Source organism: Streptomyces sp. NPDC046866 (assembly GCF_040704625.1).
In the GTDB taxonomy this organism is placed as follows: Bacteria; Actinomycetota; Actinomycetes; order Streptomycetales; family Streptomycetaceae; genus Streptomyces.
Genome location: NZ_JBEYXN010000008.1, coordinates 172,647 through 227,872 on the forward strand (window position 1 = coordinate 172,647; position 55,226 = coordinate 227,872).

The 55,226-nt window shown below is 73.0% G+C and carries 53 protein-coding genes, 2 tRNA genes and 3 pseudogenes (1 of these 58 only partly in view); 34 read left to right on the forward strand and 24 right to left on the reverse strand.

Annotated elements, in window-relative coordinates; translation table 11 throughout:
- Positions 1 to 427: 427 nt before the first annotated feature.
- From AB0953_RS15040 to AB0953_RS15055, 4 genes and pseudogenes are all read right to left on the reverse strand, one after another.
- Positions 428 to 634: pseudogene (locus tag AB0953_RS15040) on the reverse strand (hypothetical protein); the annotation flags it as partial.
- 901 nt (positions 635 to 1,535) lie between these two features.
- On the reverse strand, positions 1,536 to 1,802 hold the full coding sequence (locus AB0953_RS15045; RefSeq protein ID WP_366859882.1) for an alpha/beta hydrolase: 267 nt from the start codon (positions 1,800 to 1,802) through the stop codon (positions 1,536 to 1,538).
- A gap of 171 nt (positions 1,803 to 1,973) precedes the next feature.
- Entirely contained in the window at positions 1,974 to 3,125 is a 1,152-nt protein-coding gene (locus tag AB0953_RS15050) for a serine hydrolase domain-containing protein (RefSeq protein WP_366859883.1), read from the reverse strand.
- Positions 3,126 to 3,290: 165 nt separating this feature from the next.
- A complete protein-coding gene (locus AB0953_RS15055) occupies positions 3,291 to 4,193 on the reverse strand; it encodes a DUF1963 domain-containing protein (RefSeq protein ID WP_366859884.1) in 903 nt (300 codons plus the stop codon).
- A gap of 120 nt (positions 4,194 to 4,313) precedes the next feature.
- Between AB0953_RS15055 and AB0953_RS15060 the strand changes: the two genes are divergently transcribed.
- A complete protein-coding gene (locus tag AB0953_RS15060) occupies positions 4,314 to 5,471 on the forward strand; it encodes an acyl-CoA dehydrogenase family protein (RefSeq protein WP_361907292.1) in 1,158 nt (385 codons plus the stop codon).
- Between the two features lie 6 nt (positions 5,472 to 5,477).
- Positions 5,478 to 6,356 (forward strand): acyl-CoA thioesterase II, encoded by an 879-nt coding sequence (locus tag AB0953_RS15065; RefSeq protein WP_366859886.1) that lies wholly within the window; start codon positions 5,478 to 5,480, stop codon positions 6,354 to 6,356.
- 28 nt (positions 6,357 to 6,384) lie between these two features.
- Here AB0953_RS15065 and AB0953_RS15070 read toward each other — a convergent pair whose 3' ends face one another.
- Complete coding sequence (locus AB0953_RS15070; protein ID WP_366859887.1) at positions 6,385 to 6,846, reverse strand: MarR family transcriptional regulator; 462 nt, start codon at positions 6,844 to 6,846, stop codon at positions 6,385 to 6,387.
- A gap of 88 nt (positions 6,847 to 6,934) precedes the next feature.
- Here AB0953_RS15070 and AB0953_RS15075 point away from each other — a divergent pair, with 88 nt between their 5' ends.
- Positions 6,935 to 7,795, forward strand: a complete 861-nt coding sequence (locus tag AB0953_RS15075) for an SDR family NAD(P)-dependent oxidoreductase (RefSeq protein WP_366859888.1) — start codon at positions 6,935 to 6,937, stop codon at positions 7,793 to 7,795.
- A gap of 44 nt (positions 7,796 to 7,839) precedes the next feature.
- On the opposite strand, the gene AB0953_RS15080 is transcribed toward AB0953_RS15075, so the two are convergent.
- Positions 7,840 to 8,652, reverse strand: coding sequence for a phosphatase (locus tag AB0953_RS15080; protein WP_366859889.1), 813 nt, complete (start codon positions 8,650 to 8,652; stop codon positions 7,840 to 7,842).
- Between the two features lie 56 nt (positions 8,653 to 8,708).
- Positions 8,709 to 9,287: a TetR/AcrR family transcriptional regulator gene (locus tag AB0953_RS15085; protein ID WP_366859890.1), complete on the reverse strand. Its 579-nt coding sequence runs from the start codon at positions 9,285 to 9,287 to the stop codon at positions 8,709 to 8,711.
- A gap of 99 nt (positions 9,288 to 9,386) precedes the next feature.
- Between AB0953_RS15085 and AB0953_RS15090 the strand changes: the two genes are divergently transcribed.
- The 10 genes from AB0953_RS15090 to AB0953_RS15135 all read left to right on the forward strand — a co-directional run bounded on the left by AB0953_RS15090 (position 9,387) and on the right by AB0953_RS15135 (position 22,910).
- The gene (locus tag AB0953_RS15090; RefSeq protein WP_366859891.1) at positions 9,387 to 11,003 is read left to right on the forward strand and encodes a carboxyl transferase domain-containing protein; all 1,617 of its coding nucleotides are present in this window, start codon (positions 9,387 to 9,389) and stop codon (positions 11,001 to 11,003) included.
- A 30-nt stretch (positions 11,004 to 11,033) separates the two neighbouring features.
- On the forward strand, positions 11,034 to 13,178 hold the full coding sequence (locus tag AB0953_RS15095) for a biotin carboxylase N-terminal domain-containing protein (RefSeq protein ID WP_366859892.1): 2,145 nt from the start codon (positions 11,034 to 11,036) through the stop codon (positions 13,176 to 13,178).
- Positions 13,175 to 14,116 carry a hydroxymethylglutaryl-CoA lyase gene (locus tag AB0953_RS15100; protein ID WP_366859893.1) on the forward strand — a complete coding sequence of 314 codons (942 nt, stop codon included), beginning with the start codon at positions 13,175 to 13,177 and terminating at the stop codon, positions 14,114 to 14,116. The genes AB0953_RS15095 and AB0953_RS15100 overlap by 4 nt, the downstream gene beginning before the upstream one ends.
- A gap of 7 nt (positions 14,117 to 14,123) precedes the next feature.
- Positions 14,124 to 15,284 carry an acyl-CoA dehydrogenase family protein gene (locus AB0953_RS15105; RefSeq protein WP_366859894.1) on the forward strand — a complete coding sequence of 387 codons (1,161 nt, stop codon included), beginning with the start codon at positions 14,124 to 14,126 and terminating at the stop codon, positions 15,282 to 15,284.
- Between the two features lie 167 nt (positions 15,285 to 15,451).
- Positions 15,452 to 16,492, forward strand: a complete 1,041-nt coding sequence (locus AB0953_RS15110) for an ABC transporter substrate-binding protein (protein WP_366859895.1) — start codon at positions 15,452 to 15,454, stop codon at positions 16,490 to 16,492.
- A 126-nt stretch (positions 16,493 to 16,618) separates the two neighbouring features.
- A complete protein-coding gene (locus AB0953_RS15115; protein ID WP_366859897.1) occupies positions 16,619 to 17,560 on the forward strand; it encodes a siderophore-interacting protein in 942 nt (313 codons plus the stop codon).
- Between the two features lie 193 nt (positions 17,561 to 17,753).
- On the forward strand, positions 17,754 to 19,235 hold the full coding sequence (locus AB0953_RS15120; RefSeq protein ID WP_366859898.1) for an aspartate aminotransferase family protein: 1,482 nt from the start codon (positions 17,754 to 17,756) through the stop codon (positions 19,233 to 19,235).
- A complete protein-coding gene (locus AB0953_RS15125) occupies positions 19,219 to 20,535 on the forward strand; it encodes a SidA/IucD/PvdA family monooxygenase (protein ID WP_366859899.1) in 1,317 nt (438 codons plus the stop codon). Before AB0953_RS15120 ends, AB0953_RS15125 begins: the two co-directional genes overlap by 17 nt.
- Positions 20,536 to 21,123: a GNAT family N-acetyltransferase gene (locus AB0953_RS15130; protein WP_366859900.1), complete on the forward strand. Its 588-nt coding sequence runs from the start codon at positions 20,536 to 20,538 to the stop codon at positions 21,121 to 21,123.
- A complete protein-coding gene (locus AB0953_RS15135; protein WP_366859901.1) occupies positions 21,120 to 22,910 on the forward strand; it encodes an IucA/IucC family siderophore biosynthesis protein in 1,791 nt (596 codons plus the stop codon). Before AB0953_RS15130 ends, AB0953_RS15135 begins: the two co-directional genes overlap by 4 nt.
- Before the next feature lie 61 nt (positions 22,911 to 22,971).
- On the opposite strand, the gene AB0953_RS15140 is transcribed toward AB0953_RS15135, so the two are convergent.
- Together AB0953_RS15140 and AB0953_RS15145 are read right to left on the reverse strand one after the other, a co-directional pair.
- Positions 22,972 to 23,193: a hypothetical protein gene (locus tag AB0953_RS15140; RefSeq protein WP_366859902.1), complete on the reverse strand. Its 222-nt coding sequence runs from the start codon at positions 23,191 to 23,193 to the stop codon at positions 22,972 to 22,974.
- Positions 23,190 to 23,597 (reverse strand): ATP-binding protein, encoded by a 408-nt coding sequence (locus AB0953_RS15145; RefSeq protein ID WP_366859903.1) that lies wholly within the window; start codon positions 23,595 to 23,597, stop codon positions 23,190 to 23,192. The genes AB0953_RS15140 and AB0953_RS15145 overlap by 4 nt, the downstream gene beginning before the upstream one ends.
- A 353-nt stretch (positions 23,598 to 23,950) precedes the next feature.
- Between AB0953_RS15145 and AB0953_RS15150 the strand changes: the two are divergent.
- The 3 genes and pseudogenes from AB0953_RS15150 to AB0953_RS15160 all read left to right on the forward strand — a co-directional run.
- Positions 23,951 to 24,118: pseudogene (locus tag AB0953_RS15150) on the forward strand (helix-turn-helix domain-containing protein); the annotation flags it as partial.
- Between the two features lie 9 nt (positions 24,119 to 24,127).
- Positions 24,128 to 24,781: a DUF5753 domain-containing protein gene (locus AB0953_RS15155; RefSeq protein ID WP_366859981.1), complete on the forward strand. Its 654-nt coding sequence runs from the start codon at positions 24,128 to 24,130 to the stop codon at positions 24,779 to 24,781.
- On the forward strand, positions 24,778 to 24,975 hold the full coding sequence (locus AB0953_RS15160) for a DUF397 domain-containing protein (protein ID WP_366859904.1): 198 nt from the start codon (positions 24,778 to 24,780) through the stop codon (positions 24,973 to 24,975). The genes AB0953_RS15155 and AB0953_RS15160 overlap by 4 nt, the downstream gene beginning before the upstream one ends.
- Before the next feature lie 35 nt (positions 24,976 to 25,010).
- Here AB0953_RS15160 and AB0953_RS15165 read toward each other — a convergent pair whose 3' ends face one another.
- Complete coding sequence (locus AB0953_RS15165; RefSeq protein WP_366859905.1) at positions 25,011 to 25,649, reverse strand: hypothetical protein; 639 nt, start codon at positions 25,647 to 25,649, stop codon at positions 25,011 to 25,013.
- A 51-nt stretch (positions 25,650 to 25,700) separates the two neighbouring features.
- Positions 25,701 to 27,287 carry a beta-N-acetylhexosaminidase gene (locus AB0953_RS15170; RefSeq protein WP_366859906.1) on the reverse strand — a complete coding sequence of 529 codons (1,587 nt, stop codon included), beginning with the start codon at positions 27,285 to 27,287 and terminating at the stop codon, positions 25,701 to 25,703.
- Between the two features lie 51 nt (positions 27,288 to 27,338).
- Between AB0953_RS15170 and AB0953_RS15175 the strand changes: the two genes are divergently transcribed.
- The 3 genes from AB0953_RS15175 to glmS all read left to right on the forward strand — a co-directional run bounded on the left by AB0953_RS15175 (position 27,339) and on the right by glmS (position 30,566).
- Positions 27,339 to 28,241 (forward strand): DUF4429 domain-containing protein, encoded by a 903-nt coding sequence (locus AB0953_RS15175; RefSeq protein WP_366859907.1) that lies wholly within the window; start codon positions 27,339 to 27,341, stop codon positions 28,239 to 28,241.
- Positions 28,242 to 28,349: 108 nt separating this feature from the next.
- A complete protein-coding gene (locus AB0953_RS15180; RefSeq protein WP_361907338.1) occupies positions 28,350 to 28,625 on the forward strand; it encodes a hypothetical protein in 276 nt (91 codons plus the stop codon).
- A gap of 123 nt (positions 28,626 to 28,748) precedes the next feature.
- The gene (gene glmS, locus AB0953_RS15185; protein ID WP_366859908.1) at positions 28,749 to 30,566 is read left to right on the forward strand and encodes a glutamine--fructose-6-phosphate transaminase (isomerizing); all 1,818 of its coding nucleotides are present in this window, start codon (positions 28,749 to 28,751) and stop codon (positions 30,564 to 30,566) included.
- Positions 30,567 to 30,682: 116 nt separating this feature from the next.
- Here glmS and AB0953_RS15190 read toward each other — a convergent pair whose 3' ends face one another.
- Together AB0953_RS15190 and AB0953_RS15195 are read right to left on the reverse strand one after the other, a co-directional pair.
- On the reverse strand, positions 30,683 to 31,252 hold the full coding sequence (locus tag AB0953_RS15190; protein WP_366859909.1) for an acetate uptake transporter: 570 nt from the start codon (positions 31,250 to 31,252) through the stop codon (positions 30,683 to 30,685).
- Positions 31,253 to 31,351: 99 nt separating this feature from the next.
- Positions 31,352 to 31,882 carry a universal stress protein gene (locus AB0953_RS15195; RefSeq protein ID WP_366859910.1) on the reverse strand — a complete coding sequence of 177 codons (531 nt, stop codon included), beginning with the start codon at positions 31,880 to 31,882 and terminating at the stop codon, positions 31,352 to 31,354.
- 509 nt (positions 31,883 to 32,391) lie between these two features.
- Here AB0953_RS15195 and AB0953_RS15200 point away from each other — a divergent pair.
- The 4 genes from AB0953_RS15200 (at position 32,392) to AB0953_RS15215 (ending at position 35,138) form a co-directional block, all read left to right on the forward strand.
- Positions 32,392 to 32,694 (forward strand): hypothetical protein, encoded by a 303-nt coding sequence (locus AB0953_RS15200; RefSeq protein ID WP_366859911.1) that lies wholly within the window; start codon positions 32,392 to 32,394, stop codon positions 32,692 to 32,694.
- A gap of 373 nt (positions 32,695 to 33,067) precedes the next feature.
- Positions 33,068 to 34,240: a helix-turn-helix domain-containing protein gene (locus tag AB0953_RS15205; protein WP_366859912.1), complete on the forward strand. Its 1,173-nt coding sequence runs from the start codon at positions 33,068 to 33,070 to the stop codon at positions 34,238 to 34,240.
- A 117-nt stretch (positions 34,241 to 34,357) separates the two neighbouring features.
- Complete coding sequence (orn, locus tag AB0953_RS15210) at positions 34,358 to 34,960, forward strand: oligoribonuclease (RefSeq protein WP_366859913.1); 603 nt, start codon at positions 34,358 to 34,360, stop codon at positions 34,958 to 34,960.
- A gap of 105 nt (positions 34,961 to 35,065) precedes the next feature.
- Positions 35,066 to 35,138 (forward strand) — tRNA-His (locus AB0953_RS15215).
- A 90-nt stretch (positions 35,139 to 35,228) separates the two neighbouring features.
- Here the strand turns inward: AB0953_RS15215 and AB0953_RS15220 are convergent.
- On the reverse strand, positions 35,229 to 36,059 hold the full coding sequence (locus AB0953_RS15220) for an NAD(P)H-binding protein (RefSeq protein WP_366859914.1): 831 nt from the start codon (positions 36,057 to 36,059) through the stop codon (positions 35,229 to 35,231).
- A 145-nt stretch (positions 36,060 to 36,204) separates the two neighbouring features.
- On the opposite strand from AB0953_RS15220, the gene AB0953_RS15225 reads away from it, so the two are divergent.
- Positions 36,205 to 36,699, forward strand: coding sequence for a MarR family transcriptional regulator (locus tag AB0953_RS15225; RefSeq protein ID WP_366859915.1), 495 nt, complete (start codon positions 36,205 to 36,207; stop codon positions 36,697 to 36,699).
- Between the two features lie 528 nt (positions 36,700 to 37,227).
- On the opposite strand, the gene AB0953_RS15230 is transcribed toward AB0953_RS15225, so the two are convergent.
- From AB0953_RS15230 to AB0953_RS15255, 6 genes are all read right to left on the reverse strand, one after another.
- A complete protein-coding gene (locus AB0953_RS15230) occupies positions 37,228 to 37,518 on the reverse strand; it encodes a hypothetical protein (protein ID WP_366859916.1) in 291 nt (96 codons plus the stop codon).
- A 112-nt stretch (positions 37,519 to 37,630) separates the two neighbouring features.
- On the reverse strand, positions 37,631 to 38,293 hold the full coding sequence (locus tag AB0953_RS15235; RefSeq protein ID WP_366859917.1) for an NAD(P)-binding domain-containing protein: 663 nt from the start codon (positions 38,291 to 38,293) through the stop codon (positions 37,631 to 37,633).
- 111 nt (positions 38,294 to 38,404) lie between these two features.
- Positions 38,405 to 39,061, reverse strand: a complete 657-nt coding sequence (locus AB0953_RS15240) for a disulfide bond formation protein B (protein ID WP_366859918.1) — start codon at positions 39,059 to 39,061, stop codon at positions 38,405 to 38,407.
- Between the two features lie 2 nt (positions 39,062 to 39,063).
- Positions 39,064 to 39,228 (reverse strand): DUF5993 family protein, encoded by a 165-nt coding sequence (locus tag AB0953_RS15245; protein ID WP_366859919.1) that lies wholly within the window; start codon positions 39,226 to 39,228, stop codon positions 39,064 to 39,066.
- Between the two features lie 63 nt (positions 39,229 to 39,291).
- On the reverse strand, positions 39,292 to 40,713 hold the full coding sequence (locus AB0953_RS15250; protein ID WP_366859920.1) for a HAMP domain-containing sensor histidine kinase: 1,422 nt from the start codon (positions 40,711 to 40,713) through the stop codon (positions 39,292 to 39,294).
- Positions 40,710 to 41,399 (reverse strand): response regulator transcription factor, encoded by a 690-nt coding sequence (locus tag AB0953_RS15255; protein WP_361907371.1) that lies wholly within the window; start codon positions 41,397 to 41,399, stop codon positions 40,710 to 40,712. The genes AB0953_RS15250 and AB0953_RS15255 overlap by 4 nt, the downstream gene beginning before the upstream one ends.
- Positions 41,400 to 41,478: 79 nt before the next feature.
- Between AB0953_RS15255 and AB0953_RS15260 the strand changes: the two genes are divergently transcribed.
- A complete protein-coding gene (locus tag AB0953_RS15260) occupies positions 41,479 to 42,024 on the forward strand; it encodes a hypothetical protein (protein WP_366859921.1) in 546 nt (181 codons plus the stop codon).
- Positions 42,025 to 42,054: 30 nt separating this feature from the next.
- On the opposite strand, the gene AB0953_RS15265 is transcribed toward AB0953_RS15260, so the two are convergent.
- Together AB0953_RS15265 and AB0953_RS15270 are read right to left on the reverse strand one after the other, a co-directional pair.
- Positions 42,055 to 42,933, reverse strand: coding sequence for a fused MFS/spermidine synthase (locus AB0953_RS15265; RefSeq protein ID WP_366859922.1), 879 nt, complete (start codon positions 42,931 to 42,933; stop codon positions 42,055 to 42,057).
- Between the two features lie 92 nt (positions 42,934 to 43,025).
- Positions 43,026 to 43,397 (reverse strand): hypothetical protein, encoded by a 372-nt coding sequence (locus tag AB0953_RS15270; RefSeq protein ID WP_366859982.1) that lies wholly within the window; start codon positions 43,395 to 43,397, stop codon positions 43,026 to 43,028.
- 395 nt (positions 43,398 to 43,792) lie between these two features.
- Between AB0953_RS15270 and AB0953_RS15275 the strand changes: the two genes are divergently transcribed.
- Positions 43,793 to 45,088 (forward strand): tetratricopeptide repeat protein, encoded by a 1,296-nt coding sequence (locus AB0953_RS15275; protein WP_366859923.1) that lies wholly within the window; start codon positions 43,793 to 43,795, stop codon positions 45,086 to 45,088.
- Positions 45,089 to 45,173: 85 nt separating this feature from the next.
- On the opposite strand, the gene AB0953_RS15280 is transcribed toward AB0953_RS15275, so the two are convergent.
- Complete coding sequence (locus tag AB0953_RS15280; RefSeq protein ID WP_366859924.1) at positions 45,174 to 45,770, reverse strand: histidine phosphatase family protein; 597 nt, start codon at positions 45,768 to 45,770, stop codon at positions 45,174 to 45,176.
- 118 nt (positions 45,771 to 45,888) lie between these two features.
- Here AB0953_RS15280 and AB0953_RS15285 point away from each other — a divergent pair, with 118 nt between their 5' ends.
- From AB0953_RS15285 to AB0953_RS15315, 7 genes and pseudogenes are all read left to right on the forward strand, one after another.
- On the forward strand, positions 45,889 to 46,737 hold the full coding sequence (locus AB0953_RS15285) for a phosphatase PAP2 family protein (RefSeq protein WP_366859925.1): 849 nt from the start codon (positions 45,889 to 45,891) through the stop codon (positions 46,735 to 46,737).
- On the forward strand, positions 46,676 to 47,809 hold the full coding sequence (locus AB0953_RS15290; protein ID WP_366859926.1) for a hypothetical protein: 1,134 nt from the start codon (positions 46,676 to 46,678) through the stop codon (positions 47,807 to 47,809). Before AB0953_RS15285 ends, AB0953_RS15290 begins: the two co-directional genes overlap by 62 nt.
- Entirely contained in the window at positions 47,797 to 49,365 is a 1,569-nt protein-coding gene (locus tag AB0953_RS15295) for a hypothetical protein (RefSeq protein WP_366859927.1), read from the forward strand. The genes AB0953_RS15290 and AB0953_RS15295 overlap by 13 nt, the downstream gene beginning before the upstream one ends.
- A 113-nt stretch (positions 49,366 to 49,478) precedes the next feature.
- On the forward strand, positions 49,479 to 50,762 hold the full coding sequence (locus tag AB0953_RS15300) for an AAA domain-containing protein (protein ID WP_366859983.1): 1,284 nt from the start codon (positions 49,479 to 49,481) through the stop codon (positions 50,760 to 50,762).
- Between the two features lie 211 nt (positions 50,763 to 50,973).
- Positions 50,974 to 51,321, forward strand: coding sequence for a hypothetical protein (locus AB0953_RS15305; RefSeq protein WP_366859928.1), 348 nt, complete (start codon positions 50,974 to 50,976; stop codon positions 51,319 to 51,321).
- Positions 51,322 to 51,556: 235 nt separating this feature from the next.
- Positions 51,557 to 52,136: pseudogene (locus AB0953_RS15310) on the forward strand (hypothetical protein).
- A tRNA-Lys gene (locus AB0953_RS15315) sits at positions 52,127 to 52,200 on the forward strand. The pseudogene AB0953_RS15310 and the gene AB0953_RS15315 overlap by 10 nt, the downstream one beginning before the upstream one ends.
- 61 nt (positions 52,201 to 52,261) lie before the next feature.
- On the opposite strand, the gene AB0953_RS15320 is transcribed toward AB0953_RS15315, so the two are convergent.
- The gene (locus AB0953_RS15320) at positions 52,262 to 53,497 is read right to left on the reverse strand and encodes a M6 family metalloprotease domain-containing protein (RefSeq protein ID WP_366859929.1); all 1,236 of its coding nucleotides are present in this window, start codon (positions 53,495 to 53,497) and stop codon (positions 52,262 to 52,264) included.
- 421 nt (positions 53,498 to 53,918) lie between these two features.
- On the opposite strand from AB0953_RS15320, the gene AB0953_RS15325 reads away from it, so the two are divergent.
- Positions 53,919 to 55,226 carry the 5' portion of an EAL domain-containing protein gene (locus AB0953_RS15325; protein ID WP_366859930.1) on the forward strand. 459 nt of this gene lie beyond the right edge of the window, so the window shows 1,308 of its 1,767 coding nt (coding positions 1-1,308); it begins with the start codon at positions 53,919 to 53,921; its stop codon lies off the right edge, out of view.

The window sequence follows — 55,226 nt, forward strand, 5'->3', positions numbered from 1 at the left end:
AATCCGCCTCGCCTGGGCCGGGACAGGACGCCGATCCGGGCGCTGTCAGCCGACGGGGGCGGCGGCCGCTGAGATGTCGGGAGCACATAGCGATCCGGCGCGGCCACCAGCCACAAGCCGCTGTCAGACGCCGAGGAGGGACGGACCATGCAGCGATCGGCTGCGCTACCAGCCCCAGGCGGCGGTCGGACGCCGGGAACCCGTTGTTCTATCGATCGTATGGAGGGGTGGGTTCGAACGGGGTTCTGGGTCGGGTGATGTTCCGGGGTTCACTGCATGAAGGCAGGGCCTCTTGGTAGCTCGGGGGCGCGACCCCATCCGGGCAGTTCCCAGGAGACCCTGTTGCCGCAGTTTCCCGTGTCCGCACCTGCCGCCGGAGTTGCTGCCGGTGCCGACGTGGAGATCACGATCACCTCGTGGGGGAAGAACCCCCATTGACACCAGGCGGATAGCGACCAGGCCTGATCCGTACGGCAGTCCCCGACGCCAGGTTGCACTCAATCAGACCCTTGCGGACTGTCTCAGGCTTCTGCCAGCCGGCCACATCGCCCTTGCGAAGGGGGCTGATCTCGTGATGGAAACGGCGGACGACGTGGAACAGCACGGTGTCCTCATCACCGAGGGGGACGGCAACCCGTGTCGAGCAGCGAGAAGGCCGACCGCCCGCCCCAAGGCCGTACGCCACGATATGCCTGGTTGGTTCAACGCTGGCTTCCCTTCTCAGTGGAATTCCTCTTGAGCTGGGCGCGTCCGGCTGCGGCGAAAGCGCATGCGGCCACGGCGCCCAAGGTCAGCACCACGACCGCCGGGTTGACGTAGCCCGGCGCGCCTGCGGCATAGCCGCCACCCCCGTCTATCTGCGCCACCCTCTCTCGGCCACCTGCGTCCAGTCAGGCATCGAACTGGCGGGATTCGTCCAGAATCACGAGGTGCAGGCACCCCCACAGATAGAAAGCCAGGGCACCGGATACGCGTAGCAGAGCCACATCCCGCCTTGCTCCCAGGTCGTTTGCTGCCGACCGCCGCGCCGGGTGGAGAAGATGAGGTACACGCCACAGACGGCCAGACCGACGAAGCCGAGCAGCATGACGGAGAAGACCGCGATGATGTTGTGCCCCGGAGGCTGCCGCGAGAATCATGCGCCTCACCGCCCGCGCACGATGAGGGTGGATTTCTCGAAGATCTCGTAGAGCGGCATGCGTTGACGTGCTTGTTCCTCCGCCATGTCTCCCCACCCCTCGTACCGGCACAGGATCTCTTAGATCTCCTCGTCGGTGTAGACATTCGCGTACACCACGAAAGATAACGATTCGATTTTCCCTGAGTTAAGCCGACATGCGCCAGGTTTTGGCGTTAATGAATACGCTAAGCAGGGCCTGCACCCCCGTTGGAGTCGTACCAAACTGATGGCCAGACCTACGAGAGCCGCGGAATGGGAGACCATTACGGAGGGCAGTCGACCCAGACGCCCGCTTGCCGTCGCCGCGATCCGCACACGCTGACGCTTCCGCCTCGGCTCCGCCGGCTGCCGGACCTCAGCGGTCTGCCCGGCGGATTGCGGCCACGGTCAGGGCCGGCTCGTTCGTGACGAAGTCCAGGACGAGGGCGTTGACGAGGGCGGGCTTCTCCTTGGTGAGGAGGTGCGAGGTGCCCGGGACGATGGCGAGCTCGGCGTTCGGGAGGGCCTCGTACATCTCCACCACGTGCATGGTGACCAGGTCGTCGTCCGCGAACATGACCAGCGAGCGGTGCGTGACGGCGGCCAGGTCGGCGGCCTTGAGGTTCGGCTCCTTGGCCGCCATCTCGCCGATCTTCGCGGCGACGACTTTGAAGTGGTCGATGCCGTCCGGGGAGACCTCGCCGTAGGCGGAGCCCAGGAACTGGAAGAGCCTTCCTGTTCCTCCGCCCTCCTGGGTGTCGTGACGGTAGACCGGGGCGGCGCGCCGAATTCATCGGCGCGCCGCCCCGCCCGCTCAGCGGTTGAAGGCCGCCAGGCCGAAGCGCTGGACGATCTTCATGCCGTCGCCCTTGGCGTCGGTGCTGTTGACGGAGTAGACGAGCGTGCGGGACAGGTCGCGGGTCGCCGCGATCACCGTGTGGTAGCCGGGGCGGGCTCCGGTCTTGCCCCAGACCTCCTTGCCGCCCACGACGAGGCGTTCCAGGCCCGCGCTGCGGGTGGCGCCCGGGATGTCCGGGACGGTGAACATTTCCTGGAGCTGCGGTTCGGGGACGACCTCGCCGCGGAAGAGGGCGGGGAGGAAGCGTTCCAGGTCGCGGGTGGTGCTGATCATGTCGCCGGCGGCGAAGCGGTCGGTCATGTTCCATTCGGTGACGTCGACCGGCTTGCCGTTCATCAGCTGGTAGCCGCGGTTGTGCGGGCCGTGGATGCGCGGGTCGCCGTCCTTCGGGAAGGAGGTGCCGGTCATGCCGACCGGGCGGAAGATCCGCACCTCGGCCTGGTGGGCGTAGCTGTCGCCGGTGACCTTCTCGATCAGCATGCCGAGGATCGTGTAGTTGATGTTGTTGTAGTGCTGCTTGGTGCCCGGCTCGAACTCCGGGCCCCTGGACAGGCCGGTGGCGACGACCTCCTGGTACGGGAGCGTCTCGAAGCGGTGCGGGTACTCGTCCTCCACGGTGTCGCCGAGGGAGGCGCCGGCCTGGATGCCGCTGGTGAAGTTGAGCAGGTTCCGGACCGTGACCGGCTGGGTGAAGCTCGCGGGGATCAGGCCCGGGAGATACGTGTCCACCGGGGCGTTCAGGTCGACCTTGCCCTCGGCGGCGAGCTGGAGCACGAGGGCGGCGGTGACGACCTTGGTGGTGGAGCCCGCCCGGAAGCGGGCGTCGGCGAGGGCCGGGGCCCCGGTCCTGAGGTCCCGGACCCCGGCGGTGCCGGTCCAGCGGCCGTTCCCGCCGACCCGGATCAGGGCCGCGGTGGCGTCCCGGTCGGGCAGGCCGGCGATCCCGGCGCGCAGGGCGGCCACGTCGGGGCCCTGCGGGTCGGCGGAGACGGCTGCCGCCGCGGGGCCGGTCGCGGCGGTGGCGGTGGCGGCCATCGGTCCGGCGGCGAGGCCGAGGAGGAGGACGGCGGCCAGGGCGGCGGTGCGCGTACGGGTACGTCGGGTCAACTGCTGCTCCCGTGGGCTCGGTTCGGCGTTCGGCGTGTGCTGACACCGCCCATCCTGGCGATCACGCCGGGCCGCCGAATCCTCCGTGCAGAGGAGCCGGGAGGGCCGTTCCCCGGAGGGCTCCGCACCCCGGTTCTCGGGGTCCGGAGCCGTCTGCCCTCCGGGTCAGGAGCAGTCGAACCAGTGCCCGACCGGCCGGTCGGGGCAGGTGCGGCACTCGAAGACGTAGACGCCGCCGACATCGCCGAGGCAGAGCCCGGCGGATGCGGCGAGGTGCCAGTCGGGGTCGCCGCCGTCGGGGTTGCGGTCCTCCACGGGCAGCCAGGTGCGCCAGGACTCGCCGTCGAACTCCCGGCTCGCGACGGTCAGCAGGTGCTCCATCCGGCTGCCGCAGCCCTCGCAGTCGGGCCAGACGGGCTCCTGGGTCCAGCCCGGCCAGCCGCCCAGCTTGATCCCGGGGGCGTCGGCCAGGTGGTACGGGTAGAGGAGGCCGGTCTCGGCCTCCAGCTCGTCGATGCGGCCGCGCAGCGCATCCTGCAGATCCCATGGCAGGTCCCGGCTCGCGTACTCGGTCACCGTCTCCGGGTGGACGGTGCACGGGTCCGGGTACCAGTCGGCGTCCAGTCCGGGATCCGGGTCCGGGGTCGGCCGGACCTTGCCGACCGCCGCCGAGTCCCGCCAGTACACGCGCGGCAGCGGGTAGCAGTATTCGCCGTGTCCGTACGGACACCAGAGCACCTGGAGCAGGTCGGTCCCCTCGGGGAAGGGCACACCGGGCGCCTCGGCCCGGCGGACCTGCACGATGGGGAGCAGGGCGACGCCGGCCTCGTGCAGCTCCGGGCTTTCCGGCTCGTAGTGCTCCTCTGTGCACACCGGCCACGACTCTTCCGCCGGCCACAGCAGCGGCCCGCCGACCGAGCTGTCCCGGGCGGTCGGCGCCCCCGGGCGCGGGTGGAGGCGCAGGGCTTCGCGCCGGTAGGGGGCGAGCTCGGGGAAGAGCTGCTCCACGTCGACCGGGCGGGCGGGGGTGGTGCGGGTGGGGCAAGTGGGGCGAGTGGCGCGGGTCATGCCGGGACTGTACGAGGCGGCACCGACAGAGTCTGGACAGGATCGACAACCCGCCGGTAACTTAGTATGAGCAAGCGCTTAGACATAAGCGGCGGACCGCCGCGACGAAGGGAGCCGGCCGTGCGCCGTACGGTGTTCAACGAGGACCACGAGGCCTTCCGGGAGACCATCCGCGCCTTCATAGAGGCCGAGGTCGTCCCCGTCTACGACGAGTGGTTCGCGGCCGGCCAGGCCCCGCGCGAGTTCTACCACAAGCTCGGTGAGCTGGGGATCTTCGGCATCAACGTGCCCGAGGAGTTCGGCGGCGCCGGTCTGGACACCCACAAGTTCGAGGCCGTCCTGTACGAGGAGACCTCCCGCGCGGGCGTCAACTTCGGCGGCTCCGGCGTGCACGTCCTGCTCGCCCTGCCCTACATCAAGATGCTCGCCACCGACGAGCAGAAGAAGCGCTACCTCCCGAACTTCGTCTCCGGCGAGGAGATGTGGGCCCTGGCGATGACCGAGCCGGGCACCGGCTCCGACGTCGCGGGCATGAAGACCACCGCCAAGCTCTCCGAGGACGGCACGCACTACGTCCTCAACGGCGCCAAGACCTTCATCACCGGCGGTGTCCACGCCGACCGCGTCATCGTCTGCGCCCGCACCTCCGCCCCGAGCGAGCAGGACCGCCGCTTCGGCATCTCCCTGTTCGCCGTGGACACCAAGTCCGAGGGCTACTCCATCGGCCGCAAGCTGGACAAGCTGGGCCTGCGCACCTCCGACACCGCCGAGCTGGCGTTCGTAGACGTGAAGGTCCCGGTCGAGGACCTGCTCGGCGAGGAGAACAAGGGCTTCTACTACCTCGGCGCCAACCTGCCCTCCGAGCGCTGGGGCATCGCCTTCGGCGCGTACGCGCAGGCCAAGGCCGCCGTCCGCTTCGCGCAGCAGTACGTGACCGAGCGCACCGTCTTCGGCAAGCCGGTCGCGCACTTCCAGAACACCAAGTTCGAGCTGGCCGCCTGCCAGGCCGAGGTGGACGCCGCCGAGGCCGTCGCCGACCGCGCGCTGGAGGCCCTGGACGCGGGCGAGCTGACCCCGGCCGAGGCCGCGTCCGCGAAGCTGTTCTGCACCGAGGTCGCGCACCGCGTCATCGACCGCTGCCTGCAGCTGCACGGCGGCTACGGCTACATGAACGAGTACCCGATCGCCCGCCTGTACGCGGACAACCGCGTCAACCGCATCTACGGCGGCACCAGCGAGGTCATGAAGTCGATCATCGCCAAGGCGATGGGTCTGTAAGTCCCGTTGAACGAGGTACTCACCGATCTCCTCGATCTGCTCGACCTGGAGCAGATCGAGGAGAACATCTTCCGCGGCACCAGCCGCACCTCCCTGGTGCCGCGCGTGTTCGGCGGACAGGTCGCGGCCCAGGCGCTGGTCGCGGCCGGCCGGACGGTGCCCGGGGACCGCACGGCGCATTCGCTGCACTCGTACTTCCTGCGCACGGGTGACCCGGGCGCGCCCATCATCTACACCGTCGACCGCATCCGCGACGGGCGGTCGTTCACCACGCGCCGGGTCGTCGCCGTCCAGCACGGCCAGCCGATCTTCCACCTCTCGGCGTCGTTCCAGCTGTACGAGGAGGGGCTCGACCACCAGGTCGCCATGCCGCAGGCCCCGGACCCGGAGACCCTGCCGACCGCCGCCGAGGCGCTGCCGGCCTACCGGGAGCTCTTCCGCGACCCCGGCACCGTGGAGCGGCTGCTGGAGGCGCGCGGCGCGGTGGACCTGCGCTACGCGACCACCCCGCCGTGGGGCACGATCGGGGAGCCGGTCGAGCCGCGCTCGCAGGTGTGGTTCCGCACCGCCGGGAAGCTGGAGAGCGACGACGCGCTCCTGCACACCTGCCTGGCCACGTACGTCTCGGACATGACCCTGCTGGACTCGGTGCTGCTCGCGCACGGCCGGGGCGGCTGGGCGGTGGGCGACGTGGTCGGCGCCTCGCTGGACCACGCGATGTGGTTCCACCGGCCGTTCCGGGCCGACGAGTGGCTGCTGTACGACCAGGACTCCCCCACCTCCCACGGTGGCCGGGGCCTCGGCCAGGCCCGCATCTGGACCCAGGACGGCCGCCTGGCCGTCACGGTGATCCAGGAGGGCGTGGTCCGCGTACCGCGCGCCTGAACAGCGCCGCCGCGTCCTCGCGCCGCCTTCAGCCCTTCGGGCGGGACTTGAGCTTGGCCCAGATGGCCTGCAGGGCGGCGATGTCGTTGTCGTCCAGGAGGTCGTCGAAGACCTCGGCGAGGACCTCGCGGCGGGTGGCGTCGGCCTCGGCGAAGGCGCGGCGGCCCGCGTCGGTCAGGGCGATGCAGACCGAGCGGGCGTCGGTCGGGGAGGGTATCCGCTCCACGAGGCCGCGGGCCTGGAGCGAGTCGGCGACGCGCGAGACCTGGCTGCGGCTGAGCAGCGTCATGGCGCCGAGGTCGGAGGCGGCGACCGGCTCCTTCTGGGCGCGCAGCCACAGCATCACCTCGAACCACGACAGCGGCAGGTCGTGTCGGCGCGCGAGGGCCTGGTCGACCCGGGCACTGAGCGTGGACCCCGCCCAGACCAGGCCGTAGAAGGCGTGGTCGCGCGGGGTGAGGTGGCCCAGGGTGAGGTTGCTCTTCGCCATGTGATCAGAGTACCGATTGCGTGTGCGCACACACAAATGTAATGTGTGTGTGCACGCACAGACCTCCACCCGTTTTCCAGGAGCCCTCATGGCCGGCAGCGCCCCCGCCCCCAAGACCGTTCTCATCACCGGCACCTCCACCGGCATCGGCCTCGCCGCCGCCGTCGCGGCCGCACAGGCCGGGTGGCACGTCGTCGCGACCATGCGCGACACCTCGCGCGCCGCGGGCCTGCTCGACGCCGCCCGCGAGGCCGGGGTCGCCGAGCGCGTCCAGGTCGAGCGGATGGACGTCACCGATGGCGAGTCGGTCGCCGCCTGCGTCGCGCAGGTCGTCGCCGAGCACGGCCGCCTGGACGCGGTGGTCAACAACGCCGGGGCCGGCTTCGCCGGCACCCTGGAGCAGCAGGACGGCATGGCGGCCGTGCGCGCCTCGATGGAGGTCAACTACTTCGGCGTGGTGGAGGTGACCCGGGCGGCCCTGCCGCACCTGCGCGCCTCCGGCGGCCGGCTGATCACCGTGACCAGCGTCGGCGGCGTGGTCGGCCAGCCCTTCAACGAGGCGTACTGCGCGGCCAAGTTCGCCGTCGAGGGGTTCATGGAGTCCCTGGCCCCGGTCGCCGCCACCGTCGGCGTGCAGGTCTCCCTGGTCGAACCCGGCGCGGTCACCAGCGAGTTCGTGGCCAACCAGCAGGACGAGATCGCGCGGCTGATGGCGGATGCGGGCCCGTACGCGCCCGCGCTCAAGGCCTACGTCGAGCGGACCCTCTCCTCGTACGGCACCGCCCAGACCTCCGCGGAGGCCGCCGCCCCGCTGGTGGAACTGCTGGACGTGGAGCGGATGCCGCTGCGGGTGCAGACCTCGGACTGGGCTCGCACGTTCGTCGCGACCAAGCTCACCGACCTCGACGGCTCGGCCGTCCAGGCGCTGACCTCGGCCTGGCTGGGCTGACCCCGGCCGGGACGGGGCCGGGCCCGGGCCGGGGCCGGGAGCGGTCAGCCCTCCCTCAGGCCTGCCGCGGCGAGGAGGTAGGCGACCATCGGGTCGTAGAAGCGCGGGTCGCGGACGTGGTCGTCCAGCGGGACCGCCACCTGGAGGGTGCCCTCCGCCTCGGCGAGGAACAGGGCCGGGTCGTTGCAGTCCGCGTACCCCACCGCGTCCAGGCCGCGCTGCGCCGCGCAGCCCGCCCAGCCGTGGTCGGCCACCACCAGGTCGGGCTGCGGGCGGCCGGCCTCGGCCAGGGCGTCGAGGATCGCCGCCATCGGGGCCGGGGAGTGCGTGTGCCACAGGGTGGCGCCCCGCTCCAGCACCGCGACGTCGGCGAACTGCCACACCGAGGCCTCGTCGGCCGTCAGCCCGGAGGGGATCACCACGATCTCGCAGCCGGCGGCGCGCAGCGCTGCGGCCGTGGCGCGGTGCACGTCCAGCAGGCCGCCCGGGTGGCCGGTGGCCAGCAGGACGCGCTGGCGGTCGAGGGCGGCCTTGTGCAGCCGGGCCGCCATCCGGTCCAGGGCGGCGACGGTGAGTTCCGGGTCGATGGTGTCCTGGCCGTGCCGGTGCTCCGCGTCGTCGACGACTCCGCACCGCTCCGCCATCACCGCGAGCACGTCCTGCTCGTCGCTCCAGCGGTCGCCCAGCTCCAGGCCGAGCCAGTAGTGCCGGTCGCCGTTGGCGAGCTTGCGGTAGTGGGAGAGGTTGTTCTCGCGCGGGGTGGCGACCTGGCCCGCGATCCGGGTGCGCACCAGGTGGTCGACGAGCTCGGCGCGGCTGGGTACGGGCGTCTCTATCGGCTTCGGCATGCGGCCCATTCTGCCGCCGCCCCGCCGGAGGCGGCGGTTCCATCCCAGCCGCCGGACACGTGGCGTCACGCGGACAGCGCCCCGAACGCCCCGTGCGCGAGCCGCCGCAGCAGCGATTCCGTCGCCTCGCGCCCGAGGGCGCCCAGGTGCGGGGTGGAGTTCAGCAGTCCGAAGACGGCGTGGACGGCCACCCGGACCTCCGCCTCCCCGACCTCGGGGTGCAGTTCCCGTACGACGGCGACCCACAGCTCGACGTACTGCCGCTGGAGCTGCCGTACGAGCTTGCGGTCGGCCTCCCGCAGCCGGTCCAGCTCCCGGTCGTGCAGGGTGATCAGCGCGCGGTCGTCCAGGGCGAAGTCGATGTGCCCGTCGATCAGTGAGGCCAGGACGGCCGAGGCGTCGCCCGCGGCCTCCTCCACCCGGCGCCGCCCGCCGGTCAGCAGCCGCTCGCTGATCCCGACGAGCAGCTCGGCGAGCATGGCGTCCTTGCCCGCGAAGTGCCGGTACAGCCCGGGGCCGCTGATCCCCACCGCGGCGCCTATCTCGTCGACGCCGACGCCGTGGAAACCGCGCTCGGCGAAGAGGCGCGCGGCTTCACTGAGGATCTGCTCGCGACGGGTCGGGGCGGCCGCTGAAGTGCTCATGGGAATCCATTCTAGACAGGGCGGTTAGCGGTCGTTAACCTAGGCGCCATAGACGTTAACGCTCATTAACCGCGTGGACCGAGCAAGGGAGCTCGACCGATGCAGCAGGCACCTGTGCTTCACAGCGCCGCGGACCCGGCGTCCGAGGCCTGGCGCACCAACGAGGACGCCCACCGCGAGCTCGCCGAGGGCCTGCGCGCCCGCCTGGAGGCGGCCCGCCTCGGCGGCGGCGAGAAGGCCCGCGCCCGGCACACGGCGCGCGGGAAGCTGCTGCCCCGGGACCGGGTCGACACCCTCCTCGACCCCGGATCGCCCTTCCTGGAGCTGGCCCCGCTGGCCGCCGAGGGCATGTACGGGGGCGCGGCCCCGGCGGCCGGGGTCATCGCCGGCATCGGCCGGGTCAGCGGCCGCGAGTGCGTGATCGTCGCGAACGACGCCACCGTCAAGGGCGGCACGTACTACCCGATGACCGTCAAGAAGCACCTGCGCGCCCAGGAAGTGGCGCTGGAGAACCGTCTCCCCTGCCTCTACCTGGTCGACTCCGGCGGCGCCTTCCTGCCCATGCAGGACGAGGTCTTCCCCGACCGGGAGCACTTCGGCCGCATCTTCTACAACCAGGCCCGCATGTCCGGCGCCGGCATCCCGCAGATCGCGGCCGTCCTCGGCTCCTGCACCGCCGGCGGGGCGTACGTGCCCGCCATGAGCGACGAGGCGGTCATCGTCCGGGGCCAGGGCACGATCTTCCTCGGCGGCCCGCCGCTGGTGAAGGCGGCCACCGGCGAGGTCGTCACGGCCGAGGAGCTCGGCGGCGGTGAGGTGCACAGCCGCGTCTCCGGCGTGACCGACCACCTCGCGGAGGACGACGCGCACGCGCTGCGGATCGTACGGAACATCGTGGCCACCCTGCCCGAGCGCGGCCCCCTGCCCTGGGCGGTCGAGGCGGCCGAGGAGCCCAAGGTGGACCCGTACGGCCTGTACGGCGCCGTCCCGGTGGACTCCCGCACTCCCTACGACGCCCGCGAGATCATCGCCCGGATCGTCGACGGCTCCCGCTTCCAGGAGTTCAAGGCCGAGTTCGGCACCACCCTGGTCACCGGCTTCGCCCGGATCCACGGCCACCCGGTCGGCATCGTCGCCAACAACGGCATCCTGTTCGCGGAATCCGCCCAGAAGGGCGCCCACTTCATCGAGCTGTGCGACCAGCGCGGGATCCCGCTGCTGTTCCTGCAGAACATCTCCGGCTTCATGGTGGGCCGCGACTACGAGGCCGGCGGCATCGCCAAGCACGGCGCGAAGATGGTCACCGCCGTGGCCTGCACCCGCGTCCCGAAGCTGACGGTGGTCGTCGGCGGCTCGTACGGCGCGGGCAACTACTCGATGTGCGGCCGGGCGTACTCGCCGCGCTTCCTGTGGATGTGGCCCAACGCCAAGATCTCCGTGATGGGCGGCGAGCAGGCGGCGTCCGTCCTCGCCACCGTCAAGCGCGACCAGATCGAGGCCGCCGGCCAGGAATGGCCCCTGGAGGACGAGGAGGCCTTCAAGGCCCCGGTCCGCGCCCAGTACGAGGAACAGGGCAACGCCTACTACGCCACCGCGCGGCTGTGGGACGACGGGGTCATCGACCCCCTGGAGACCCGGCAGGTGCTGGGCCTGGCCCTGACCGCCTGCGCCAACGCCCCGCTGGGCGAGCCGGGCTTCGGCATCTTCCGTATGTGACCTGCGACCTGTGACGTGAGGACCCCCCAGATGTTCAGCACTGTCCTTGTGGCCAACCGGGGCGAGATCGCGGTCCGGGTCATCCGCACCCTGCGGGAGCTCGGAATCCGGTCCGTGGCCGTCTTCAGCGACGCCGACGCGGACGCCCGGCACGTACGGGAGGCCGACACGGCCGTCCGCATCGGCCCGGCAGCGGCCGCCGAGAGCTACCTGTCGGTGGAGCGGCTGCTCGACGCGGCCCGCCGCACCGGCGCCGAGGCCGTCCACCCCGGCTACGGCTTCCTCGCCGAGAACGCCGCCTTCGCCGAGGCCTGCGCCGAGGCCGGGCTCGCCTTCATCGGCCCGCCCGCCCGGGCGATCTCCCTGATGGGCGACAAGATCCGGGCCAAGGAGACCGTGAAGGCGGCGGGCGTGCCCGTGGTGCCCGGCTCCTCCGGCAGCGGCCTGTCCGACGCCGAACTCGTCGAGGCCGCCGAGAAGATCGGCATGCCGGTGCTGCTGAAGCCCTCCGCGGGCGGCGGCGGCAAGGGCATGCGGCTGGTCCGCGACGCGGCCGTGCTGGCCGAGGAGATCGCGGCCGCCCGGCGCGAGGCGCGGTCCTCCTTCGGCGACGACACCCTGCTGGTGGAGCGCTGGGTGGACCGGCCGCGGCACATCGAGATCCAGGTGATGGCCGACGCCCACGGCAACGTGGTGCACCTCGGCGAGCGCGAGTGCTCCCTGCAGCGGCGCCATCAGAAGGTCATCGAGGAGGCGCCCTCCGTCCTGCTGACGCCCGAGATCCGGGCCGCGATGGGCGCCGCGGCGGTGGAGGCGGCGCGGGCCTGCGGGTACGTGGGCGCCGGCACCGTGGAGTTCATCGTCCCGGGCGGGGACCCGGCCTCGTACTACTTCATGGAGATGAACACCCGCCTCCAGGTGGAGCACCCGGTGACGGAGCTCGTGACGGGCCTGGACCTGGTCGAGCTCCAGCTTCGGGTCGCGGCCGGCGGCGCGCTCGGGATCGCGCAGTCCGACGTGGTGCTGACCGGGCACGCGATCGAGGCCCGCGTCTGCGCGGAGGACCCGGCGCGCGGGTTCCTGCCCTCGGGCGGGACCGTGCTGGCGCTGTCGGAGCCGGCCGGGCGGGCCGTGCGGACGGACTCCGGGCTGGTGGCCGGGGTGGACGTGGGCTCGACGTACGACCCGATGCTGTCGAAGGTGATCGCGTACGGTCCGGACCGGGCCGCGGCCCTGCGCGTGCTGCGCGGGGCGCTGGCCGACACCGTGATCCTCGGTGTCCAGACCAACGCCGGCTTCCTGCGCAGGCTGCTGGCCCACCCGGACGTGGTCTCCGGGGAACTGGACACGGGGCTGGTCGAGCGCGACCTGCCGTCCCTCCTGCCGGAGGGGGTCCCGGCGGAGGTGTACGCAGCGGCTGCGCTGCTGGAGGCTTCCCTCCCCCACCCCGCGCCTCGAACTCCCGCAGCTACCGCTGGGAGGGGCCCGCAGGCGGGGCTGGAGGGTGCAGGCGCCGGGCCGGCGTGGGCCGACCCGTTCTCCGCGGGTGACGGCTGGCGCCTCGGCGGCACGCCCGCCTGGACGGTCCACCACTTCCGCCTCCCGGGCCAGGAACCGGTCGCGGTCCGAACCCGCCGGCGGGGCACGGAGCAGGAGATCCTGCTCGACGCCGCAGCCGACAGCGGCGGCGGGGCAGATCAAGCCCCGTCGGCGGTCGAGGCGCGGGGTCCCGGGCAGAGCCCCAGCGCACCGGCCCGCGGGCGGGTCGTCAGCCTCGGCGGCGACCGGCTCACCTTGGAGCTGGACGGCGTGACGCACCGGTTCGCCTACGCCGCCTCCCCGGAGGGGACCTGGCTGGGCCGCGACGGCGACAGCTGGCACGTGCAGCGGCACGACCCCGTCGCCGCAGCGCTCGGCGGCCGGGGCCATGCAGGGGCCGACACGCTCGCCGCGCCGATGCCCGGCACGGTCACGGTCGTCAAGGTCGCCGTCGGCGACAAGGTGGCCGCCGGGCAGAGCCTGCTGGTGGTCGAGGCGATGAAGATGGAGCACGTCATCTCCGCCCCGCACGCCGGCACGGTCACCGAGCTGGACGTCTCCCCGGGCACCACCGTCGCCATGGACCAGGTCCTGGCCGTGGTCGTCCCCGAGGCCGAAGAGGAGGAGGGCGCATGAACGGACTGCCCATGGCCGTCCCCGAAGCGGGGCTGCCCGCACGCGTGCGGATCCACGAGGTCGGCGCCCGCGACGGCCTGCAGAACGAGAAGTCGGCCGTGCCGACGGCGGTGAAGGCCGAGTTCATCCACCGGCTGGCCGCCGCCGGGCTGCGCACCGTCGAGGCGACCAGCTTCGTGCACCCCAAGTGGGTGCCCCAGCTGGCCGACGCCGAGGAGCTGTTCCCGCACCTCGCCGACCTGGCCGCAGCCGGCGTGCACCTGCCGGTGCTGGTGCCGAACGAGCGGGGGCTCGACCGGGCGCTGGCCCTCGGCGCCGACCGCATCGCCGTCTTCGGGTCGGCCACCGAAACCTTCGCCTCCCGCAACCTCAACCGGACCGTCGCCGAGTCCCTCGCCATGTTCGAGCCGGTCGTGGCCCGGGCGAAGGAGGGCGGGGCGCACGTGCGCGGCTACCTGTCCATGTGCTTCGGCGATCCGTGGGAGGGGGCGGTCCCCGTCCACCAGGTCGTCCGCACCGCCAAGGCCCTGCTCGACCTGGGCTGCGACGAGCTCAGCCTCGGCGACACGATCGGCGTCGCCACGCCCGGCCACGTCCGGGCGCTGCTCGGCGAGCTGAACGAGGCCGGGGTGTCCACCGACCGGATCGGCGTGCACTTCCACGACACCTACGGCCAGGCCCTGTCGAACACCCTCGCCGCGCTGCAGCACGGCGTGACCACCGTCGACGCCTCCGCCGGCGGCCTCGGCGGCTGCCCGTACGCGAAGAGCGCCACCGGCAACCTCGCCACCGAAGACCTGGTGTGGATGCTCGACGGCCTCGGCATCGAGACCGGGGTCGATCTGGCCGCCCTCACCGCCACGAGCGTGTGGATGGCCGAGCAGCTGGGACGCCCCAGCCCCTCCCGTACCGTCCGCGCCCTCTCCCACAAGGAGTAACGAAGACATGTCCCTCGACCACCGGCTCACCCCCGAGCACGAGGAACTCCGCCGCACCGTCGAGGCGTTCGCGCACGACGTGGTCGCCCCGAAGATCGGCGACTTCTACGAGCGGCACGAGTTCCCCTACGAGATCGTCGCCGAGATGGGCCGCATGGGCCTGTTCGGGCTGCCGTTCCCCGAGGAGTACGGCGGCATGGGCGGCGACTACCTCGCCCTCGGCATCGCCCTGGAGGAGCTGGCCCGCGTCGACTCCTCGGTGGCGATCACCCTGGAGGCGGGCGTCTCCCTGGGCGCCATGCCCCTGTACCTCTTCGGCACCGAGGAGCAGAAGCAGCAGTGGCTGCCGAAGCTCTGCTCGGGCGAGGTGCTGGGCGCGTTCGGCCTGACCGAGCCCGGTGCGGGTTCGGACGCGGGCGGCACCCGTACGACGGCCGTCAAGGACGGCGACGCGTGGGTCATCAACGGCTCGAAGTGCTTCATCACCAACTCGGGCACGGACATCACGGGCCTGGTCACCGTCACCGCCGTCACCGGCCGCAAGGCGGACGGCCGTCCGGAGATCTCCTCGATCATCGTGCCGTCCGGCACCCCCGGCTTCACGGTGGCCGCCCCGTACTCGAAGGTCGGCTGGAACGCCTCCGACACCCGCGAGCTGTCCTTCGACGACGTCCGCGTGCCGCTGGCCAACCTGGTCGGCGAGGAGGGCCGCGGCTACGCGCAGTTCCTGCGGATCCTCGACGAGGGCCGCATCGCCATCTCGGCGCTGGCCACCGGCCTGGCGCAGGGCTGCGTGGACGAGTCGGTGAAGTACGCCAAGGAGCGGCAGGCCTTCGGCCGGCCCATCGGCGAGAACCAGGCCATCCAGTTCAAGCTGGCCGACATGGAGATGCGCGCCCACATGGCCCGCGTGGCCTGGCGCGACGCCGCCTCCCGCCTGGTGCACGGCGAGCCGTTCAAGAAGGAGGCGGCGATCGCGAAGCTGTACTCCTCCACGGTCGCGGTGGACAACGCGCGCGACGCCACGCAGATCCACGGCGGCTACGGGTTCATGAACGAGTACCCGGTGGCCCGCATGTGGCGCGACTCCAAGATCCTGGAGATCGGCGAGGGCACGAGCGAGGTGCAGCGCATGCTGATCGCCCGTGAGCTGGGTTTCGCCGGCTGAGCTGAGGGACCGCCGGTGTCCGGCGCGGGCCACGGACCCGCGCCGGACACCGGCATGCCGTTTTTCGGGCCGGCCTTGCACCTTCCACGGAGATCCGCTTAGGTTAGGCTAACCTTCTCCCCGACGGCCCCGTGGTGGCCCCGGCACGCACGAAAGCGGACACCGACATGCCCAAGTCCCGTACCCTCCCCCTCTCCCGGCGCGGTCTCGTCGCCGCCGGCGGCGCCCTCGGCCTCGTCGCGGCACTCACCGCGTGCGGCGGCTCGGCCGGGGGCGGGGCGGGCGACAAGGACGGCGGCGCCGCGGCCTCGGGCGCCTGGACCTTCAAGGACGACCTGGGCAAGGAGATCAGCCTCAAGGCCAAGCCGAAGAACGTCGTCGCCTACACCGGCACCGCCGCCGCGCTCCACGACTACGGCGTCCAGGTCAAGGGCGTCTTCGGCCCCACCAAGACCGCCGACGGCAAGCCCGATGTGACGGCCGGTTCGATGGACGTCTCCAAGGTCGAGATCCTCGGCAACGTCTACGACGAGTTCAACATCGAGAAGTACGCCGCCCTGGCGCCCGACCTGCTCGTCACCAACACCTGGGACGGCACGTACTGGTACGTCCCCGAGGCCTCCAAGGACAAGATCCTCAAGCTGGCCCCGGCCGCCGCGGTCGGCGTCGGCGGCGACGTCTCCATGGACAAGGCCCTGCAGCGCACGGCCGACCTCGCCCAGGCCCTGGGCGCCGATCTGAACACCAAGAAGACCACCGACGCCAAGGCCCGCTTCGAGGCCGCCGCCGGCAAGGTCCGCGAGGCCACCAAGGCCAACCCGGGCATCAAGGTCCTGGTCGGCTCCGGCTCGGACGCGAACTTCTACGTCTCCACGCCCAAGACCTCGGCCGACCTGAAGTACTTCGAGTCCCTCGGCGTCGAGTTCGTCGCCCCGGAGAAGGACAAGCTCGACCAGGGCGGCTTCTTCGAGACCCTCAGCTGGGAGCAGGCCGGAAAGTACAAGGCCGACCTGGTCCTCCTCGACAACCGCACCGGCACCCTCCAGCCCGACGCCCTGAAGGCCAAGCCGACGTGGAACGAGCTGCCCGCGGTCAAGGCCGGCCAGGTCGCCCCGCGCGTCACCGAGCCGATCTACTCGTACGAGAAGTGCGCCCAGGTCCTGGAGGACCTCGCGAAGGCGATCCAGAACGCCAAGAAGGTCGGCTGACCACCGCCCGCCGGCACGTCGGCGCCGGGCCGGCGGCCACCGCCCCGGCCCGGCGTTCCGCATGCCCCGACCGCCGCCGGGCCACCCTTGCCCGGCGCCCACTCGCATCCCAGGGGGACCCTCCGCATGACCGCCACCGCGTCCGACGCCGAACCCACCCAGGCCTCCGGGGCCGCCGAGGAGGCGGGCGCCGGTCCGGCCGCGGCCCACTTCCGCTTCTTCACGGCGGAGGTGGTCCGCACCCGCCGGCTCGGCCACTCCTTCCTGCGGGTGACCTTCGGCGGCGCGGGCCTCGCCGGCTTCCGCTCGGGCGGCTGGGACCAGAGCCTGTCTCTCTTCCTGCCGCCCGCCCACCGGGAGCACACGGTCCTGCCGTCCACGGACGAGGACACCTGGTTCGGCGCCTGGCGCGGCATGCCGGACGAGGAGCGGCCGGTGATGCGCTCGTACACCGTGCGCGAACAGCGGACGGCGCCCGACGGCGCGGTCGAGGTGGACATCGACTTCGTCCTGCACGGGGATTCCTCCCCCGCCTCCGCCTGGGCGGGACGGGCGGTGACGGGCCGCCGGATCCTGGCCATCGGGCCGGCCGTCGCGGAGAACAAGTCCGTGCGCTTCCGGCCGCCGGCCGCCACCGACGCGCTGGTGATGTACGCCGACGAGACCGCGCTGCCCGCGGCCGCGGCGATCCTGGAGCGGCTCGCCGCCGGCACCCCCGTGAAGGCCTTCTTCGAGGTTCCGCACGAGCGCGACCGGCTCGAACTCGCCACCGCCGCCGCTGCGGACATCACCTGGATCGTGCGCACGGGCGGCCCGGGCCGGGCCGAACGGGTGGTGGAAGCGGTGCGGGCCGCCGAACTCCCCCCGGGGCGGGCTCCGTACGCCTGGCTGGCCGGTGAGGCGGGCACGGTGCGCGCCGTGCGGCGCCACCTGGTGCAGGAACGTTCCCTCGACCGGCGCGCGGTGGGCTTCACCGGCTACTGGCGTCTGGGCGCGAGCGAGGAGCAGCTGCTCGCCGAGGCGTACGCGGGGCAGGCGCCGAGCGAGGAGCCCTCGGCCGAGCTGTAGGTCGAGCTGCGGGCCGCCCGAACTCGAGCGCGCCACAAGCGTTTTCGCACCCGCCCCACGAGCAACTTCAAGAATCCTGCGATGGGCCCTGGCTTTCCGGCCGGGGCCCTCGCCATTTGGCGTGCAAGTAAGGTTAGGCTAACCTAAGCACATCTTTCCCCCGCCCCCCTCTCCCCCGCCCGGAGGAACGTTGATGCGCTCGCATCTGCTGAACGAGACGACTGCGGACGACTACCGGCGTTCCGTCACCGAGGGCGTGGAGCGCGTCGCCGCCAAACTTGCGGCCACGCAGCGCCCCCACACGGGCATCTCCGTCGACGAACTCGCCCCGGTCATCGAGGCGATCGACCTGGACCGGCCGCTGGAGGACCCGGCCGCCGTCCTCGACGAGCTGGAGGAGGTCTACCTGCGCGACGCCGTGTACTTCCACCACCCGCGCTACCTGGGCCACCTCAACTGCCCGGTCGTCATCCCCGCCGTCCTCGGCGAGGCCGTCCTGTCGGCCGTCAACTCCTCGCTGGACACCTGGGACCAGTCCATCGGCGGCACCCTCATCGAACGCCGCCTGATCGACTGGACCGCGCAGCGCATCGGACTCGGCCCGGCCGCGGACGGCGTCTTCACCTCCGGCGGCAGCCAGTCCAACTTCCACGCCCTGCTCCTGGCCCGCGACGAGGCCTGCCGGAAGGTCATGCAGGCCAGCGGGCGCACCCTGACCAAGGCCGAGGTCCTGCCGCGCCTGCGCATCTTCACCTCCGAGGCCAGCCACTTCAGCGTCAAGAAGTCGGCCGCCATGCTGGGGCTGGGCTACGAGGCGGTCATCGCGGTCCCGGTCGACCGCAACCGCCGCATGGACACCTCCGTCCTCGCCCTGGAGCTCGAGGAGTGCGCCGCGGAGGGCCTCGTGGCGATGGCCGTCGTCGCCACCGCGGGCACCACCGACTTCGGGTCCATCGACCCGCTCCCGGAGATCTCCCGCCTGGCCGCCGAGCACGGCACGTGGATGCACGTGGACGCCGCGTACGGCTGCGGACTGCTGGTCTCCCCCACCCGCCGGCACCTGCTCGACGGCATCGAGGCGGCCGACTCGGTCACCGTCGACTACCACAAGTCCTTCTTCCAGCCGGTCAGTTCCAGTGCGGTGCTGGTCCGCGACCGCGACACCCTCCGGCACGCCACGTACCACGCGGACTACCTCAACCCGCGACGGATGGCCGAGGAGCGGATCCCCAACCAGGTCGACAAGTCCATCCAGACCACCCGCCGCTTCGACGCCCTCAAGCTCTGGATGACGCTGCGCACCATGGGCGCCGACGGGATCGGCTCGCTCTTCGACGAGGTCGTCGACCTCGCCGCCGCCGGGTGGGAGCTCATCGACGCCGACCCCCGCTTCGAGGTCGTGGTCCGCCCGCAGATCTCCACCCTGGTCTTCCGCTACGTCCCCGGGGCCGAGGTGCGCGCCGACCTGGTCGACGAGGCCAACCTGCACGCCCGCAAGGCCCTGTTCGCCTCCGGCGAGGCCGTCGTCGCCGGCACCAAGGTCGACGGCGACCAGTACCTCAAGTTCACCCTCCTCAACCCGCAGACCACCACGGCCGACATCGCGGCCGTGCTCGACCTCCTCGCGTCCCACGCCGAGCAGTACCTGGGAGAATCCCTTGCAGTCGTCTCGTGAGCCTCGTGACCCCCGCCGGACCCGTGATTTCATCGGTATCGGCCTCGGTCCCTTCAACCTGGGACTCGCCTGCCTGACCGCACCGATCGACGAGCTCGACGGCCTCTTCATCGAGTCGAAGCCGCACTTCGAGTGGCACGCCGGGATGTTCCTGGACGGGGCGCACCTGCAGACGCCGTTCATGTCGGACCTGGTCACCCTGGCCGACCCCACCTCGCCCTTCTCCTTCCTGAACTACCTGAAGGACCAGGACCGGCTGTACTCCTTCTACATCCGCGAGAACTTCTACCCGCTGCGGACCGAGTACAACGACTACTGCCGCTGGGCCGCCGACCGCCTCGACAACGTGCTGTACTCCACCTCCGTCACCGAGGTCGCCTACGACGCGGGCGCCGAGCTGTACGAGGTCCGCACCGACGGCGGAGAAACGTTCCGCGCCCGGCGCCTGGTGCTGGGCACCGGCACCCCGCCGCACATCCCGGACGCCTGCGCGCACCTGGGCGGCGACTTCATCCACAACTCGGCCTACATGGAGCACAAGGCGGAGCTGCAGAAGAAGAAGTCGATCACCCTGGTCGGCTCGGGCCAGAGCGCCGCCGAGATCTACCACGACCTCCTCGCGGAGATCGACACGTACGGCTACCGGCTCAACTGGGTGACCCGCTCGCCGCGCTTCTTCCCGCTCGAATACACCAAGCTCACCCTGGAGATGACCTCACCGGAGTACGTGGACTACTTCCACGCCCTCCCGGAGGACACCCGGTACCGCCTGGAGGCCCAGCAGAAGAACCTGTTCAAGGGCATCGACGGCGACCTGATCAACGCGATCTTCGACCTGCTCTACCAGAAGCGGGTCACCATGCCCGGCCCCGTGCCCACCACCCTGCTCACCAACACCGCCCTGCACAGCGCCGCGTACGACACCAGCACCGGCACGTACACGCTGGGGCTGCGCCAGGAGGAACAGGAGCGCGACTTCACCCTCGCCTCCGAGGGCCTGGTGCTGGCGACCGGTTACACGTACGCGACGCCGCGGTTCCTGGACCCGATCAGGGACCGGCTGAACTTCGACGGCCGCGGCCGCCTCGACGCGGCCCGCAACTACGCGGTCGACGTGACCGGGCGCGGGGTCTACCTCCAGAACGGCACGACCCACAACCACTCGCTCACCTCGCCCGACCTGGGCATGGCGGCGTACCGCAACGCGTACATCGTCGGCGAGCTGCTCGGCCGGGAGTACTACAAGGTCGAGAAGTCCATCGCGTTCCAGCAGTTCTCCGCCCCGGAAGGCACCCTGTAAATGAGCACCACCGACACCCTCTACGCGCGCGAGGACGCGGTCCTCGGCGGCTTCGCGGTCCGCCCGATGGACCCGCTCGCCGACGCGGAGCTGCTGCACGCCTGGGTCACCCACCCCAAGGCGGCGTTCTGGATGATGCAGGACGCCTCGCTGCCCGACGTCGAGCGCGAGTACATGAGGATCGCGGCCGCCGAGCACCACGACGCGTTCATCGGCCTCCACGAGGGCCGCCCGGCCTTCCTGATGGAGCGCTACGACCCGAGCCGGCTGGAGCTCGTCGGCCTGTACGACGCCGAGCCCGGCGACGTCGGCATGCACTTCCTCGTCGCGCCCAGCGACACGCCGCTGCACGGCTTCACCCGCGCCGTGATCACGACGGTGATGGCCGCGCTGTTCGCCGACCCGGCGACCCGGCGCGTGGTGGTCGAGCCGGACGTCGGGAACACGGCGGTGCACGCCCTGAACGAGGCCGTCGGCTTCACCGTGCACGGTCCCGTGCAGAAGCCGGAGAAGCGGGCCCTGCTCAGCTTCTGCACCCGCGAGCAGTTCGAGGCGGCCACCGGCCTGGCCACGGGAGCGTCGATATGAGCCTCGCCGACGCGATCTCCCACCTGGACCCCGAGCTGTGGGCCCGCGCGAACCGCGCGCTGGTCCGCAAGGCGCTGGCGGAGTTCTCCCACGAGCGCCTGCTCGCCCCGGTCCCCGCGGGCGACGGCTCCTCGTACACGGTGGCCAGCGACGACGGCACCGTGGAGTACCGCTTCACGGCCGTCCGCCACGCCCTGGACCACTGGGCCGTCGACGAGTCCTCGATCAGCCGCGTCCTCGTCCGCGACGGCGCCGAGCTGCCCCTGGACGCCCTCGACTTCCACATCGAGATGCGCGAGGCGCTCGGCCTGAGCGCCGAGGTGCTGCCGGTCTACCTGGAGGAGATCTCCTCCACCCTGGCCGGCTCCGGCTACAAGTACACCAAGCCCCTCGTCCCTTCCCCGGTCCTCGCGAAGTCCTCCTTCCAGGACATCGAGACGGGCATGACCGAGGGCCACCCCTGCTTCGTCGCCAACAACGGCCGCCTCGGCTTCGGCGTCCACGAGTACCTCTCGTACGCGCCGGAGGCGGCGAGCCCGGTGCACCTGGTGTGGGTGGCGGCCCGCAAGGACGTGTCCACCTTCACGGCGGGCGCGGGCCTGGAGCACGACGCGTTCATGCGAGCCGAGCTGGGCGAGGAGGCCATCGCCGGCTTCGAGGCGAAGATGGCCTCGCTCGGCCTGGACCTCGCGGACTACCACCTGCTGCCGGTCCACCCCTGGCAGTGGTGGAACAAGACCACGGTCACCTTCGCGGCCGAGATCGCCAACCGCCGCCTGGTGCTGCTCGGCGAGGGCGCGGACGCGTACCTGGCACAGCAGTCGATCCGCACCTTCTTCAACACCACCGCCCCCGAGAAGCACTACGTCAAGACGGCGATCTCGGTCCTGAACATGGGCTTCATGCGGGGCCTGTCCGCGGCCTACATGGAGGCCACCCCGGCGATCAACGACTGGCTGCACCGCCTGATCGAGAACGACGAGGTCCTGCAGTCGGTGGACTTCTCGATCATCCGGGAGCGGGCGGCGATCGGCTACCACCACCGCCAGTACGAGCGCGCCACGGACCGCTACTCGCCGTACCGCAAGATGCTGGCCGCGCTGTGGCGCGAGTCGCCGGTGGCGTCGCTCGAGGGCGAGGAGCGCCTGGCCACGATGGCCTCGCTGCTGCACGTGGACGCCGAGGGCCGCTCCTTCGTGGGCGCGCTGATCGAGGAGTCGGGCCTGAGCCCGGCCGAGTGGCTGCGGCACTACCTGCGGGCGTACCTGGTCCCCCTCCTCCACTGCTTCTACCGGTACGACCTCGCCTACATGCCGCACGGCGAGAACACCATCCTCGTCATCGAGCGCGGCGTCGTGAAGCGGGCGATCTTCAAGGACATCGCCGAGGAGATCGTGGTGATGGACCCGGACGCGGTCCTGCCGCCGGCGGTGGAGCGGATCCGGGCGGACGTCCCGGAGGACATGAAGCTGCTGTCGATCTTCACGGACGTCTTCGACTGCTTCTTCCGCTTCCTCGGCTCGATCCTCGCCACGGAGGGGATCTGCGAGGAGGAGACCTTCTGGCGGGCCGTGGCCGACTGCGCCCACGACTACCAGGACTCGGTCCCGGCGCTGGCGGACCGCTTCGCCCGCTACGACCTGTTCGCGGACGAGTTCCAGCTGTCGTGCCTGAACCGGCTCCAGCTGCGCAACAACAAGCAGATGGTCGACCTCGCCGACCCCTCGGCGGCCCTGCAGCTGGTCGGCACCCTGAAGAACCCCGTCGCGCCCTTCGCGCGCCGGTAGGCGGAGGGGGTGGGCCGGCCGCGCGATACGGTCCCTCGCGCGCCGGCCCGCCCCCGCGCCGTCAGGCCTGCCCCTCCAGCGCGCGCTGGAAGTCGGTCACGATCCGCCGGAATCCGGTGTGCCCTGTGCTGCGCGCGTGCCGCAGGGCCCACACCGCCGGCCCGTCGCCGTCCTCGGCGGGTCCGGAGCCGTGGTGGCAGGAGGTGCACTCCACTTCGTGGATCGCCCCACTGCCGCTCCGGTCCGTGGTGAGCAGCCAGTCCGACGGGCTCACCACCCTCACCGCGGGGCCCCCTTCACACCCAGCTCGGCCCACACCCGTTTTCCGGGCCCGACCCGCTCCCCCACCGCCCACCGGTCGGCGAGCGCCGCCACCAGGTACAGGCCGCGGCCGCTGTCGCCCGCCTCGTCGGGCACCCGCACCACGGGCCGCACGGGGCACGCATCGTGCACCTCGACCCGCACCCCGTTCGCGAGCCGCACGAACCGGGTCTCGATCTCCCGGTCCCGGGGCGCAACGGCGTGCCGGACGGCGTTGGTGAGGAGCTCGGAGGCGACGAGCAGCGCGTCGCCCTCCAGCTCGGCGAGCCCCCAGTCGGCCAGCGCCTTCCGCAGTGCGGCCCGCGCCGCCGGCACACACCGCGCCTCCCGCCGCCACCGCCGCACCACCTGCTCTGCTTCGTTCAACGGGCCACCGCCCGCCCCTGGTTGCCCCGGGGCGCACCGGTAAAATGCAACACGTTGACGCTCCTTCAGTCAGCGTTGACCACGCCCCCGGACTGTTCGCCCAGTCGCGGGGGTCTGCACTTGCACGACACCGCCACGTTCCGCAATCAGACACGTGCGGAACGTCACCCGACTCACGGTAGGACCGCGTCGACAGCTGCCGCAAGAGCGCACCATCGCAAATTTGCGATGCACCCGTTCGTGGCGCCCTGGCCGCCTCGCACGCCAACCCGGCAGACTGTCAAGGATGTTGAAAGGAGCCGCCATGCCCGCAGGGGGTAGGCCCCACCGTCCGGAGTCGCCGACTCGGGGCGGCCCTGAAGCGCCATCGCGAGGCTGCGGGAGCCGACCAGGCCACCGCTGCGGCGGCGATCTTGAAGTCGGTGTCTAAGGTCAGCCGCCTGGAGAGCGGCCTCACGTCGGCTTCGGCGCTCGAAGTGCGCACGCTCCTGGACTGCTACGGCGTCCAGGACGGAGCCGAGCGAGCGCGCCTGGAGGGTTGGGCGAAGACGGGTAATCAGCGGGGCTGGTGGCTCGATTTCCAGGAGGCGGTCACCCCGGACTACGCCGACCACATCGCGCTGGAAAGCGAGGCGACGTACATCCGTTCGTGGCAACCGGTGCTGATTCCGGGCTTGTTGCAGACCGCCGAGTACGCCGAGTCGGTCATCACCTCCGGCCCCACCTTCATCCCGTCCGCTACCGCCGCCCGGTTGGTGCAGGTGCGCCAGGAACGCCAGAAGCGCATCCAGCAGGGCGGAGTCCAGTTCGCCGCCGTCATCTGGGAGCCTGCGATCAGCTCGCTCGCGTCCGTCCCGGCCATAGCCGTTCCTCAGTGGCGCCGCCTGCTGGAGGCCGGCGAGCGCCACAACGTGACGGTACAGATGCTGCCGGCGTCCGCCAGCAGGGCAGCGGGTGCCGCCGGACCGTTCGTCAGCTTCTCGTTCGGCGATGAACCGACCGCCGAGGCCGTGGCCGTCGAAAACCTGCCGAACACCTCGGTGATCGAAGTGCCGGACGATATCGCCCTCTACGTGAATGTGTTCGACCGGCTACGCTCCACAGCGCTGTCTCCCGAGGAGACGGCAGACCGGATCCGGCAGTTGCTCACGAGCGCGCAGCACACCACGGGAGAGACCTCATGACCGCAGAGATCGTCGGCGCGTACCGCAAGTCCTCCTACTCCGGCCAGCAGGGCGATTGCGTCGAGGTGGCGGAGACCGCCGACGGGGGGCGGGCCGTGCGGGACAGCAAGGACACCGCGCGGGCCGGCTTCGCCTGCTCCGCGTCCGCCTGGGCCGCGTTCCTCCACGGCGTCGCGGACACCACCCGCGGCTGACCACCCGCCCGGCCAGGTCTTGTCACCAGGGGCGGTCATCGGTCGGAACGGCTCACAGCCCCCGGTGCGCGGCCCGCGAGCCAGACGGCTATCCGCTTCTGCAACTCCTTGTCGGCGCGGGGATAGTCCCAACCGGCGTACCACTCCAGGTACTGCAGGATGTTCTCAGAGCGGTCCGGGTGGGCCACCGAACTCACGTCGACACCGATCTCGCCCGTTGAGCAGCTGATGTACACACTGCTGTCGAGCGCCATCATGCCGAAGCCGGGATGGCCCGCACGTACGCCGAGGAACGCCGATGCCGCACCCCGGCCCATGATGTCCCAGCGGTCCAGGAGCTGGACCCGCGTCCAGACCGCCGGTGCGGCACGGCGGCCCCAGTGCATGTCCTGCAAGGCCGCCTGGTGCGTGCGGGTGCCCTGCGGAAGCATGACGAGGAACTCGCGCCGGTGATCGAGAAGACCCGAGGAGAGCGCCAGGTCGTACCAGTCCTCGTTGAGACGCTCGACGAGCCGTGGGGTTTCGTACCGGTGGGAAAACCCGCCGACCATGTCCTCGGGACGGTAACCGAAGACGACCGGCATCGTGCCGTGCGGCACGGCGTCCGGGATCACCTCGAGGCCGGCCCGCCGCAGCGGCCGGTACATCTTGCGTTCGCGTTCCCGGATACCCACGGGTCAGCGTTCTACCAGGGTCGGCGCGGGCATGATCGACCGGGCAGGCTCTTATGGCCACGGGACGTCCGGAGCCCGGTAGTAGCCGATGCCCTGGGCGTCCAGGCGGGGGCCCTGAGCGGCCAGGCGGCGGCTGTAGCCAGACCAGTCGGGCGGGGCCGTGCTCCAGCCGAGTTCGGCCAGGCCCAGGATCCTGGGGAAGGCCATGTACTCCAGGTCGGGGCGGGTGGCGATGGTCTCCGTCCAGAGGGGGGCCTCGACGCCGAGGACCGCCGAGGCCGGGACATCCGGGAGGTAGGCCCCCGGGTCCCAGTCGTAGGCGCGGCGGACCGGGACGTAGCCCGCCCAGGCCAGGCCCTGCTTCGTCGCCGTGTCGTACTTCATGTCCAGGTAGAGGCGGTCCGCCGGGGACAGGATCAGGGGGTGGCCCGCCTTCGCCGCCGCCGCGACGGCCGCCTTCTCGGCGGCCGCGGTCTTGTCGTGGCCCCAGTACTGGAGCACCGCGCCCGGCGCCGGGCGGGCCGCGGCCAGCTGGTGCCAGGCCACCACCGTCTTGCCGTGGCGCGCCACCACCGCCTGCGCCCGGTCCATGAACGCCGCGTAGTCCGCCGCCGGGGTGGAGTGGGCCTCGTCGCCGCCGAGGTGCAGGTAGCGGCCGGGGGTGAGCTCGGCCAGTTCCCCGAGGACGTCGTCGACGAACTCGTACGTCCGCTCCTTGCCGACGCACAGCGAGCTGAAGCCGACCTTGATGCCGGTGTAGCGCTCGGGCGCCTTGCCGTCGCAGTTCAGCTCCGCGTAGGAGGCCAGGGCGGCGTTGACGTGGCCCGGCATGTCGACCTCCGGGACCACGTCCACGTAGCGGGCGGCCGCGTACGCCACCAGGTCGCGGTACTGCGCCTTCGTCCAGTACCCGCCGGGGCCGCCGCCGACCTCGCTGCCGCCGCCGTACTCGGCGAGCCGCGGCCAGGAGTCGACGGCGATGCGCCAGCCCTGGTCGTCGGTGAGGTGGAGGTGGAGGGTGTTCACCTTGTACTGGGCCAGCTGGTCCACGTACCTCTTGGCCTGCTCCACGGTGAAGAAGTGGCGGGCGATGTCGAGCATGGCGCCCCGGTACGCGAACCGGGGCGCGTCGGTGATCCGCCCGCCGGGGACGGTGCCCGCACCGGACGGGGGCAGCAGCTGGCGCAGCGTCTGCCCGGCGTGGAAGAGGCCCGCCGGGGTGCGGGCGGTCAGGGTGACCCCGCGCGGGGCGGACTCCAGTCGGTAGCCCTCCTCGCCGACGCCCTCGGTGCGGGGGTCGAGGCGCAGCACGATCCCGTCGCCGCCCGCGCCGCCGACCACCGGCAGCGGCAGCCCGGTCGGGCCGCGCAGCTGTCCGGCGAGGAGCTCGCCGACCCGTCGGACCTCCTCGTCGCCGACCGGGCCGGTGCGGATGACGGTGCCCGGCCCGAGGGGGTAGCCGGGGCCGGCGGCGCGTACGGAGGCCGGCGCCGGCAGGAGCTGTTCGTAGGGGCCGGGGGTCGCGGAGCGCCGGTCGCCGGATCCGGCGTCGTCGCCACGGGCGGCGGCGCAGGAGGCGGAAGCGGCGAGGAGGCCGAGGAGGAGGACGGTGCCGAGCGTGCGTGGCAGGACTCTCATGGCCCAGGTATAGGCCAACTCCCCTTCCAGGGGCGGTGCGAGAATCGCAGGATGGCGGAAATCATCCAGAAGGACGGTACGTGGACCTTCGACGGGGAAGCGGTACGGATCGTGCCCGGCCGCGACAAGGGGGTGGGCCTGCTGCGCCAGACCCTCGGCGAGGTGGTCGTGCCGCTGCACGCCCTCGCCGGGATCTCCTACGAGCCGGGCCGCAAGGCGGGCCGGCTGAGGCTGCGGCTGCGTGACGGGGCGTGCCCGCTGCTGCAGGTGACCGGCGGACGCCTGCCGGAGGCCTCCGACCCGTACCGGCTGACGGTCGAGTCGGACCGGACGGGGGTGGCGGAGTACTTCGTGGAGGAGGTGCGCCAGGCCCTGCTGCTGGACCAGGTGGACCCGGGGCCGGTGGAGGGCTACCTGCTGCCGGGGCCGTCCGTGCCGATCACGGTGGGGGCGGGCGACGGGACGGTGGCCTTCGACGGGGACCGGGTGGGGCTGGACTGGAACTGGACGACGGAGGAGGCCAAGAGCTCCGGCGGGCCGCGCTCCTTCCGCGTCGGCGACCTGGAGGCCGTGGAGTGGTCTCCGTCGAAGGGGCTGGACAACGGCTGGATCCGGTTCACCCTGGCGGGCGCCCCGCCGGCGCCCGCCCCGAAGTACGACCCGTACACGGTGGAGCTCTTCGGGTTCAAGAAGGACCCGCTGATGGCGCTGGTCGCGGCCGCGGTGGCGGTGCGGATGCGGCACCCCTCGGCCCCCGCCGATCCGGCCCCGGAGCCGGTCGTCCCTGCGCCGGCGGGGGAGCTCGCGGCCGCGCCCCCGGCGGAGGCGGCGGCCGGGGAGGACCACGACGCTCTGCTGCGGCGGCTGCGCGAGCTGGGGGACCTGCACCAGGCGGGGGTTCTGACCGCCGAGGAGTTCACTGCGGCCAAGCAGGCCGTTTTGCGGCGTTTCTAACCATTTCACTACCGGATTTATGCATTCCGCTGGTCTGGACCAGGAGGATCCTGCCCGCTTTCGGGCAGGATCTTTGCGTTCCGGCTCTTCGGCGGTCAATATCTACGAGTGCTCGACCGTCGCCCGTCGTACGACGACCTCGTCGACCACCTGGTGCGCAGCACCGCGCTGCAGCGCGGGGAGGCCGCCCGGGTGGTGCTCGACGTGCTCGCGTACTTCAACGAGACGACCGAGGAGTTCGTCCGCCGGCGCCACCGCGAACTGCAGTCCGGCGGCGCGGTCAACGCGGAGATCTTCGAGCGCATCGCGGCCGAGCTGCCGCACCGCGCCGTGGCACCACCGGAGCTGTCCCTGCGACAGCTGCGCCGCATCGTCTACGGCTGAGCCGCCGTGCCGGGCCCCGCGCGGCCCGGCACGGCGGCAGACAGGCGGAGGAGCAGGCGCACAGGGCGCCACACGGCACGACCGGCGGCAAGGCAACCAGAACCTCAGGAGGGGCAAGACTTTATGTGCGGAATCGTGGGATACATCGGCAAGCGCGACGTGGCTCCGCTGCTGCTGGAAGGCCTGCAGCGGCTGGAGTACCGCGGGTACGACTCCGCGGGCATCGTCGTCAACAGCCCGAAGTCCCCGGCGCTGAAGGTCGTCAAGGCCAAGGGCCGCGTCCGTGACCTGGAGACCCGCGTCCCCAAGCGCTTCGCCGGCACCACCGGCATCGCCCACACCCGCTGGGCCACGCACGGCGCCCCGAGCGACATCAACTCCCACCCGCACCTCGACGCCGAGGACAAGGTCGCCGTCGTCCACAACGGCATCGTCGACAACGCCGCCGAGCTCCGCGCCAAGCTGGAGTCCGAGGGTGTGGTCTTCGTCTCGGAGACCGACACCGAGGTCATCGTCCACCTGATCGCCCGCTCCGAGGCCGACACCCTGGAGGAGAAGGTCCGCGAGGCGGTCAAGGCGATCGAGGGCACGTACGGCATCGCCGTCATGCACGCCGACTTCGCCGACCGCATCGTCGTCGCCCGCAACGGCTCCCCGGTCGTCCTCGGCATCGGCGAGAAGGAGATGTTCGTCGCCTCCGACGTCGCCGCGCTCGTCGCCCACACCCGCCAGGTCGTCACCCTCGACGACGGCGAGATGGCCACCCTCAAGGCCGACGACTTCCGCACCTACACCACCAGCGGTGCCACCACCACCGCCACCCCGGAGACCGTGGAGTGGGAGGCCGCCTCCTACGACATGGGCGGCCACGACACCTACATGCACAAGGAGATCTCCGAGCAGCCCGACGCGGTCGACCGCGTGCTGCGCGGCCGCATCGACGACCGCTTCTCCACCGTGCACCTGGGCGGCCTGAACCTGGACCCGCGCGAGGCGCGCGCCATCCGCCGCGTGAAGATCCTGGGCTGCGGCACCTCCTACCACGCCGGCCTGATCGGCGCCTCCCTCATCGAGGGCATGGCCCGCATCCCGGCGGACGCCGAGCCGGCGTCGGAGTTCCGCTACCGCAACCCGGTCGTGGACCCCGACACCCTCTACATCGCGGTCTCTCAGTCCGGTGAGACCTACGACGTGCTGGCCGCGGTGCAGGAGCTCAAGCGCAAGGGCGCCCGCGTCCTCGGCGTGGTCAACGTGGTGGGCTCCGCGATCGCCCGCGAGGCCGACGGCGGCGTGTACGTGCACGCCGGCCCGGAGGTCTGCGTCGTCTCCACCAAGTGCTTCACCAACACGGTCGTGGCCTTCGCGCTGCTCGCCGTGCACCTCGGCCGCATCCGCGACCTGTCGGTGACCGACGGCAAGCGGATCATCGAGGGCCTGCGCCGCCTGCCCGCCCAGATCGAGGAGATCCTCAAGGGCGAGGAGGACATCAAGCAGCTGGCGGCCGAGTACGCCGATGCGAAGTCGATGATGTTCATCGGCCGGGTGCGCGGCTACCCGGTGGCCCTGGAGGCCTCCCTGAAGCTCAAGGAGATCTCCTACATCCACGCCGAGGCCTACCCGGCCTCCGAGCTCAAGCACGGTCCGCTCGCGCTGATCGAGCCGGCGATGCCGACGATCGCGGTCGTCCCGGACGACGACCTGCTGGAGAAGAACCGCGCCGCGCTGGAGGAGATCAAGGCCCGCAGCGGCCGGATCCTCGCGGTCGCCCACCGCGAGCAGGAGAAGGCCGACCACACGATCATCGTTCCGAAGAACGAGGACGAGCTGGACCCGATCCTGATGGGCATCCCGCTGCAGCTGCTCGCGTACCACACGGCCCTGGCCCTGGGCCGGGACATCGACAAGCCGCGCAACCTGGCGAAGTCCGTCACGGTCGAGTAGTCGCTCGGCGAGAGCACGAGAACGGCCCCCGGATCCCGGGGGCCGTTCCGCGTTTCCGCTTCCTCTTCCGTCTCTGCTTCCGCGCTTCCGCTTCCGCGCTTCCGCTTCGATTGCGCTCAGCCCGCGGCGACCGCTCCACGGCCCGAGGCCTTGCCCAGGGCGGTCGGCCAGTGGGCCAGCGCGGCCGTCGCGCCGTACCAGGCCAGGAGGCCGGAGACCGCGGCGACCCAGCCGGCGATCTTGCCCAGGGCGCTGGTGTCGGCCAGGGCGCCGATCGCCAGCAGGAGGAGGGAGAGGGTCAGCAGGGCGTAGGTGCCCTGGCCGAAGAGGCCGCTCGGCGCCGCCACGGTGAGGGTCAGCGCGAGGAGGGCGAAGAGGATCAGGAACAGGGCGGCGGCGTGCGCCGAAACCTTTCCGTCGGCCCCCGCGGCCCAGGTGAACCAGAAGGCGCCGAGGCCCGCGAACGCCGTGCCGTTGAAGCCGTTGCCACCGCGGTACTCCATGAGCCCGAGGAGGAAGAGGGCGAGGCCGCCGACGTAGGTCGCGAGCGACACGGAGTCGGCCGCGGACACTCCGCTGATGATGCCGGTGTGGCCGATACCGAATGCCAGAAGGGTCAGACCCAGGGCTATGTTCCCGAGGGTCGAGGTCGAGGCCGTGCTTCCCGCAGAGACACCATTGTCCACGGCGGGCTCCCTTCGATCTGCAGTTGTTTGCTGCGTCCCAGCAGCACTTATCTACCCTTTACATGGGGGTTCACAACCGCACAATCGACGTACAGCTGGTTACGGAATGACAACGACCGGTCGCTGTGCGCGCTTGGCCAGCCGCCCCGCGACCGACCCGAAGATCCGCCCGACGATGCCGTGCGTGGAGCCCACGACGATGGCGTCCGCCGAGTACTCCCGGCCGACCTCCTCCAGCTCGTGGCAGATGTCCCCGCCCCGCTCGACCAGGATCCACGGCACCTCGGTGAGGTAGTCCGCGCAGGCCAGTTCCAGCCCCAGCACCTCGGTGCGGTGGTCCGGCACGTCCACGAAGACGGGCGGCTCGCAGCCGGCCCACACGGTCGTCGGCAGCCGGTTGGCCACGTGCACGATGATCAGGCCGGATCCGGAGCGGCGGGCCATGCCGATCGCGTACGCCAGGGCGCGCTCGCTGGAGACGGAGCCGTCGAACCCCACCACGACCCCGTGCCGAAAGGCAGGGTCGCAGGGATGACGTGTCTGTTCCGCGGCGCGCAGGTCGCTCGACGCGTGGTCGGCGACGGGCTTGCGCTTGCGGTCCGCGGGTTCGGGGAATTCGTGACCGGCCATGGATGTCTCGGCGAAGAGGTCCTCGGGGGAAGGGACAAGGCGACGGGGCGGCATTGGGCGAAAACGACGACTCAGGGTGACGGAGCTCTGTCCGGGAAGCATCTTCCCAAGCCCTTACCCACCAGGGTACGGCGACACTCCTGTCCTGCACAGGGCTTGCCGCACTTGGACAGCGTCCCAGGGAGCATGCCGGAGCGAGGGCGTGTTGGCAATGGCCGCTGTCCCCTACAGCCAGTGACGAAGGGCCTGTTGCGCCACCCGTCCGCGACGTGACCGAGCCGCGCCGCGCACCGTTGGACCAGGCGTCCGACCGTCCAGGAAGAGCCCGCAGGGAGCACGCCGTGCCCGGCCATCCGGTTCACCCCGTCCAGCCCGCTCAGCCGACGCAGTCCGCCCCGTACGCCCCGTGCACCGACCCAGCCCCCCGATTCACTCCCGCCTCCGCCCGCCCGCGCGTTCACCCGTCCGGGCAGTCCGCCAGGCGTCCCCATGACGACCCTGCGGGTGACGTGGTGCGCTGGGCCGCCTTCAGCTGCCTGCTCGTCCCGGTGGTGCTCGTCGTGTACGGGACCTCCTTCGGCGGGGCCGCCGTCGCCACGCTGGGCCTGGTCGCCGTCACGGCGGTGTGCCGGGCGATGCTGCGCCGCTCGGAGAAGGCCGCGCGCAGCGCCGTGGCCGTCCACGCCCGGGACCGGCTGCCGCCGCCGGGCCGACGGCGCCGGCATTCACGCCCCCCGGGCGACGCGGGCAGCCGCGGGGGCGGAGGGCGGCGGGGCTGCCCGAGCTCCGGCGGGATCTCCCCCGGGGGCTGACCGGTTCGCACACCCACACCCGCACGATTTCAGCCAACTTCCCGGAAGGGTGCCGGTCTTGCCGGAACCGCCCGCCCCTGCCCCCACCACCAGGGACGACGGCGCGAGGGGGGCTCGGAGACCCTATGGGTACTGGCCACGGCCGGAGCGCGAGCTTCCCACCCCGGTAGCGGAGTGGAACGCTTCCTGATCGAATGCTTTTCGCCAAGTTGCCAAGTCGACATAGCGCTGCGTGCTGAACTTGTCACGCCGACAGCACGGGACGCAGTAGATTCGATCATGTTTTACGGCGGGGGATCCACGTGCAAGGCCGAGGGGAAACGTGCAGGTGCGACCAGACCAAGGAGTCGCGACACCCAAGGGGGGCTTAGCCATGAGCCAGGATTCCACCGCCGTCGTCATGGACGCCGGCAGGAAGCTCGCGGGGCGTCGCCGCAGGGAGATCGTCGCGGTGCTGCTGTTCAGCGGCGGGCCGATCTTCGAGAGCTCCATTCCACTTTCCGTGTTCGGCATCGACCGGCAGGACGCGGGAGTTCCACGCTATCGACTGCTCGTCTGCGCCGGGGAGGACGGTCCGCTGCGGACCACCGGCGGGCTCGAGCTCACCGCGCCGTACGGGCTGGAGGCGATCGCCCGCGCGGGCACGGTCGTCGTGCCCGCATGGCGCTCGATCACATCGCCGCCGCCTCCGGAGGCGCTGGACGCACTGCGCCTGGCGCATGAGGAGGGGGCCCGGATCGTCGGACTGTGCACGGGGGCGTTCGTGCTCGCCGCAGCCGGTCTGCTGGACGGCCGGCCCGCGACGACGCACTGGATGTACGCGCCGACGCTGGCCAAGCGGTACCCGTCCGTCCACGTCGACCCGCGCGAGCTGTTCGTCGACGACGGCGACGTGCTGACCTCCGCGGGCACCGCGGCCGGAATCGACCTGTGCCTGCACATCGTGCGCACCGACCACGGCAGCGAGGCCGCCGGGGCTCTGGCCCGCCGGCTCGTCGTCCCGCCGCGGCGCACGGGCGGCCAGGAGCGCTACCTCGACCGGTCGCTGCCGGAGGAGATCGGCGCGGACCCGCTGGCCGAGGTCGTCGCCTGGGCGCTGGAGCACCTCCACGAGCAGTTCGACGTGGAGACGCTCGCCGCCCGGGCGTACATGAGCCGGCGCACCTTCGACCGGCGCTTCAGGTCGCTGACCGGCAGCGCGCCGCTGCAGTGGCTGATCACCCAGCGGGTGCTCCAGGCGCAGCGGCTGCTGGAGACCTCCGACTACTCGGTCGACGAGGTCGCCGGACGCTGCGGCTTCCGCTCGCCGGTCGCACTGCGCGGGCACTTCCGCCGGCAGCTGGGGTCCTCCCCGGCCGCCTACCGCTCCGCCTACCGGGCCCGGCGGCCGCAGGGCGACGGGGCGCAGGTGGCGGAGATCACCGCGGGTCCGGTGCCGCACCAGCGCACTCCGCAGCCCCAGCGGACGGCGGCGGCCCTGGCCGCGTCCGGCCCGACGGTGACGGAGCTGTACGCCCCGAGCCGGGTGCTGCGCGAGCACGCCTGACCCTGCGGGGCACTGTCCGAAACCGAAGGCCCTCCGCACCGGTCGCCACCGGAGCGGGGGGCCTTCGGCGCGAACGGGCCCGGCCGGATCGGCGCGGGGACCGCATAAGGTGGACGCATGAACGATCGCATGGTGTGGATCGACTGCGAGATGACCGGTCTCTCGCTGACGGACGACGCACTTATCGAGGTGGCCGCGCTGGTCACCGACTCGGAGCTGAACGTGCTCGGCGAGGGCGTGGACATCGTGATCCGCCCGCCGGACGCCGCCCTGGAGACCATGCCCGAGGTGGTGCGCGCGATGCACACCGCTTCCGGCCTGCTCGACGAGCTGGCCGGCGGGACCACGCTCGCGGAAGCCGAGGCGCAGGTCCTGGCGTACGTACGCGAGCATGTCAAGGAGCCGCGCAAGGCCCCGCTGTGCGGGAACTCGGTCGGCACCGACCGCGGTTTCCTGCTGCGCGACATGCCCTCGCTGGAGAGCCACCTGCACTACCGGATCGTGGACGTCTCCTCCGTCAAGGAGCTGGCACGCCGCTGGTACCCGCGGGCGTACTTCAACAGCCCGCCGAAGAACGGCAACCACCGTGCGCTCGCGGACATCAAGGAGTCCATCGCCGAGCTGCGCTACTACCGCGAGGCGGTCTTCGTCCCCCAGCCCGGGCCGGACTCGGACACGGCGAGGACGATCGCCGCGAAGTACGTCCTGCCCGCCGAATAGCACCCGCCGGGCCCTTCCGGAGGCGGGTCGGGGAAAAGGGGGGCGCGAGCACCCTCCCGGACCCTGTACCCTTTTCTTCGGCCGGTCGGTTTCCGACCGGACATGGTGGGTGTAGCTCAGCTGGTAGAGCACCTGGTTGTGGTCCAGGTGGCCGCGGGTTCGAGTCCCGTCACTCACCCTGAAAGAGGGCCCCGGTTCGCGCAAGCGGACCGGGGCCCTCTGCGTTTCCTCCTCATGGGCCCGCTCCCCAACTCCCGCCTCGGCGGGGTCAGGCCCGGTCGGCGCGGAAGGCGGCCGCGTGATCCTCGGTCCAGGTGGCGAAGGTGCGCGCGGGATGGCCCGTGAGCCGTTCGACGGCGTCGGTGGGTTCGGTGGGGGCGCCGTCGGATGCGGCCCAGTAGGCGAGCAGCGCGTCCGCATAGGGGCCGGGTATGCGGCCGTCGACCTCGGCCCTCCACTGCTCGGGGGTGACGGTCTCGAAGGGGACGGGGCGGCCGAGGACCCGGCCCAGGACGGACAGTTGGGCGGCGAAGCTGAGGGACTCCGGTCCGGTGAGGGTGTGGGCGCGGCCGGCGAGGGCCGGGTCGGCGAGGACGGCGAAGGCGGCCTCCGCGAGGTCGGCCTCGTGCACCGGGTCGGTGTGGGCCTGCGGGTAGGGCAGGCGGACCGGCCTGCCGGCCTTCAGGGACCCGGCCCAGCCGAGGGCGTTGCTCGCGAAGGCGCCGGGGCGCAGCACGGTGGTGTGCAGCGCAGAGGCCAGCAGGGCCTCTTCCACGGCGAGGTGGGCGGCGGCCAGCGGGTTCTCGGCGGCATCGGGAGCCAGCACCGAGGAGGAGGACAGCAGGACCACGTGCTCGACTCCGGCGGTGGCGGCCTCCTCGACGAAGGCGTCGATGCCGGCGGCCTCGGCGTAGAGGAAGACGGAACGGGCTCCGGCGAGGGCCTCGGGGAAGGTCGCCGGATCGGAGAGGTCGCAGCGGACGGTGCCGGGGCCGCCCGGCTCGCGGGATCCCAGGCGGTGCGCGATGCCGCTCGCGGCCAGGAGGGAGGCGAGGCCGCGGGCCACGGCGCCGCGGGCGCCGGTGACGAGGATCGACATGGCAGGTAGGTCCTTTCCGTTGCCGGTGTGTGCCGCGCACTGCTGTCGGTGCGGTGGCGCGGCGCGCTAGCATGATTACGCTGTACAGATGATGTGCGACACATTCTCTGCGTCACGCAATCAAATCTCAGGCATGGAGAAGCCGATGTCAACCGATTCCCCCCGTTCGGGTGAGGACTGGAGCCGCGCGGAGCTGCTCGCGCACGTCGTCACCGAGAGCCAGCGGCACTATGCCGGCTATTCGATCTTCAATCAGGCCATGGCCGACCACGTCGGCCTGCACCCCACCGACATGCAGTGCGTGGCCCTCCTCGACATGGAGCCCGGCCCCGTCAGCACCGGCGAGGTCGCCCGCCTCACCGGCCTGACCTCCGGTTCCGCCACCCGCCTCGTCGACCGCCTCGTCAAGGCCGGCATCGTCGAGCGGCACGCCGACCCCAACGACCGCCGCCGCTCCCTCGTCGCCCTGGCCCCCGAGGCCCGCACGCGGATCGGCGAGGCCTGGGAGACCCCGGGCCGGGCCTTCGGCGCCGTGCTGGAGCGCTACTCGGACGCCGAACTCGCCGTCATCGCCGACTTCCTGCACCGCGCCGCCGAGGTCGGCCGCGCCCAGGCCCAACGCCTCGCCTCCGGCGGCTGAACCGCGAGCGGGCCGCGAACAGCCGCTTCCGCAGCCGCCGTTCCGGCGGCTGCCGCCCGGCTCCCACGGGCAGCGGTACGCGCGCCGGAGACACGGGTGGACCGGCGTGCGGATGGAGACCGCCCGGGTCCGCACCCGCCCCCGGCGGCTCCCGCGGAGTGCGCGCACTCGGCGGCGCCAGCGTCGGCTACCACAGCCGTACGGGGGCCCGTGTCCCGTGTGCGGGATGAGGCGGGCGGGGCGGTGGCCGGGCCGGTCGGTGAGCCGGCCGATGAGCGGGCAGCCGCGCGAGGAACGCACGGACGAGCAGGGCGGTCGTGCTCTTGGCGATGGCCGTCGTGCAGGGGGCCGCCTGGAGCGGCTCCCCCACCGGCGCCAACGCCGGCCGTGGCCCCGCACCTGATCGCGCTCTGTTCGCCCCGGCCGAGCGGGCCGCCCCGGCCGAGCGGCCCGGCGAGGCCATGACCGTCCGGCCGCCGTACGCGCACGGGCGCGGGAGCGGGAGCGGGAGCCGCTCGGCGCTTGTGGCTAGCGCAGCGCCTTCAGCCCCTTCTCCAAACCTTCCCGGTCCATCACCGGAGCGATCTCGACCTCCGCGTTGAACTGCTGGAACAGGTCTTCCAGCAGCGGGGGCATCTGCGAGCTGTCCTGCATGTCGAAGACCATCCAGCAGGTCCGCACGCCCGCGCTCGGGCCGAAGTAGGCAGCCTCCGGCTTGATCCGGTCCATGAGCTTCTGCAGGACAGTGGGCAGGGCTCCGCTCTTGATGCCCTCGTTGGCGGCCATCGTGTCCAGGTGGGCCCGGAGCATGACTCTCATGCCTGACTCCTTCCGTCAGGCCCACCCTGGGCACGGGCGCGCGGCGCGGCAACATCTCCGCGCCCGTCCGAGGCCCCGGACAGGTGCGGAGCTCCCGGGCCGGGCGCGGGGATCAGGCCCCCTGGATGTGGAAGTTGAAGTCGGTGTGCCCGAGGGTGCCCATCAGCCGCAGCCAGACCGGCAGCAGCATCTCGGTGCCGCGGGCGGTCTCGATGCCGCCGAGGTCCAGCACGCTCGCCTCGGGCCAGCCGAAGGAGTACAGCAGCTCGCGCACGGCCTTCTTGGCGGTGGCGTCCTCCCCGGAGAGGAACACGCTGTGCTCCCCGGCCACCCGCCCGGGCTCGACCATGACCCGGCACTGCATCGTGTTCAGCGTCTTGACGACCCGCAGGCCGGGGAAGGTGCGCTGGATGAGCTCGCCCAGGCTGTCGTCGTTGACCGGGTCGAGCAGGGGCGGGAAGCCGTGGGAGAAGTCCAGCGGGTTGGCGATGTCGATCAGGACCTTGCCGTCCAGGTGGGCGGCGTCGGCCTCCGTCAGGGCCTCGATGCTGGCCCGCCCGGCCGTGGCGTTGACGAGGGTCTCGCCGTGCCGGGCGGCCTCCGCGAAGCCGGCCAGCCCGATCCCGGGGTGGGCCGCCTGCCATTCGGCGTAATCGGTGCGGGCGGCGGTGGCCTCGGGGTTCCGGGTGCCGACGACCACCTCGTGGCCGAGGGAGGCGAGGCGGTCCGCCACCGTACGGCCGACCATCCCGGTGCCGAGGACTGCGTAGCGCATGACCAGTTCCGTTCCGTCGCAGGACAAGGGAGGGGCCGCTGAGCCTGTCGGTGACCCGACGGACCACCGCGTCAACGGCCCACGCCCCGTACGGTATGCCGCGCGCCCCCGCTACCGGCCCGGAATCCCGACGTCGCGAAAGAATTCGTAACGTCGCGGGTCGTCGGGCAGGAACCAGTGCAGGCCCTCCTCCAGGAAGACGGCCACCGCGTTCACGGCGATGACCGCCCCGAGGAACCAGAGCACGGCCAGGCCCGCCGTCCGGTACGGGCCCGGCCCGATCGCCGGGACCGCCCGGCCCGCCGTGTGGTGCGCCAAGGCCAGCAGGACGCCGATCGCGAGGACCGAGGCCTGGAAGAGGATCCACGCCCACACGTACAGGTGGAGGCCGAAGACCTCGCCGCCGTAGCCCCTGTCCCCGGGCAGGACGTGCAGCATCGTCTGCCGCCAGGACGCGAACGCCCCGGCGGTCGCGGCGACCAGGGCCAGCCCCCAGCCCGTCATGTAGGCGCGGCCGGACACCGTCCCGTCCGACAGGGCCGTACGGACGATGTACGCGGCCCCCGTCGCGGCCAGCAGCATGAACATCCGCTGCACGATGCAGAGCGGGCACGGGTACTCCCCCGGCCCGAACTGGTAGAAGAGCCCGCCGCAGACGACCCCCGTCCAGCCGAGCACGAAGAAGCAGGCGAACCAGTACTGGAGCCGGCCCGCCGGCCCGCCCTCCAGCCGGGTCTCCGAGATGAGGCTGCTGTGCAGGGTGGCCATGGTCAGTAGCTCAGGGTCAGGGCGAGGCCGCCGGTGATGTGATGCGCCATCAGCAGGACCACCGCGATCAGCAGGACCCACCAGGCGCCGAGGACGACGGTCCGCGACGACTCCCGGCACAGGGCGATCAGCGTGGCGAGCATGCCGCCGAAGATGAGGGTGTCCATGCCGCGGACCGTACCGACGCGCGCCGCCGCTCCCCGCGAGGCGCGCCCCCGGCCCCGCCGCGGTTACGTCGGTTGCCCCTCGGCAGGCGGACCGCTCCCGCCCCGCGCCTTCCTCCGGGCGCTCGCCCGCCGCCGCCGGCGCACTCCCTTCGGCTCACTCGCCCGCCCGTCCAGGGCGATCCACAGTCTGACCTCGGTGCCGCCGAGGACCGAGCGCCCGATCCGCAGATCGCCGCCCGTCCCCTCCGCGACCCGGCGCACGATGTCCAGGCCGAGGCCGGTCGAGCCGTCGCGGGCGCCGTCGTTGCCGCGCCGCAGGGCGGCGTCGGGGTCGTCGATGCCGGGGCCGCCGTCCGAGACCAGGACGATGACGGCGTCCCCCGCGTCGTGGACGTCCACGGCGAACGGCGTCCCCTCCGGGGTGTGCCGGAAGACGTTGCCGAGCAGGGCGTCCAGCGCCGCCGCGAGCTCCGGGCGGGCGACCGGGATCCGCACGGTGCGGTCCACGCCCGCGAGCCGCACCTCGCGCCCCTCGTCCTCGGCCAGGGCCGACCAGAACGCCATCCGGTCGCGGATCACCTCCGAGGCGTCGCAGCCGGCGCCCGCGCCCGCGCCGGCCGCTCCGGGGGCGCGCTGCTCACGGGCCGTGCGGATGATCGTGTCGACCTCCCGTTCCAGCTGCTCGACCGCCGCCCGGGTCTGTTCGGCCGCCGGGCCGTCGCCGAGCGAGGCCGTGTTGAGCCGCAGCACCGTCAGCGGCGTCCGCAGCCGGTGCGACAGGTCGGCGGCCAGCTCCCGCTCGTTGGCGAGGAGTTCCACGACCTGGTCCGCCATGGAGTTGAACGCCACGGCCGCCGAGCGGAGTTCCTTCGGCCCGCCCTCCGGTACGCGCGCCCCGAGCCGCCCCTCGCCCAGCTGGTGGGCGGCTTCGGCGAGCCGCTCGGCCGGCTGCACCAGGCGCGCGCCGAGCCGGTCGGCGACGGCCACCGAGCCGACGATCAGCGCCAGCCCGACGCCCGCCAGGACGACCCAGGCGGTCCCGACCCCGTTGCTGACCTCGCTCTCCGGGACGTGGATCTCCACGACGGCGATGTCCCCGGAGCTCAGCGCGGTCGGCTGGAGCAGCGCCGAACCGCCCCGCGAGAGCGGGACGATCATCGCCCGCCCCTGCTTGCGGGTCTCCTCCACGGCGTCCGGCCCGGCCCACCCGGCGCCGATCTCCACGGCCGTCGCGCCGCCGATCGGGGGCACGTGGACGGACATCCGCTGGGCGGCGCCCATCTGCGTGGACTCCACCGCCCTGCGCAGCTGCGCCGGGTCGGTGGTGATGGACAGGGTCGGCCCGATGGTGGCGGCCTGCCGCTCGGCATTGGAGAAGGCCCGGTCCCGGGCCATCTCCTGGACGACCAGCCCGAGCGGCACCGCGAAGGCCACCACGACCATGGCCGTGACGGCCAGGCACACCTTGACCAGCGCCCATCTCACGCGGGCGGCTCCAGCTTCACGCCCACTCCCCGCAGGGTGTGCAGGTAGCGGGGGTTGGCGGCGGTCTCGCCGAGCTTGCGGCGCAGCCAGGACAGGTGCACGTCGATGGTCTGGTCGTCCCCGTACGACTGCTGCCAGACCTCGGCGAGCAGCTCGCGCCGGGCCACGACGACACCGGGCCGCCCGGCGAGGAACGCCAGCAGGTCGAACTCGCGCCGGGTCAGGTCCAGGGCGGCCCCGTCCAGCTCGGCCTGCCGCCGCAGCGGGTCGATGGCCAGGCCGCCCACCCGCAGCACCCCCGAGGGCGCCTCGGACCCGGCGGCGGCCCGCGCGCGCCGCAGGACGGCGGCCATCCGGGCGGAGAGGTGCTCGACGGAGAACGGTTTCGTCAGGTAGTCGTCGGCGCCGGCGTTGAGCAGCCGGACGATCTCCGCCTCGTCGTCCCGCGCGGTGGCGATGATCACCGGTACGTCGGTGATGCCGCGCAGCATCTTCAGCGCCTCCGACCCGTCGAGGTCGGGCAGCCCGAGGTCGAGGATGACCACGTCGAAGCGGTGGTGGGCGACCTCGCGCAGTGCCTCCAGGGCCGTGCCGACGCTGCGCACGGTGTGCGAGGCGTCGGTCAGGTGCCGGATCAGAGCGGAACGTACGAACTGGTCGTCCTCGACCACGAGCACACTTGCCATGGCCCGCACCGTAGTCCATTCGGGCGACCCGGCGGGGTGTCGGGCCGTCTGCGGGGCGGGTGGTGCAGTATGTGCGCTGATGCACCGAGGACTTGTACATGCTTTCGCCTGGACGCTGGCGACCGGCGCGGCCGTGACGCTGTCGTGGTGGGGCGTGCACACGGTCATGTCCGGGACGGCCTACGATCCGCCGCTGGCGGTCCCGCTGGCCGCGAAGCCGCTCTCCTCCTCGACCCAGCGCCCCGCCGAAACGGAATCCCCGCCCCCCTCGGCGGCCCCCTCCGCCTCCGCGTCCTCCGCGGCGCCGCCGTCCCCGGGGCCGAGCCCGGCCAAGTCCCCGCCGAAGCCGCCCCCGCCCGACCCGCGCCCGTCCGGGCAGCAGGGCTACGGCGGCGGGAGCGGCGGCACCGTGAGGGCCTACACGGTCGACGGCGGCCGGGTGGTCTTCGACCTCGGCGCCTCCTCCGCGGAGCTGGTCTCGGCGACCCCGGACTCCGGCTGGCAGATGCAGGTGTGGAAGCAGCCGTACTGGATCCGGGTCACCTTCACCAGGGCCGGCAAGGAGATGTCCGTCTTCTGCACCTGGAACGGCCACCCGCCGCTGGTGGAGACGTACGGGAACTAGCGCGGCCGGCGGTACGGGCCCGGCCGCCGCTCAGCGGAACACCGACGGCGGCGGCTGCGGGGAGGCCACCGCGGAGGCGTCCGCGACGGGGGCGGCGCCGCCCGCGAAGTCGGTCAGGGCCCGGCCGTGCTCGACCCGGCCCGGGTGCGGGTCGCTCGCCACGCGCCGGGTGAACTCGGCGACGGGCAGCTCCCGGTCGGCGGCCGCCAGCACCGCATTGCCGAACCGTTTCCCCCGCCACACCACCGGGTCGGCGGCCAGGGCCAGGTGCGCGAAGCGGGCGGCGGCCGTCGCGATCTGCCCCCGCAGGTGCGCGAGCGGCGGCCCGTCGGCGAGGTTGGCCACGTACCACCCGCCGGGCGCGAGGGCCCGGCGTACGTCGTCCAGGAACTCGGTGCTGGTCAGGTGGGCGGGGGTGCGCGCGCCGCTGAACACGTCGGCGATCACCAGGTCGGCCCAGCCGTCCGGGACCTTGGCCAGCCCGGCCCGCGCGTCCAGCGCCCGCACCCGGATCCGGGCCTGCGGGTCCAGCGGCAGGTGCTCGCGCACGAAGGCCACCAGGGCGGCGTCGACCTCCACCACCTGCTGGGTCGAGCGGGGGCGGGCGGCGGCCGTGTAGCGGGCGAGGGTGAAGGCCCCGCCGCCCAGGTGCACCACGTTCAGGGGCTGCCGCGCCGGGGCGGCGAGGTCGATGAGGTGGCCGATCCGGCGCTGGTAGGCGAAGTCCAGGTGCCCGGGATCGCCGAGGTCCACGTGGGACTGGGGCGCCCCGTCGATCAGCAGCGTCCAGCCGCCCGCGCGCTCCCGGTCGGGCGCCAGCTCCGCCCGGCCGCCGTCCACCTGCGCCGAGACCGCCTCGGGGGTGCCGCGCCCGCGCTGCCTGCCGCCTCTGCCCTTGCCTGCTGCCACCGGACCATTGTCCCCGGCCGCGGCGGGCGCCGGGCACGCCGGGCGCGGAGGGCCCGCGGCGCGAGGGGTCGGGCGGGCGGCCGCGGCGGGCGTCAGCGGCAGTTGTCGGCGGCCTCGATGAGGCGGGCCGCCTCGCCGAGCGCGGCGCGCAGCACCTCGGGATCGGTGACCGGGCCGACGGCCTCGGGCGGGAGCAGCCAGCCGCCGGTCCCGGACGCGGGGGACACGTCCCCGAACCGCATCCCGCGCCCGTTGGTCTGCGTACAGGCGCTGCCGGGCAGGTCCCAGGCGTCGGCGGTGCCGGGCGGGACGAGGAAGCCGAGGGTGTCGCCGGACCCGTCGTGCAGGACCGGGCCGACCCCGCCGGCCCTGCTCGCGGCGCGGCGGATGATGTCCACGGCCTCCAGCCCCTGCCGGGCGGGCACGGTGACCAGGTCCGGGGCGTCGGCCCCGACGACGGGCATGGCCGGGGCGGCCGGGGCGGCCACGACGGCCGGGATCCCCGGGACCGCCGGGACAGCGGGGACGGGAGCGTGGGCTGCTGCGCCCTGCGCGGTCGCGGTGTTCATTCCAGTGCTCTCCATACCGGCCTCCACCACCAGAACCCCTCCTCGCTCGCCGTACGCGTGGGGCGGGAGTCACCTCCCACTCCTCATGGGTTCAACGCGGGCCGGCGTCAACCGGTACGGCGGCAAGACGCCGCAAAGGATGGCAGTTCATGGCGGATCGCGGGTGAGATATCCGGTTTGTAACCAAACACCACATCAAAGGGCCTGCGCTGGCGGTACGTTCATGCGCGCCGGGCCCAGCTCCACGTCACAGCACCGGCGGTGCGTTCCTTGCCAGAGAGGCCACGTCCATGGCGGCGTTCCCGCACTCACCCAACCTGACGTTCCGGCGGCTGCGCGGACAGCACTCCGCGGCCGAGTTCGCGGCCCTGGTGCGCCGGTCGGCGCGGGAGATCGGAGAAACGGTTTCCTGCGACGCCCGCTACATCGGCCGGGTCGAGTCGGGCGAGATCCGCTGCCCCAACTACGCCTACGAGCGGGTCTTCCTCCACATGTTCCCCGGCCGGACCCTGGCCGACCTCGGGTTCCACCCGCGCGAGGCCGTCCGCGGCCGCCTGGCGCAGCAGCGCACCCCCCACACCCACAAGGAGAGCGACGTGCAGCGTCGCGCGTTCATGGCGGGCGGCTCCGCGACCGTGGCGGCCGCGACGTTCGCCCTCACCCTGCTCGGCGACACCCGCCGCGCGCCCTCGCGCGCCGGGGAGGCCGAGGCCGCCGCGGTCGAGGACGCCGTACGGCAGATCCGGCTGCTGGACGACCGGCACGGCGCCGACGCCCTCTACCGCCGGGCCGCCGAACCGCTGCGCGCCGCGTACGCGCTGCTCGACGCGGGCGCGACCCGGCAGTCCACCGAGGACCGGCTGCACGCGGGCGCCGGCGAACTGGCCCTCTCGGTGGGCTGGCTGGCCCACGACTCCGGCCGCTTCGACGACGCCCGCTCGCACTACGCGGAGGCGCTGGCGACGGCCCGGGTCTCGGGGGACGCGGGGCTGGAGGCGCACGCCTTCAGCAACATCGCCTTCCTGGCCCGCGACACGGGCCGGCCGCGCGAGTCGGTGCGGGCGGCCCAGGCGGGGCGCCGCGCCGCCCGCTGCCTCGGCTCGCCGCGGCTGCTGTCGCTGCTGGCCCTGCGCGAGGCGGGGGGCTGGGCGGGGCTCGCCGACCGCAGGTCCTGCGAGGACGCGCTGAACCGGGCGCACACCGAGTTCGCCCGCGGCACGGCGGACGCGGACCCGGAGTGGATGTCCTTCTTCGGCGAGGCCGAGCTGGAGTCGCTGGAGTCGCACTGCTGGGGCACCCTCGGCGAGCACGCCCGCGCGGCCCGGCACGCGCGGCGCGCCGCGGACCTCCAGGACCCGCACTTCGCCCGGAACGTGGCCCTCTACACCGCCGAGCTGGCCGGGGACCTGGCCCGCGCCGGGGCCCCCGACGAGGCCGCCTGGGCGGGCGGCCGGGTCCTGGACCTGCTCTGCGACGTCCAGTCGACGCGGATCCGCTCGCTGCTCTCCGGGACGGCCGCGGCCCTGGTCCCGCACCAGCGCAGCCCGCGGGTGGCGGCGTTCCTGCAGCGCCACGCCATGGCCTGACCGGCGCCCGGACCGCCCCGCCCCTCGCCGGACCGCCCCGCCCCTCGCCCCGGCCGGACTCCCGGCCGGCCGGGACCTCGGGGTCCTAGACCTCCAGGTGCCCGGTGTCGTTCCAGCGCTCCAGCGCGGGCGCCCCGTACGCCCAGCCCAGGACCGACAGCGAGGTCGGCTCCAGGCGGATGCGCGCGCCGAAGGAGGCCTCGAAGCCGAGCCAGCGGGCGGCCAGGGTGCGCAGGATGTGGCCGTGGGCGAAGACCAGGACGTCGCGCTCGGCGGAGCGGGCCCAGGCGACCACCTCGTCGGCGCGGGCCGCGACGTCGGCGACGGACTCGCCGCCGGGGACCCCGTCGCGCCAGATCAGCCAGCCGGGGCGGACGGCCTGGATCTCGGCCGGGGTCATGCCCTCGTAGTCGCCGTAGTCCCACTCCATCAGCGCGTCCCACGGCTCCGCACGGGCGCCGAAGCCCGCCAGGTCGCAGCTCTCGCTCGCGCGGACCAGCGGGCTCGTGCGGACCTCCACGCCGGGAAGGGCGCCCCACGGCTCCCCGGCCAGCCGCTCGCCGAGCAGCTTCGCGCCCCGCCGGCCCTCCTCCAGCAGGGGGACGTCCGTGCGTCCGGTGTGCTTGCCGAGCCGGGACCATGCGGTCTGGCCGTGCCGGGCCAGGAGGATGCGGGGGGCCATCGGTGATTTCTCCCGGTCCAGAGGGATTCGCGCCCGTTCGGGCGCTTCTATCGTCCGACCATCATCCATCACATGAACACCGGGCAACCCACGAGCCCGAACACACGTCTTAGCCCGTATGACTCATCGGCAGAAGCCCACCCGCTGGTGGGCCGAACTGCTGCTCCTGGGGCTCCTCTACGGCGCGTACACCGGCGGCAGACTCCTCGCCCGCGGCGACGTGCACCTCGCCGTCGACCACGGGCTCGCCCTCCTGAGGGCTGAGGAACTCCTCGGGATCGACTTCGAGCGGCCCCTGAACCGGCTCTTCACCCGGCACGGGCCGCTCGGCGTACCCGCCGACTTCGTCTACGCCTCGCTGCACTACCTCGTCACCCCGGCCGTGCTGGTCTGGCTGTACCTGCGCCGCCCGGACCACTACCGCGCGGCCCGCAGTTGGCTGGCCGCCTCCACCCTCCTCGGGCTCGTCGGCTTCTCTCTGATGCCCACCTGCCCGCCCCGGCTCCTCGACGGCGCGTACGGCTTCACCGACACGATGGCCCGGTACAGCGGGTACGGCTGGTGGGGCGCCGAGGCCAGCGCCCCGCGCGGGATGGGCGGCCTGACCAACCAGTACGCGGCCATGCCCAGCCTGCACGTCGGCTGGGCCCTGTGGTGCGGGATCCTGCTGTGGCAGCACGGGCGCCGGCCGCTGGTCAGGGCCGTCGGCGCCGCCTACCCGCTCCTCACCGCGCTCGTGGTCATGGGCACCGCCAACCACTACTTCCTCGACGCGGCCGCCGGGGCCGCCGTGATGGGCGCCGGCTACCTGGCCGCGGGCGCGCTGCCGCGCCCGGCCCCGGCCCGAACAGCGGGTTTCGACAGTACGGCCCCGGCTGTCAGTGGCGGATGGGACACTTCCGCCCGTGAGCTCCTACCCTCCCAGCGGCCCGCCCCGGACGACGACACTGCGGCAGCGGCTCGCTGACCTGCGCGGCCCCGCCGTGCCGCCCCGGCCGCTCGACGCCCGCGCGCTGGCGGCGCTCGCCGCCAACCCCGGCTGCGGCAGACGCGCCCTCCTCGACGGCGCCGGCGTGGACAAGACCGCCCTCGCCGCGGCCCTCGGCTCACCGGCCCCCTTCGGCCAGTCCCAGTTCGCGATCGTCCGCGGCAACTCCTTCGAGGCCAAGGTCAAGGGCGACGGCGGGGCGGCCCTGCTGCGGCTGGTCCACCAGCACCTCGGCGGCGCGGCCGAACCGCCCGGCCCCGGCACCCGCGTCCCCGACCTCACCGCCGCCGGGCCCGAGGGCCGCGCCGCCCGCACCGCGCTCGCCCTGCGTGAGGCCACCGCCGCCGGCGCATGGACCCTGCTGGACCACCCCATGCTGGCCCTGGAGGTCGCCGGCACCCCCGCCTACCTGGAGCCGGACGCCGTCGTCGTGCACCCCGACGGCCGCTGGACCGTGGTGGAGATCAAGTCCTTCCCGCTGATCGACGGGGCCGCCGACCCGGCCAAGGTGGGCGCCGCCGCCCGGCAGGCCGCCGTCTACGTCCTGGCCCTGGAGGGGACCGCCGAGAAGCTGCCCGCCGCCACGGTCGGGCACACCGCGCTGCTCGTCTGTCCGAAGGACTTCTCCAACCTGCCCGCCGCCGCCCCCGTCGACCTGCGCCGCGAGCGCTCGGTCACCCTGCGCCAGCTGGGCCGGCTCACCCGGGTGGAGGAGCTGGCCGCGACCCTGCCCGAGGGGCTCAGCTTCGACCCGGCGCGGCCCGCCGAGGAGCTGACCGAGGCGGTCGCCGCCGTCCCCGCCGCCTACGCCCCCGAATGCCTGTCCGCCTGCGAGCTGGCCTTCCACTGCCGCGAGCGGGCCCGCGCCGCCGACGAGGCCGCCGCCCTGGGCCGCTCCGTGCGGGCCGAGCTCGGCGCGTTCACCACCGTCGGCGAGGCCCTCGCGGCCGCCGCGGGCCGGGGATCCCCCGACGACCCGGCCGCGGCCGCGCTGCACCGCGCGGCCCGGCTGCGCGCCGAGGCCCTGGAGGAGGCCGCATGCCGCTGCTGAACACCCTCGCCCGGCTGGAGGCCGTCCGCACCGGCCGGGCCCAGGCGCTGGCGACCGTGCGCCACCGGCACCTGTCCGAGCGCCCCCTGGTCCTCGTCCCGCTGACGACCGCGGGCGAGGCGGGCGCCCCGCTCGGCGCACTCGTCGGCACCGACCCCTCGGAGCCGCGGCTGCTCGTCGTACCCCAGCCGCGCGACCGGGACCTGCGCTGGGCGTTCCTCGCCGAGCTCGCGGACGTGGTCCTGCCGTACGTGGAGTCGTACGCGGACGAGGTCGAGCAGGTGGAGCGCACCGAGACCGACCCGGAAACGGGCGCGCGGAGCAAGGTGGCCGCCGAGCTGTGCCTGGACGCGCCGCAACTCGTCGTGCCCAGCCGGGCCGGCGTCGAGTACGTACGGCTGCTGGGCCGGTCGATGCGGTTCCGGCGCACGGCGGAGGAGGACCCCGACAACCCCCACCCGGCTCCCGCGCGGGTGCCGCTGCTGGGCCGCTGGCTCACCCACCTCGGCGAGCGCGCCCGCGTCCCCGGCTCCTCGGTGCTGCTCGCGGCGAGCGAGCTGCTGGCCCGGCACTGGGCGACCGGCCAGAGCAACCTGGAGGACCAGCACCTGGGCGCCCTGCTGGCCTGGCTGGCCCCGCCGCAGGGCATGACGGGGGCCGAGGCCGCCCTGCGGGCCGAGCTGGGCCGCGACGGCGCCGGGCAGCTGCTGGTCCCGCCCGCCGGCCCCGCCACCGACCCGGCCTTCGACAACAAGCTGCTGGCCCCGGCGATGGCCCGCTACGACGCGGCGCGCACCGCCGGCCGCCCCGGCGACGTGGAGCGCGCCGAGGGGGCCGTACGGGAGCTGGTCGCGCAGCAGATGCGGCCGACCTGGCAGGCGGTGTGGCAGTCCCTGGAGCTGCTGCGCACCCTGCCCGCCGGCGGGCGCACCGAGGAGCGCTGGACCCGCGACCGCTGGTCGTACACCGGCCACCGCGACCGGGTCCGGGCCGGCGAGCCGCCTCAGCCGCGCCGCGACGACGCGGTGACCGCGGCGCAGAAACTGGCGACGCGGGAGACCGAGCAGGTCCGCCTCGACGCCCAGGAGGCACTGGACGACCCGCTGGTGATGGCGGGGCGGCGGCTCGCGGGCGAGGCCTTCGCGGGCGAGGTCACCGCGGTGGTGATGGAGTGGACGGAGTCCAAGCGGCCCAGCCCGCGGCCCCTGGTGACCGTGGCCACCGAGGACCGGCCGCAGCTCGCCGAGGAAGGCGGCGGCACGGTGTACCGCTCCCTGGAGGGGCGCCCGCAGCGCGCACAGTTCGTCCGCTACGAGCCGGACGGGCAGATCGTGCTGCGGCTGCTGGACAAGATGGGCCGCGGCCGGGACCCCGAGCCGGGCTCGGTGCCCGAGAAGGGCGAGCGGGTGTGCTGGACGCTGTTCGAACACGACGCCCGCGGCGGCCCGAAGCTGCCCGACCCGGAGCGGACCCCGTGGACGCACGGGGGACCGCCCGGATCCGCGACCGCCGCCGCCTGGCTGCCCGACGCCGTGACCGACGAGGACATCCTGTGAACCGGAGCGCCCCCGACGCCCCCCACCCCCGCGACACCCGCCCCGCCCGCGCCGCCTCGGGCGCCCGCGCGCCCTTCGACGCCGGGGCGGCCGCCGCCGAGGCGACCGCCGCCATCCTGCGCGACACGCTGCACGGCCCCGAGCGGGGCGTGGTGGTCGACTCCCCGCCTGGCGCCGGCAAGTCCACCCTCGTGGTGCGCGCCGCCCGGGAGCTGGCCGCGGCCGGGCGCCGACTGATGGTGGTGGCGCAGACGAACGCGCAGGTCGACGACCTGGTGCTGCGCCTCGCCGACAAGGACCCGGAGCTGAAGGTCGGCCGGCTGCACAGCAGCGACGCCGACGCCTACGACCCGGCGCTGCGCGACCTGCCCTCGGTGACGCTCTCGGCCAAGCCGAAGGACCTGGCCGAGCTGCCGATCACCCTGTCGACGGCGGCGAAGTGGGCGTACGTGAAGGACGCCGAGCCCTGGGAGCACGCCATCGTCGACGAGGCGTACCAGATGCGCTCGGACGCGCTGCTGGCCGTGGCCGGGCTGTTCGAGCGGGCCCTGTTCGTCGGCGACCCGGGGCAGCTGGACCCGTTCAGCGTGGTCGGCGCCGAGCAGTGGGCGGGGCTGTCCTACGACCCGTCGGCCTCGGCGGTCTCCACGCTGCTGGCGCACAACCCGCAGCTGCCGCAGCACCGGCTGCCCGTGTCGTGGCGGCTCCCGGCGACGGCGGCGCCGCTGGTCTCGCGCGCCTTCTACCCGTACAGCCCGTTCCGCAGCGGGACCGGCCCCGGCGAGCGCCGGCTCGCGTACGGGGTGCCCTCGGACGGGTCCGGCCCGGACCGGGTGCTGGACGAGGCCGCCGAGTCGGGCTGGGGCCTGCTGGAGCTGCCTGCCCGGCACACCCCGCGCACCGACCCGGAGGCGGTCGGGGCGGTGGCCCTGGTGGTCCGCCGGGCCCTGGACCGCGGGGCGGTGACCTCCGACGAGCAGTCGGCCGGGCCGGTGCCGCTGACGGCCGAGCGGATCGCGGTCGGCACCGCCCACCGCGACCAGGCGGCGGCGGTGCGCGCGGCACTGGCCCGGCTGGGGGTCGCGGGCGTGACGGTGGACACGGCGAACCGGCTCCAGGGCCGGGAGTACGACCTGACGGTGGTGCTGCACCCGCTGTCGGGCCGGCCCGACGCGACCGCCTTCCACCTGGAGACGGGCCGGCTGTGCGTGCTGGCCTCCCGCCACCGGCACGCCTGCGTGGTCGTGGCCCGGGCCGGGGTGGCGGAGCTGCTGGACGCCCATCCGTCCGCCGAGCCGGTCCAGCTGGGGGTGACGGTGAAGTTCCCCGACGGCTGGGAGGCGATGATGGCCACCTGGGACTTCTGGTCCGACCACCGGGTCCCCTGGCGGCCCTGAGCCGCATCACCCCCGCCCCGCCGACGCCGACGCCGGCGGCCGGCGAGCGGCGGGCGGCGGGCGGCGCGGGCGGCCTTGCGTCGCGGGCCCGCGGGGCCCTCTTGCGCCCCGTTGGACAATGGAGGGTGGCCCGGTGGCCCGGGGAGACACCCGTACGCGCGGAAGCTTCACCGCGTCCGCGCAGCAGGAGCAGCAGGAGGAGAGGACACGCATGGCAGAGCCCGAGCGGACCGAGCGGAAGCTGCGGCCCGCGCCGCTGCTCTTCGAGCCGTCGGAAGCCGTCGCGGACCCGGAGCACTTCTTCGACCTGGAGTCGATCGAGGATCCGCGCGAGCTGCTGGCCCGCGCCACGGAGCTGACGCTCGCCTTCCGGGCCGCCACGGAGCGGGCCATGGAGTTCCAGGCGGTGGCGGCCGCCCAGCTGGCCGATCCGCGCCGGTTCGACCGCCTGGACCCGGCGGTGATCGCCACCGAGGCGGAGTGGACCGAGGACTACGCCCGCAAGATGATCGAGTTCGGGGAGACCCTCCAGCGGTCCGGGGGCCCGGGCTCGGCCTAGCCGGAGCCAGGACGTCCCCCGGCCCGGGGCCGCGCACACCGGGTCGCCCCCCGCCTGGGGTGCGCCCGCACACCGGGGCGCACGTCGGCGCGCGCCCCGGCGCAGCCCGGCGCACCGGCCGGGACCGCCCGTCCGGTGGCATATGCGGGCGCAACATACCGCACCGGCCAGTCCCGCGTCCGGGTTTTCCGTAACTGCTGGAAACCGGACCACTACGCCGGGTAGACCGTTCCGCATGACGACGCTGACGGCATCCCCCGCCCCCGCCACGGCCGCCGCCCGCACGGCCGCCCACGTCACCGCCCAGGGCGCCGCCTGGCTCGCCTCGGCCTCCGCCCGCCCGCAGGACACCCTCGAGGCCTGGGAGGCACGCCCCGAGGCCGCCGCGGTGCTGCCGTGCGGAACCGCGTTCGACGTCGTCAACGTCCCGGCCGTCCTCGGTCGCCGGATGCTGGACCTGCTGTGGTCCGAGGGGCCCGGCTGCGGACCGGTCGCCGTGCACCGGGGCCGGATGCTGCTGTTCGCCGCGACGGGCACCGCGCACCGGCTGCCCGCACTGCTGGCCTGGGAGGAGTGGGGCGGCCCGGTGCCCGCGCCGATCTGCCACGGCCGCGGCGACGCCGTCACGGTGCCGCCGCTGGACGGGGTCCGCGGCCCGGCGCGCTGGCTGGTGGCGCCCGACACCCGCTCCCCGTGGCTGCCCGGACCCGAGGCGCTGCTGTGGGCGTACGTCCGCGCCGCCCGAGCTGCGGATATCGATTTTTCCTTCCGGGCCACCTCCTGCTAATGTCTTCCTCGTCAGCAAGCGCCGCTAGCTCAGTTGGTTAGAGCAGCTGACTCTTAATCAGCGGGTCCGGGGTTCGAGTCCCTGGCGGCGCACCGACGGAAGAAGGCCTCCCACGCGAGTGGGGGGCCTTCTTCGTTCCCCGGGGCGCCCCGCTCACGTGCTGATCTTGACCGTGTACTCGCCCGACGGGGTCCGGTCGGCCACTTCGATCCTGATCCGCTCGCCGGGCACCGTGAACGACTGCCCCACCTCCAGCGGCGCGTCCGCCAGCGGCGGGTACACCGACCGGTCCCAGCAGGCCTCGGAGTCGGGGTGCCCGTCGAACACCTCGATCGGCCCGCCGCCCGACTCCGCCTCGTTGCGCACCCGGTAGACCAGGACGCCCTCGGTGCAGATGCCCCCGTCGTTGCCGGCGGAGCCGCGCGCCTCGACGGCGACGGCACTGCCCGGTCCCGTACGGATCACCGCGAGCCGGGTGCCGCCGGTGGAGCCGGGCTCCGGGAAGCGGCCGATCGGCTGGAGGGTGTGGAGGGAGGAGCCGGACTGGACGCAGTCCACCTGTCCCGCGTCCAGCCAGCCCAGCTTCCACTTGTTCCAGGCGAAGAGGTCCGGGGCCATCCCGAACTGACTGCCCATCACGTCCCAGTCGCCGACGTAGGTGTCCCAGTCGCCCTTGCCGTCCGTGGGCCGGTGGTAGAGGTCGGGCAGGTCGAAGACGTGCCCCGTCTCGTGCGCCAGGACGTTGCGGTCCGGCGGGTGGCGCTCGAAGACGGTGACGATCCGCCGCAGCTCCGCCCCGTCGGCCCGGATCGGCCGGTCGAAGTTGACGACCTTGGTGGCGTCCGAGTCCACCCCGGGCGCGTCCGGGTCGGCCACGAAGTAGACGACGTCGTACCGGGCGAAGTCCACCTCCCGGTCGGCGGCGGTGACCGCGTCGCGCAGGTACGAGGCCCGGTCCCCGGCGGCCCAGTCGCGCTGTATCCCGTACGCGGTGGAGGGCTTGGGCATCGTGATCCAGTGCGGCTGCGGGTGCGGGACCAGGTGGAACCTGCCGTACGAGGCCTGTTCGAAGAAGTCGCTGGTGGCGGGGAAGTAGTCGCCGGCCAGCTCCCCGGTCGCGAGGCCCGGGCGGTGGTCGGGGAAGGCGAGGAAGACCATGACGGCGTTCAGGGTCCGGCGGGGCCTGGGATAGGCGCGGTTCCAGGTGTCCAGGCCCAGCGAGTGGTGCGCCGAGGTGCGGGTCAGGGCGCAGGGGCCGGCTCCCGGATCGGCGGACGCGGGTCCGGCGACGAGCGACATGGCGGCGAGCGCCGCCAGGGAGGTGAGCGCGGCCGCCGTGCTGCGCAGGTGGAAGCGGTCCACTCCCCCGGGTGTCTGCTGTCGCGGCACATCGACCTCCGGAAGTGGGTTCGTACCATCTCGTCCCACCCTGAGGGGATCGTCGTACTAACGCCCTGTTCCGGTGCCCCACCCGAGTGAGGGGTGCGGCAAGCCGGTGACCCCGGCGGTTCACCCACCCCCTACGGAACGTCACGGCCGATCACGGGCGACCAACAGGTGTGCACAGACGCTCACAGCCGTACGGAATCGGTCGATCGACCGGAGGCCGGGCGGACGTCAGCACGCCGAAGTGCCGCCCCCCACACGGCGACGCCGCTGGATAGGGCCGTCCGGCTGCCTCTATGATCGGCACACTTCCCTGCACGGACACACACGAGCACTGCGGGAGCCAACGGTGAGCGGAACCTCTGACCAAACCGGTTCGGCGGCCGACAGCATCCGATCGGCCATTACGGAGCGTCACCAAGCAGTGCCTGTCATCCCGCCCTCACCCGCCCGCACCGAGTCCGAACTGCGCGACTACCGGGCCGCCTTCAACGCCGCCCACCTCGCCATGGCCGTCGTCGACCGCAGCGGCTACGTCGTCGCCGCCAACGCCGCCCTCGCCGCCCTCCTCGGCACCGAGCCGCACGCCCTCGTCGAGCAGCGCGCCGCCGACCTCGTCGACCTCGGGGCGGAGGCCCGTACCTGGCAGGCCTACCAGGAGGTGCTGCGCGGCCGGCAGGCCCGGCTGCGCTGCACCCGCCGCCTGAAGCACCCCGACGGGCACTCGCTGTGGACCGAGGTCACCCTCGGCCCGGTGCCCGGGACCCGGGACGTGCTGCTGTCCGTCGCCGACATCAGCGACCGCCGCGACCTGCAGGCCCGGCTGCGGCACCTCCAGATGCACGACCCGGTGACCCGGCTGCCCAACCGCGCCCTGTTCTTCGAGCGGCTCTCCGCCGCCCTGGAGGCCTCCTCGTACGAGCACGGCGGCACCGGCCGGATCGGCCTGTGCTACCTGGACCTGGACGGCTTCAAGGCGGTCAACGACACCCTGGGCCACCGCGTCGGCGACCGGCTGCTGACCGCGGTCGCGGCCCGGCTGACCCAGTGCGCCGACCAGTCCGGGTACGGACGCACCGGCGGCCACCTGGTGGCGCGGCTCGGCGGCGACGAGTTCGCCCTGCTCGTGGAGGACTCCACCGGCACCGAGCAGCTCGCGGACCTGGCACGCAGCGTCCTGGCCGCCGTGCAGGAACCCTTCGACCTGGCCGGGCAGCGGCTGTCGGTGTCCGCGTCGATCGGGGTGGTGGAGCGGGCCGCGGACGGCACGTCGGCGACCGGGCTGATGCAGGCCGCCGACACGACCCTGTACTGGGCGAAGGCCGACGGCAAGGCCCGCTGGACCCTGTTCGACCCGGAGCGCAACGCCCACCGGATGACCCGGCAGGCCCTCAGCTCCACGCTCCGGCCGGCCGTGGAGCGCGGCGAGTTCGAGCTGGAGTACCAGCCGCTGGTGGATCTGGAGAGCGGGGCGGTGCGCGGGGTGGAGGCGCTGGTGCGCTGGAACCACCCGCAGTTCGGCAGTCTGACGCCGAATCGGTTCATCGGCATCGCCGAAGAGGACGGCTCGATCGTGCAGTTGGGCCGCTGGGTGCTGCGGACCGCCTGCCGGCAGGCCCGCCGCTGGCAGATCGAGCACCCCAGCGACTCGCCCGTCTTCGTGTCGGTGAACGTCGCGGTCCGGCAGGTGTGGGACTCGGACCTGGTCGGCGACGTCGCGGAGATCCTCGCC

Excerpts from the sequence above, each read along its gene's own strand:
- AB0953_RS15045 (WP_366859882.1), bottom strand. The coding sequence starts at position 1,802 with ATGGCGGCCAAGGAGCCGAACCTCAAGGCCGCCGACCTGGCCGCCGTC.
- AB0953_RS15055 (WP_366859884.1), bottom strand. The coding sequence starts at position 4,193 with ATGACCCGCGCCACTCGCCCCACTTGCCCCACCCGCACCACCCCCGCC.
- AB0953_RS15070 (WP_366859887.1), bottom strand. The coding sequence starts at position 6,846 with ATGGCGAAGAGCAACCTCACCCTGGGCCACCTCACCCCGCGCGACCAC.
- AB0953_RS15075 (WP_366859888.1), top strand. The coding sequence starts at position 6,935 with ATGGCCGGCAGCGCCCCCGCCCCCAAGACCGTTCTCATCACCGGCACC.
- AB0953_RS15080 (WP_366859889.1), bottom strand. The coding sequence starts at position 8,652 with ATGGGCCGCATGCCGAAGCCGATAGAGACGCCCGTACCCAGCCGCGCC.
- AB0953_RS15085 (WP_366859890.1), bottom strand. The coding sequence starts at position 9,287 with ATGAGCACTTCAGCGGCCGCCCCGACCCGTCGCGAGCAGATCCTCAGT.
- AB0953_RS15090 (WP_366859891.1), top strand. The coding sequence starts at position 9,387 with ATGCAGCAGGCACCTGTGCTTCACAGCGCCGCGGACCCGGCGTCCGAG.
- AB0953_RS15095 (WP_366859892.1), top strand. The coding sequence starts at position 11,034 with ATGTTCAGCACTGTCCTTGTGGCCAACCGGGGCGAGATCGCGGTCCGG.
- AB0953_RS15100 (WP_366859893.1), top strand. The coding sequence starts at position 13,175 with ATGAACGGACTGCCCATGGCCGTCCCCGAAGCGGGGCTGCCCGCACGC.
- AB0953_RS15105 (WP_366859894.1), top strand. The coding sequence starts at position 14,124 with ATGTCCCTCGACCACCGGCTCACCCCCGAGCACGAGGAACTCCGCCGC.
- AB0953_RS15110 (WP_366859895.1), top strand. The coding sequence starts at position 15,452 with ATGCCCAAGTCCCGTACCCTCCCCCTCTCCCGGCGCGGTCTCGTCGCC.
- AB0953_RS15115 (WP_366859897.1), top strand. The coding sequence starts at position 16,619 with ATGACCGCCACCGCGTCCGACGCCGAACCCACCCAGGCCTCCGGGGCC.
- AB0953_RS15120 (WP_366859898.1), top strand. The coding sequence starts at position 17,754 with ATGCGCTCGCATCTGCTGAACGAGACGACTGCGGACGACTACCGGCGT.
- AB0953_RS15130 (WP_366859900.1), top strand. The coding sequence starts at position 20,536 with ATGAGCACCACCGACACCCTCTACGCGCGCGAGGACGCGGTCCTCGGC.
- AB0953_RS15135 (WP_366859901.1), top strand. The coding sequence starts at position 21,120 with ATGAGCCTCGCCGACGCGATCTCCCACCTGGACCCCGAGCTGTGGGCC.
- AB0953_RS15160 (WP_366859904.1), top strand. The coding sequence starts at position 24,778 with ATGACCGCAGAGATCGTCGGCGCGTACCGCAAGTCCTCCTACTCCGGC.
- AB0953_RS15170 (WP_366859906.1), bottom strand. The coding sequence starts at position 27,287 with ATGAGAGTCCTGCCACGCACGCTCGGCACCGTCCTCCTCCTCGGCCTC.
- AB0953_RS15175 (WP_366859907.1), top strand. The coding sequence starts at position 27,339 with ATGGCGGAAATCATCCAGAAGGACGGTACGTGGACCTTCGACGGGGAA.
- glmS (WP_366859908.1), top strand. The coding sequence starts at position 28,749 with ATGTGCGGAATCGTGGGATACATCGGCAAGCGCGACGTGGCTCCGCTG.
- AB0953_RS15195 (WP_366859910.1), bottom strand. The coding sequence starts at position 31,882 with ATGGCCGGTCACGAATTCCCCGAACCCGCGGACCGCAAGCGCAAGCCC.
- AB0953_RS15205 (WP_366859912.1), top strand. The coding sequence starts at position 33,068 with ATGAGCCAGGATTCCACCGCCGTCGTCATGGACGCCGGCAGGAAGCTC.
- orn (WP_366859913.1), top strand. The coding sequence starts at position 34,358 with ATGAACGATCGCATGGTGTGGATCGACTGCGAGATGACCGGTCTCTCG.
- AB0953_RS15220 (WP_366859914.1), bottom strand. The coding sequence starts at position 36,059 with ATGTCGATCCTCGTCACCGGCGCCCGCGGCGCCGTGGCCCGCGGCCTC.
- AB0953_RS15225 (WP_366859915.1), top strand. The coding sequence starts at position 36,205 with ATGTCAACCGATTCCCCCCGTTCGGGTGAGGACTGGAGCCGCGCGGAG.
- AB0953_RS15230 (WP_366859916.1), bottom strand. The coding sequence starts at position 37,518 with ATGAGAGTCATGCTCCGGGCCCACCTGGACACGATGGCCGCCAACGAG.
- AB0953_RS15235 (WP_366859917.1), bottom strand. The coding sequence starts at position 38,293 with ATGCGCTACGCAGTCCTCGGCACCGGGATGGTCGGCCGTACGGTGGCG.
- AB0953_RS15240 (WP_366859918.1), bottom strand. The coding sequence starts at position 39,061 with ATGGCCACCCTGCACAGCAGCCTCATCTCGGAGACCCGGCTGGAGGGC.
- AB0953_RS15245 (WP_366859919.1), bottom strand. The coding sequence starts at position 39,228 with ATGGACACCCTCATCTTCGGCGGCATGCTCGCCACGCTGATCGCCCTG.
- AB0953_RS15255 (WP_361907371.1), bottom strand. The coding sequence starts at position 41,399 with ATGGCAAGTGTGCTCGTGGTCGAGGACGACCAGTTCGTACGTTCCGCT.
- AB0953_RS15260 (WP_366859921.1), top strand. The coding sequence starts at position 41,479 with ATGCACCGAGGACTTGTACATGCTTTCGCCTGGACGCTGGCGACCGGC.
- AB0953_RS15270 (WP_366859982.1), bottom strand. The coding sequence starts at position 43,397 with ATGCCCGTCGTCGGGGCCGACGCCCCGGACCTGGTCACCGTGCCCGCC.
- AB0953_RS15275 (WP_366859923.1), top strand. The coding sequence starts at position 43,793 with ATGGCGGCGTTCCCGCACTCACCCAACCTGACGTTCCGGCGGCTGCGC.
- AB0953_RS15280 (WP_366859924.1), bottom strand. The coding sequence starts at position 45,770 with ATGGCCCCCCGCATCCTCCTGGCCCGGCACGGCCAGACCGCATGGTCC.
- AB0953_RS15285 (WP_366859925.1), top strand. The coding sequence starts at position 45,889 with ATGACTCATCGGCAGAAGCCCACCCGCTGGTGGGCCGAACTGCTGCTC.
- AB0953_RS15295 (WP_366859927.1), top strand. The coding sequence starts at position 47,797 with ATGCCGCTGCTGAACACCCTCGCCCGGCTGGAGGCCGTCCGCACCGGC.
- AB0953_RS15305 (WP_366859928.1), top strand. The coding sequence starts at position 50,974 with ATGGCAGAGCCCGAGCGGACCGAGCGGAAGCTGCGGCCCGCGCCGCTG.